We start from the raw sequence: 56,929 nt of genomic DNA, 5'->3' as shown, positions 1-56,929 counted from the left end.
GCGACGGCGGCTTCCGGGGTGATGGCCGGGTCCCGGTCGCGCAGTTCCGTCGGCGTCGCCCGGTCGCTCTGATCGGCGGGTGTGTCTGCCGCGGGCGATGCGGCTTTGCGACCGGCGGGACGCCGCTCCGGCAACGGAATCGCAGTCAACGGCCGTTCGGCCGCTTCGTCGCCGGACAGTGGCGCGTTGGCTGGATCGTCGGCCGCCTCGAGCGCCGCGCTGGCCTCCGCGCCGTCCGAACCTTGCGCGGTCGCCGGGGCAACGCCCGTCAGCAGTATTGCGATCAGAGCCGGCGCGGCCACCCAACGCCGTGGCAACGGCAGGAGACGGCTCTGGAAGTGCCCGGTCCTCGGCATAAAGCGTCGCCTTCGATTTATCGCCAGCGCGATGCCGCTGCACCCCTGCCGGCCTGACGGTCGCAGCTAGTGGCGCCGCCCACACTCGCCAGTATCCGTTAGGGAAGCGCGTCGATCCCGCGCGGCCCTCCACGGCTCGCCACGCATAGCGCCTCTTGCGCCGCAGAGCGGGTTCGCGACACTGTGCGCCGCAAAGGCCGGGCCCTATCGGGCCGAGGCGGCGAGAGGAACAGGATGAGCGTTCTCGTGACCGGCGGCGCCGGCTATATCGGCAGCCACATGACCCTCGGGCTCCTTGCCCGCGGCGAAGAGGTCGTGGTCGTGGACGATCTGAGCACCGGCTTCGACTGGGCCATCCCCGAAGGCGTGACATTCGCGAAGGGCGACATCGGCGATGCCGCCTTCCTCGAGGCGGTGTTTGCGAAGCACAGGCCGCAGACGGTGCTGCATCTCGCCGGCTCGCTTCTCGTCGAGGAATCGGTGGCCGATCCGCTGCGCTACTACGCCAACAACACGGTCGCCTCGCATATCCTCATCGCGACCGCCGTCCGCCACGGCGTCCCGCATTTCGTGTTCTCCTCCAGCGCCGCCGTCTACGGCATGCCGGGCAGCGAGCCAGTGCGCGAGACCGCCGAACTGCGGCCCGTTTCGCCCTATGGGCGGTCCAAGCTGATGACCGAGATGATGCTGGAGGACGTCGCCCGTGCCCATCCGATGCGCTACGCTGCCCTGCGCTATTTCAACGTCGCCGGCGCCGATCCCGAGGGCCGCGCCGGGGAATCCACCCATTCGTCGACGCATCTGGTGAAGGTCGCCTGCGAGACCGCTTTCGGCCTGCGCGATCACGTCAGCATCTTCGGCAGCGACTACCCGACGCCGGACGGTACGGCGGTGCGCGACTACATCCACGTCACCGACCTTGCGGCCGCCCATCTCGATGCCATCGCCTATCTGCGCCGGGGCGGCGAGAGCCTGGTCAGCAATGTCGGCTATGGCCGCGGCTTTTCGGTCCGCGAGGTGCTGGAGACCGTGCGCGGGGTGCATGGCCGAGATTTCGATATCCGCTCCGCCGGGCGCCGGGCCGGCGATCCGGCGATGATCGTCGCCGACGGCAGCACCGCCCGCGAGACGCTGGGCTGGATACCGAAATACGACGATCTGCCCACCATCGTCGCGCATGCCCTGCGCTGGGAGGACCGGCTGCGCTTTCGCAATCATCGATAGGGCGACATGAGCATACGGGCCCGTAACCGATGGCGGGCCGCTCCTCTGACCAGCAGCCGGATATTGCGGAAAAGCTGCCGTCGTGGCGCAACCTTCGCCCGGCCATCCTGTTGCGGACAGTTGGATGCGAAGGACGAAACCGGGCATGGGTCCGTGAATGGTTGAGATGAGTTGCACCAACCCCGAGATTCCGCAGGCCACGCCCATCGCGCCCGTGCCGGCCGGGCCGTCGCAGTGGCAGATTTTCCATTACAACGAAACCATCTGGCCGGCGGTGCTGGAGCTGTGCGACGGCGCCCGCACGAGCCTTGCGATCGAGCAGTACATCTTCGCAGCGGACATCATCGGCACCCGGCTGATGGATGTCCTGACCAAGGCCGCCCGGCGCGGCGTCCATGTCCGCCTGCTCGTCGATGCCTTCGGCAGCGCCGAGCTGGCCCGGAGCCCGGCGGGCGCCGCGTTCCGGCAGGCCGGCGGTGAACTCGTCCGCTACAATCCGCTGAGCCGGCTTCTGCGCAATCCGATCAGCGGCATGCACCGCCTGCACCGCAAGTCGGTCATCGCCGACGGGCGCCGGATGATGGCCGGCGGCGCCTGCTATTCCGACCGCATGGCGGACTGGCGCGACACGATGGTGCGCATCGAAGGGCCGATCGTGCCGGCGGCCCTCGCCGCCTTCGAGACCGCCTGGGCCTATGCCAACGGCATCTCGGCCCGCCGGAGCCGCAGCCAGTCGGCGGAAGCGACCTGCGGCGCCGGCCACTGGAACTATTTGACCAGCGATCCGGTGCGGCCGGCCCGCCAGCAGATCTACCAGGCATTGCTGAGCCGGCTGCGCGACGCCGAAACGTCCATCGATCTCGCGACGCCCTATCTGTTTCCGTACCGGAAGATCTGGTCGGCGCTCACCGGCGCAAGGCAGCGCGGCGTGCGCGTCCGCCTGCTGCTGCCGGCCGTCAGCGACCATCCGGCCATCGATCTCGTCTCGCAGCGTTTCGCCGCCGCGCTTGCCCGACGCGGGGTCGAGGTTCACGGCTATCTGCCGGGCATGATGCACGCCAAGCTGGCGATCATCGACGACTGGAGCATGGTCAGCAGCTTCAATCTCGACATGCTGAGCATCGGCCTGAATGTCGAGAACGGCCTCGCCACGACGTCGCCGGCCTTCCGCGCGGTCCTTGCCGATCAGTATGCGTGCGACATCGCCACGTCCCGCCGCTTCTGATCGCCGTCGGCGCCCATCAGCGACAGGTCGGCCCAGACCGGCAGATGGTCCGAGGCGAGCCGCGCCCGCTCTGAGCTGTGCACCGCGGCCGCATCCACATGGATGTCGAGGCTGGTGATGATCCGGTCGAAGGAGACGAAGGGCATCTGCGAGTGGAAGCTGAGGCCTGGCGCGATGACGTGATGGTCCTCGGCGAAATGGGCGAGACATCCACCCTCGGTGTTCCACTGGTTGAGATCGCCCATCATCACCGTCGGCAGCGGTTCTTCGAGGCTCGCCAACTGGTCGAGCACGGCGCGGGCCTGCCGCTTGCGCCACAGCCCGACAAGGCCGAGATGCATGCCGACGACGCGGATCTTCAGATCGCCGATCTGCAGGTCGGCCAGCGCCGCGCCGCGCGGCTCCAGCGCCGGCAGCACCAGACGCTTGCGGCGCAGCAATTCGACGTCCTTGCGCACCAGGATCGTGTTGCCGTGCCAGCCGAGACTGCCCGGCCGCACGCCGAAGCGGATCGGGCGGAAATGCGTCATCTCCGCGATCAGGCCGGGCGACAGGGACGACAGCCGGTCGCCGAGCCGGCGATCGACCTCCTGCAACGCGACGATATCGGCATCGAGTTCGGTGAGGACGTCGAGAATCTGCTTCGGCCGCCGGCGCCAGTCGGTGCCGACGCTCTTGCGGATATTGTAGGACGCGACACGAAACATGAGACCTCGTTCCCAAGCCGGAGCCGGGATCATTGCCCCTGTCCGCGCTCTCCGCAATGACCGCCCCTCAAGGAACGCGCCGGGATGCGGGATCATCCGGCCGCGGCAACGCCGCTGTCACGACCGGGAAAATGAACCAGCGGCGCGTTCGATCCATCGGCGGCGCAGCTTCCTGCCCGGCGCGATGCGCCATGCGTCTCACACGGCGAGAGGCAGGATCACCAGTTCGAAGGTCACGCAGACCGGATTGTCGCCATGGACGAGCCGACCCTCGAAGATCGTGCCGTCCATCGCCACCACGCTGACGTCGAGCCGCGGCTCGGACGTGCCCACTTCGATCCGGCCGTCGCGGATCAGCAATTCCGACGCATAGGAATCCATCGCTGGCCCGTTCGTGAAGCGCCCGCCGTTGAGGCTGCCGATGCCGAAGAGACGCGCGTCGGTGATCCCGCGTTCCGCGCAGATTGCCGCGATGGCGGTGCCCACGTCCTGATTGGGCCGCAGCGTGACGGCCAGCGCGCGGGTACCGTCGCCGGTAGCGGATCCGGACACGCCGTCGCGCGGCATCGTTTCGGCAGCGAAGAGGGTGAAATTGGTCTCGGCGTCGTGCCGCGCGACAAAGCTGGCACCGACGAGTCCTGTGCCGCGGACATGCAGCGGCTCGGCCGTGCGGGTGTCGAGCGGCAGCATGTGCCCCATCGCCCGGTCGCCGGCCGGATCGGTCCAGATGCCGTGGCAGTGGAGGAAGGGTTCGCCGTCGCGCCAGCCGACGATGGCGCCGGCCGCCTCGACGGTGACGATGCCCTCCGGCGCGAAGGTCTCGCTGTACCAGGCTGCGTGGCTCGGGCCGGGCGAGCCTGCGGGCATCACGTAGCGAAACGGCGCGAAGCGACCGTCGGACAAATCGACCCAGGCGCCGTCGCAGCCTGCCGCAGCAAGCCCCTCGGCGATCCCGGCATTGACGATCTCACCGGCCGGCACGGTGAAGTCGAGCGGCACCGCGCGCGCCGACGCGACGCAGGATCGCTCTTCCGCGTCCGGGCCCGGATGAACGATCCGCCGGGGCGCCGTCACGACAATTCCGTTCGCGAGGACATCGCCGGAAGGATGGCCGGCCCGATGCTCACACCGCGCGCTCGCCGTCCAGAAGCCCGCGCTCTTCCAGCGCCTGGCGCACCAGCTTCTTGGTGATCTTGCCATAGGCCGATTTCGGCATTTCGTCGACGAAGACGAAGCGCTTGGGCAGCTTGTAGCGCGACATCTTGCCGTCGAGGAATGTCCCAAGCTCGGCCTCGCCGACGCTTTCGCCGGCAACAGTCACGCAGACCGCGATGCCGACCTCGCCCCAGACCGGGTCGGGCACGCCGAGAACCGCGACCTCGCTGATCTTCGGATGGGTGAGGATCTTCTCCTCGATCTCGCGCGGATAGACGTTGGAGCCGCCGGAAATATACATGTCCGAGGCGCGGCCGGTGATCGACAGATAGCCCTCGGCATCGAGATGGCCGAGATCGCCGGTGCGGAACCAGCCATTGCGAAACGCCTTCGCATTGGCGTCCGGATTGTCGTAATAGCCCGCAAAGACAGCAGGGCCGGTGACGCAGATCTCGCCGGTCTCGTTCGGTCCGAGTTCGGTGCCCGCCTCGTCCTGGATCGAGATCGCCATGCCGGTGCGCTCGTAGCCGCAGCTGCCGATGCGCGCTGCCGCGTCGTCGGCCGAATGCTCATGGGCCGGCAGGACGGTGATGTTGCCGGTCACCTCGCCCAGCCCGAAATACTGCACGATCACCGGGCCGAGCGTCTCCAGCGCCCGCTTCTGGTCGGCGCGGTACATGGGCGCACCGGCATAGATCACGTGGCGCAGCGAGGAATGGTCGTATTCGGCGGCCGCCGGATGCTCGACCAGCATCTTCAGAATGGTCGGCACGGTGAACATGTTCGTCACACGCCATTCCTGGACGAGGCGCCAGGCGGCGGCGATGTCGAAGCGCTCGGTGGGCATCAGGATCGTCTTCGCCCCCGCCGCGACCTGCGTCAGCTGATGGACACCCGCGCCGTGCGACAGCGGCGCGACCACCAGCGAGGCATCGCGCGGCCCGGTCCCGGGCATCAGATCGCAGAGATGGTTGGTCGCCACGAAGGACATCTGGCCGTGGGTCAGCACCGCCGCCTTCGGCCGGCCCGTCGTGCCCGAGGTGAAGAAGAACCAGCAGGGATCGTCGCGATCGACCGAAGCATTCGCCACCACGACCCCGCGATGGGCGGCGACGAGCGTGTCGTAATCCTCGCCGAATGCGGCCGCACCGATCGCCACCACGAAGCCGAGATCGGGACAGGCCGCCCGGCAGGCTTCGGCATGATCGGGAAAGGCGGCGTTGCAGATCATCCCCGTCGCGCCGCTGGCCCTGGCGAGATAGGCGACCTCGTCCGGCGTCTGGCGGAAATTCGTCGGCACCCAGACCGCGCCGAGGCGAAAGCAGGCGAACATGGATTCGAACATCTGGTTGCAGTTCTGCGACTGCACCAGGATCCGGTCGCCCTTCGATACGCCGTAGCGATCGCGCAGCGCCGCCGCCATGGCCGAGGCCCGCGCGTCGATCTCCGCCCAGTTCCATTCCGTCTCGCCCCAGACGAGGCCGACCTCGCCGCCGAGGCGGCGGGCGGCCCGCGTCAGGAAATGCGCGAGATTGGCGACCCGCGTCGATTGCGGCGCGACGCCGCCCTTCGGGTCGCCCGTCAGGACGCCTGTCGTCACTTGGCACGCTCCAGGATGGAGACGTAATTGGCGACCGCGGCACCGCCCATGTTGAAGACGCCGGCCATCGTCGCTTCCGGCACCTGCATGTCGCCGGCCTCGCCCATCAGCTGCATCGCCGCCATCACATGCATCGAGACGCCGGTGGCGCCGATCGGATGGCCCTTCGATTTCAGACCGCCCGACGGGTTCACCGGCAGCCGGCCGTCCTTGGCCGACACGCCGTCGCGGATCACCCGGTAGCCCTGGCCCGGCTGGGCGAGGCCCATGGCCTCGTATTCGATCATCTCGGCGATGGTGAAGCAGTCATGGGTCTCGACGAAGTCGAGATCGTCCAGCGACACGCCGCCATCCTCCAGTGCCCGGGACCAGGCCCGGCGCGCCCCGGCGAACTCGGTCACGTCGCGGCGGCTGAGCGCCAGGACGTCGTTCATGTGGCGGCGCGAGCGGAAGGCGATCGCCCGCTCGAGGCCGGCCGCCGTCTCCTCGTCGGCCAGAACGATCGCCGCCGCGCCGTCGGAGATCAGCGAACAGTCGGTGCGCCGCAGCGGTGCGGCGACATAGGGGTTCTTGTCGGAGATGATGTTGCAGAAGTCGAAGCCGAAATCCTTGCGCATGTGGGCGTAGGGATTGGCCATGCCGTTCTTGTGGTTCTTGGCGGCGATCATCGCCAGTTCCTCGGAGCGGTCGCCGTATTTCTGGAAATATTGCTGGGCGATCCGCCCGAAAAGGCCGGCAAAGCCCCCTTCCACCTCGGCCTCCTCCTCGCGGTAGCTCGCGCCCAGCAGGATGTCGCCGGTCTGGACCGTCGGGATCGCCGTCATCTTCTCGGCGCCGACCACCAGCGCGATCCGCCCGCGGCCGGATTCGATGAAGTCGATGGCGCTGTAGAGCGCCGCCGAGCCGGTGGCGCAGGCGTTTTCCATCCGCACCGCCGGCACCATGCCGAGCCCCTCATGGGCCATGCCGACGAGGGCGCCCTGGAAGTCCTGCTTGGAGAAGCCGTTGTTCATGACACCGACGAAGACGCCGTCGACGCTTTCGGCGCCGATCCCGGCATGCTCCAGCGCCGGGGCGACGACCTCGCCCATCAGCGCCTGGGTCGTCGGCGCCTCGGACTTGCCGAAATGGCTGTGCGACCAGCCGACCATCTGTGCCTTGCTCATTGCCTGATCCTTTCGAGTTCGAACCGTGAAGCGGCCTGTCCGCTTGCGGGGCCGGTTGGTGCGGCGCGCTTGTCCGCCGGCGGCCTCGTCTGCGGTCTCATGTTGTCCTGTCGCGGGCCGTCGGGCGCGAACATCTGGCGCAACCGGGCTTCGACGGCCTTGACCTCGTGCTCGATGAGGGAGGCCAGCTCGCCTTGCCGGGTCTCGCCCATGCGGCTGTCGATCGCCGAGAGGCTGAGCGCGCCGGCGACCCGACCGTCGGGATAATGCACCACCTTCGCGATGGCCCAGGAGTTCGGCAGCACCAGCCCCGGATTGACCGCGAAACCGCGCGCTCGGGTCAGCGCCACATGCTCGCGGATGATCTCCGGCGAATAGAGCGGATAGCCCGCCGCCATGATCTCGCGATTGGCCGCCAGCACCCGCTCGATCTCGGCGTCCGGCAGCGTTGCCAGGATCGCCAGCGATCCGCCGCCGACGCCGAGCGGATGGCGGTCGCCGACCTCCAGCGCATGCGTGCGGATCGGATAGGCGCCCTCCTCGCGGTGCAGGCAGACCGCGAAGGCGTCGCGCCGCACCGACAGGAAACTCGTGTCGCCGCTGCGTGCCGACAGGGCGATGAGGCTTTCCATCGCGACATCGAGAAGGCCGTAGCGGCGCGAGGCCAGAACGCCGAGAACGAACGCCTCCTCGCCGAGATGGTAGCGCCGGCTGACCGGTTCCTGCTCGACGAGACGCGAGCGCATCAGCGCAAGGAGGAGCCGCCGCGCCGTGGCGCGGTTGAGACCGCTTTCCTCGACCACGGTGGAGAGCGACACGCCGCCGGCGTGCCGGCTGATCAGCGACAGGAGCGCCAGCGCCCGGTCGACGCTCTGGGCTCCGCCGATCTCGCGTGCGACGGGTTGATCTCCACCCAATCGCGCCTCCCCGATGTCCACATTATGGATGCTGTTTCTCACGGCACATTGTCGAGCAAAGGATATCCGGTTGCAAGCGGTCCGGCATGCTGGCAATGTTTGCCCCGCTTACAAGGTCGATGGTCCACCATGTGGATGCTCGGGAGGTTGAGCCGGCCTTTGACTTCATTCGATCGGGGAGGACCGACCTTGAAATTCGCCAGACTCCTGGCCGCAACGGCCATCGCCACCACGCTTGCCGCCCTGCAGTTGACGCCGGCCTTGGCCGAGACGCTGCGCCTGTCGCACAACACCAACGACACCACGACCTGGCAGAAGGGCGCCGAGAAGTTCAACGAGCTGCTCCAGGAAAAGAGCGGCGGCGAACTCGACATCCGCATCTTCCCGAACGCCCAGCTGACCGGCGGCGACCAGATGAAGCAGGCCGAGATGGTCGGCCGCGGCGCCCTCGACTTCGTCGTCACCTCGGCGATCAACGTCACCCCGCTGGTGCCCGAGATGGCGGTGTTCTCGCTGCCCTATCTCTACACCGACTATGACGACGTCGACGCCACCACGTCGGGCGCGCCCGGCGACCGCATGGAAGAGATCATGGCCGGCCACGGCATCGTGGTCCTCGCCTGGGGCGAGAACGGCTTCCGCGAGGTGACCAACAACGTCCATCCGATCAAGACGCCGGACGACCTCAAGGGCCTGAAGATGCGCGTCGCCGGCCCGATGTATATCGACGTGATGAACGCGCTGGGCGCCAACCCGCAGCAGATGCAGTGGACCGAGACCTTCTCGGCCCTGCAGCAGGGCGTCGTCGACGGCCAGGAGAACCCGATCGGCGCGGTGATCATCCCGCAGCGCGTCTACGAGGTACAGAAGTACATCACCCCCTGGCACTATTCCTACGATCCGATCTTCGTCGGCGTCAGCCAGAAGCTCTGGGACAGCTGGGACGCCGAGCGCCAGGAGATGGTCCGCGCCGCCGCCGAGGAGGCGATGGCCTACCAGAAGAATATCACCCGCGAGGATACCGCCTCGGGTATCGAGTTCCTGAAGGAAAAGGGCATGGAGGTCTACGAGGCGAACGCCGAGGAGATCGACGCCTTCCGCCAGGCGACCAAGTCGGCCTACGACACCTGGGCCGCCAAGGTCGGCCCGGAGCTGGTGGCGCTGTTCGAAGACACCGTTGCGAACTCCGGCGGCGACGCCGCCAAGCCCGCGAACTGATCGCCTGAAGGGCGGCGTTCTTTGGAACGCCGCCCGTCCCACCCTGCCGGCCAGTTGGATATGTCGATGCGCGCAGTTCTGGAGGATGCGGAGAAGATCGTCTGCGCGGTGATCTTCCTGGTGATGACCGGGATCGGCTTTCTCAACGTGGTCGTGCGCTATCTGACCAGCTATTCCTTCGCCGCTACCCAGGAGATCCTCCTCAACGGATTTCTCCTGCTGACCATCTTCGGGGCCGCCATCGCCGCCCGCCGCGGCGAGCATCTGGCCGTCACCCTGTTTGCAGACCTTTTGCCGCCGGCCGGGCGCCGCGTCGGCCTGTGGCTTTCCACCAGCCTCTCGGTCTTCCTGCTCTGCCTGTCGGCCTGGTACTGCTACGGCCTCGTCGCGCATCAATATGCCAGCGGCGTCACCTCGCCCGGCCTGCAGGTCCCGGCCTGGTACTACACGCTCGGCCTGCCGCTGGGTTTCCTGCTGATCGCCCTGCGCCTCGTCCAGCACACGCTGGGCTTCGACCGCGCCTTGCGCGCCGGGGACGAGCGGCATGCCTGATCTCGATCCGGGCACCCAGATGGTGCTCCTGTTCTTCGTCCTTCTGTTCCTGCGCGTGCCGGTCGCCTTCGCGCTCGGCCTGTCCTCGCTCTACGCCATGTGGGCGATCGGCTTCGGCCTCGATCTCGTCGGCGATCTCCTGGCCAGCGGCATCTCGAAATTCTCGCTGCTGGCGATCCCCTTCTTCATCCTCGCCGGCACGCTGATGGGCACGGTCGGCATCGCCGAACGGATGATCCGCTTCTTCCGCGTGCTGGTCGGTTCGCTGCCGGGGGGCATGGGCATCGTCGGCACGGTGGTCTGCCTGTTCTGGGGCGCCGTCAGCGGCTCCGGCCCCGCCTCCGTCGCCGCCATCGGTCCGCTGATCATCAAGGGCATGGCCGAGGACGGCTATCCGCGGCCCTTCGCGGCGGCGCTGGTGTGCACCGGCGCGGCCCTGTCGATCGTCATTCCGCCCTCGATCGGCCTCGTGATCTACGGCGTCATCGCCGAAACCTCAATCGCCGAACTCTTCATCGCAGCGATCGTCCCGGGCATGGTCATGGGCGCGCTGATGCTGCTGACCCTGCCCTTCGCCGACCGCGCCCGCACGGCCGCCCGGTCCGGCGCCGGCCTCGCCTCGCTGGTCCCGCCGCCCTATGCCGACCGCCCCTATGGCGAGCGGCTGGCACGCTCCTTCGTCGATGCCTTCTGGGGCCTGCTGACCCCGGTGGTCATTCTCGGCGGCATCTATGCCGGCGTCTTCACCCCGACCGAGGCGGCGATCGTCGCCACGGTCTATGCGCTTCTCGTCGGCCTGTTCGTCTATCGCACCCTGACCTGGCGCACCCTCTACGCGGCGCTCGTCGAAGCCAGTTCCTCCTCGGCCGTGGTCATGCTGGTCGTCGCCTTCGCCAGCCTGTTCGGCTGGGTGGTCACCGTCGACGACCTCGTCGGCAAGTATTCCTCGGTGCTGCTGGGCCTCAGCGACAACCAGTGGGTGATCCTCTTCGTCATCATGGCGGTGGTGCTGGTCGCCGGCATGTTCATGGATGCCATCACCATCATGTTCATCACCCTGCCGATCTTCCTGCCGGTGGTGCGCGAACTCGGCTGGGACCCGGTGTGGTTCGGCGTTCTCCTGATGGTCAATCTGGCCATCGGCCTGTTCACGCCGCCCGTCGGCATCAACCTCTTCGTCGCCGCCAACATCACCCGCCTGTCGCTGGAAAAGATCGCGTTGGGGGCGATCCCCTTCCTGTTGACCAGCCTCGTCGGCCTTGCCCTCGTCGCCGCCTTCCCCGGCCTGTCGCGGATTCTCACGGCCTTCATGGGCTGAGCGCCGGGCAACGTGGGAACGGTGCGGCTGCCGATGACGGGCGCAGCGAAGATCGCTATCGTCGCGCGCGACGGCGCCCGCCTCCCAGCCGGCGCCCTGAAGAGGAGCTTACCCTTGGCCGAGACCAACGCCCTGCACACGACGCCGCTCGACGCCCTGCATGTGGCGCTCGGCGCCCGGATGGTGCCCTTCGCCGGCTATTCCATGCCGGTGCAATATTCCGCCGGCGTCATGAAGGAGCATCTCCATACCCGCGCCGCCGCCGGCCTGTTCGACGTCTCGCATATGGGCCAGGTGGCGATCCGGCCGAAATCGGGCGATCTCGCCGACGCCGCGCTGGCATTGGAAACGCTGGTGCCCGTCGATGTCGCCGGATTGAAGGAGGGCCGCCAGCGCTATGCCGTCTTCACCGGTTCCGACGGCGGCATTCTCGACGATCTGATGATCGCCAATCGCGGCGACCATCTCTTCCTGGTGGTCAACGCCGCCTGCAAGGAGCAGGACATCGCCCATCTGCGCGCCGGGCTCGACGATACGTGCGAGGTCGAGCCCCTGACCGACCGCGCGCTTCTGGCCCTGCAGGGGCCGGCCGCCGAGGCCGCCCTTGCCACGCTGAACCCGGCCGTCGCCGAGATGCGCTTCATGGACGTGCGGGCGCTCGACCTTCTCGGCGCCGCCTGCATCGTCTCGCGCTCCGGCTATACCGGCGAGGACGGCTACGAGATCTCGGTTCCCGCCGACGCCGCCGAGAAGCTGGCGAAAGGCCTGCTGGCGCTGGAGACGGTGGAGCCGATCGGCCTTGGCGCCCGCGACTCGCTGCGCCTGGAAGCCGGGCTCTGCCTCTATGGCAACGACATCGACACGACGACGACCCCGGTAGAGGGCGCGCTGGAATGGTCGATGCAGAAGGTCCGCAAGGCCGGCGGCGACCGCGAGGGCGGTTTTCCCGGTGCCGACATCGTCCTGAAACAGCTTGCCGAGGGTGCGACCCGGCGCCGCGTCGGCCTGTTGCCGGAAGGCCGGGCCCCCGTACGCGGCGGCACCAGCCTGTTCGCCGAGGCCGAGGGCGGCGCACCGGTCGGCACCGTCACCTCCGGTGGTTTCGGTCCGACACTGGAGGCGCCGGTCGCCATGGGTTACGTTCCGGCCGAACTGGCCGGATCGGGCACCCGGCTTTTTGCGGAAGTCCGTGGCAAGCGGCTGGCCGTGACCGTCACCCCCCTGCCCTTCGTCACACCCGGCTACAAGCGCCGCTGAAGCGAGAGGACGTTTACATGTTGAAGTTCACCGAGGAACACGAGTGGCTGCAGATCGACGGCGACACCGCGACGGTCGGCATCACCGAACACGCCACCACCCAGCTCGGCGACCTCGTCTTCGTCGAACTGCCGGCGGTCGGCGCCAGCTTCGCCAAGGGTGACGACGCCGCCGTGGTGGAATCGGTCAAGGCGGCCTCCGAGATCTACGCGCCCCTCGACGGCGAGATCACCGAGGTCAACCAGGCGATCGCCGACGACCCCTCCATCGTCAACAACGACCCGCAGGAGGCCGGCTGGTTCTTCAAGATGAAGCTGTCCGATCCCTCCGCCGCCGAGGCGCTCATGGACGAGGCCGCCTACAAGGCGATGGTCGGGTAAGGACTGAACAGCATGGGCACCGAATTCACCGACTACGATCCGTATGATTTCGCCAATCGGCGCCATATCGGCCCGTCTCCCGCCGAGATGGACGAAATGCTCGCCCTGCTCGGCGTCGACAGCCTAGATGCGCTGATCGACCAGACCGTCCCGGCCTCGATCCGGCAGGCCGAGCCCCTGGACTGGGGCACGCCGATGACCGAGCGCCAGGCCCTCGACGCGCTGCGCGAGACCGCCGACATGAACGTCAAGCTCGTCTCGCTGATCGGCCAGGGCTATTACGGCACGATCACGCCGCCGGTCATCCAGCGCAACATCCTGGAGAACCCGGCCTGGTACACGGCCTATACGCCCTACCAGCCGGAGATCAGCCAGGGCCGGCTCGAGGCGCTGCTGAACTTCCAGACGATGATCTGCGACCTCACCGGCCTCGACATCGCCAGCAGCTCGCTCCTCGACGAGGCAACGGCCGCGGCCGAGGCGATGGCCATGGCCCATCGGGTCTCCAAGTCGAAGCGCGACGTCTTCTTCGTCGATGCCGACTGCCATCCCCAGACCATCGGCGTCATCCGCACCCGCGCCGAGCCGCTCGGCCTGTCGGTGGTGGTCGGCGACCCGATGACAGATCTGGTCGCCTCGGACGTCTTCGGCGCCATCGTCCAGTATCCGGGCACCTACGGCCACGTCCACGACTTCACCGCGACCTTCTCCGCGCTCCACGCCGAGAATGCGCTCGCCATCGTCGCCGCCGATCCGCTGGCGCTGGCCCTCCTCAAGACGCCAGGCGACATGGGCGCCGACATCGCCGTCGGCTCCATGCAGCGCTTCGGCGTGCCGATGGGCTACGGCGGCCCGCATGCCGCCTACATGGCGGTCAAGGACGCCCACAAGCGCGCCATGCCCGGCCGCATCGTCGGCGTGTCGGTGGATTCGCGCGGCAACCGCGCCTACCGTCTGGCCCTGCAGACCCGCGAGCAGCACATCCGCCGCGAGAAGGCGACGTCGAACATCTGCACCGCCCAGGTGCTGCTCGCCGTCATGGCCTCCATGTACGGCGTCTTCCACGGCCCGACCGGCATCAAGGCGATCGCGCAGCGCGTGCATCAGCGCGCCGCGCTGCTCGCCACCGGCCTGGAGAAACTCGGCTACACCATCGAGCCGGATGCCTTCTTCGACACGATCACCGTCGAGGTCGGCCGGCTGCAGCGGGTGATCCTCGACGCGGCGGTGGCCGGCGGCGTGAACCTGCGCAAGATCGGCGACGACCGCATCGGCATCAGCATCGACGAGCGCACCCGTCCGGGCAATATCGAGGCGGTCTGGCGGGCCTTCGGCGGCGATTTCGCAGCCGAGGATTTCGAGATGGGCTACCGGCTGCCCGACGGCATGCTGCGCACCAGCGACTACATGACCCATCCGGTCTTCCACATGAACCGGGCCGAGAGCGAGATGACCCGCTACATGCGCCGGCTCTCCGACCGGGATCTGGCGCTGGACCGCTCGATGATCCCGCTCGGCTCCTGCACGATGAAGCTCAACGCCACGGCGGAGATGCTGCCCATCACCTGGCCGGAATTCGCCGAGCTGCATCCCTTCGTGCCGCAGGACCAGGCGCTCGGCTACAAGGCGCTGATCGACGACCTGTCGGCCAAGCTCTGCGTCATCACCGGCTTCGACGCCGTGTCGATGCAGCCCAATTCCGGCGCGCAGGGCGAATATGCCGGGCTCCTGACCATCCGCGCCTATCACCACGGGCGCGGCGACACACACCGCGACATCTGCCTGATCCCGACCTCGGCCCATGGCACCAATCCGGCCTCGGCGCAGATGGCCGGCATGAAGGTCGTGCCGGTACGCTCGGCCGAGAACGGCGACATCGACGTCGAGGATTTCCGCGCCAAGGCGGAGAAGCATGCGGACAATCTCGCCGCCTGCATGATCACCTATCCCTCGACCCACGGCGTGTTCGAGGCGAGCGTCGCCGAGCTGTGCGACATCGTCCACGCCCATGGCGGCCAGGTCTATCTCGATGGCGCCAACATGAACGCGCTGGTCGGCCTCGCCCGGCCCGGCGACATCGGCGCCGACGTCTGCCACCTCAACCTGCACAAGACCTTCTGCATCCCCCATGGCGGCGGCGGTCCAGGCATGGGGCCGATCGCGGTCAAGTCGCATCTGGCGCCGCATCTGCCGGGCCACCCGCAGACCGGCGGCGAGGCCGGCCCGGTCTCGGCAGCGCCCTTCGGCTCGCCCTCGATACTGCCGATCTCCTGGAGCTACTGCCTGATGATGGGCGGTGCCGGCCTGACCCAGGCGACCAAGGTGGCGATCCTCAACGCCAACTACATCGCCCGCCGCCTGCAGGACGCCTATCCGGTGCTCTACAAGGCGAAGAACGGCCGGGTCGCGCATGAATGCATCATCGACACCCGGATCCTGCAGGACAGCGCCGGGGTCACCGTCGACGACGTCGCCAAGCGGCTGGTCGATTGCGGTTTCCATGCCCCGACCATGAGCTGGCCGGTGTCCGGCACGCTGATGATCGAGCCGACCGAATCCGAGCCCAAGGCCGAGCTCGACCGCTTCTGCGACGCCATGCTGGCGATCCGCGAGGAGGCGCGGGCCATCGAGGAAGGCCGGATCGACCGCGACAACAACCCGCTGAAGAACGCCCCGCACACGGTGGAGGATCTGGTCGGCGACTGGGACCGTCCCTACAGCCGCGAGCAGGCCTGCTTCCCGCCCGGAGCCTTCCGGGTCGACAAGTACTGGGCGCCGGTCAACCGGGTCGACAACGTCTATGGCGACCGCAACCTCGTCTGCTCCTGCCCGCCCATGGAGGCCTACCAGGAAGCCGCCGAATAGTGGAGGAGCGGCCGGCATCGAGGGCGTAACGTATACATTGACATGGCGCGTTGCGGCACCGATAGTCGCAGCCGGAGTTGAGGCGTCGCCGCAAGGCGGCGCTTCGAGAAGGGGAGACGGGGCAGACATCCTGCCTCTGGCGGGCAGCCATCCGGTACTGCCGCGCAACTGATCTGGGAGGATCCATGTACAGACGCACCTTGATGACCCTCGCCGCGGCCCTGATGGGCACGACGCTGCTCGGCGCCGGCGCTGCGACCGCGCAGGAATATCCGGACCGGCCGATCCAGATGATCGTGCCCTGGGGCGCCGGCGGCGGCACCGATGCCGTGGGCCGCATCTTCGCCTCGCTGCTGCAGGAAGAGCTGGGCGTTCCGGTCAATGTCGTGAACCGCACCGGCGGTTCGGGCGTCGTCGGCCACAGCGCCATCGCCAATGCCGAGCCCGATGGCTATACGCTGGGCATCATGACGATCGAGATCGACATGATGCACTGGCAGGGCTTGACCGAGCTGACCTATGAGGATTTCGACATCCTCGCCATGGTCAATGCCGATCCGGGCGGCGTCATGGTCTCGGCCGATTCCGAATATGATTCCCTCGAGAAGCTGCTCGAGGCGCTCAAGTCGGAGCCGAAGGGCACCTTCAAGGGCTCCGGCACCGGCCAGGGCGGCATTTGGCATCTCGGCCTCGCTGGCTGGCTCCTGTCGGAAGACCTCGCACCCGATCAGGTGACCTGGGTTCCGAGCCAGGGCGCGGCACCGGGCATCACCGACATGGTCGCCGGCGGCGTGGACATCGTGCCGTCGTCGCTGGCCGAAGGCCGCTCGATGATCGACGCCGAGCGCGTGCGTCCGCTGGCCACCATGGCGGCCGAGCGCCAGGAAGCCTTCCCGGACGTGCCGACCCTGAAGGAAGCCACCGGCTCGGACTGGACCCTCGCGGTCTGGCGCACGGTCGTCGGCCCCGACGGCCTGCCGGACGACGTCAAGTCCAAGCTGACGGCGGCCATCGAGAAGGCCTACAACAGCGACGAGTACCAGACCTTCATGAACGACCGCGGCTTCGGCATGCGCTGGGCCGCCGGCGAGGAAGCGACGAAGATCGTCGCCGACGACGACGCCAGCCTCGGCGAAGTCATGAAGAAAGCCGGTCTGGCCAAGTAACGGGACGACAGCGGCGGCGCCTTCGGGCGTCGCCGTTGCTTTTCGGGCACCCGCGACCGGCAGACGCGTCGGCGCCCGCCGGGCTGCCATCCACCGCGGCCGTCCCGCCGCACCGCTCCACATGCTGCCCTCTGCCCTGCCCTTCGCGGCGGGAGACGCTCTTCGAACCGGCGCCAGGCGCCGTCCGATTTCCCGAACGGCCCTGAGGCGAGGATGTCACCGCGTCCATGAAACTGAACGATCTTTCCCTCGGCATTCTCGCGCTTCTGTGCGGCGGCGGGATCTACCTCTCCGCGCTGCAGTTCTCGCCTATTCCGGGGCAGGCCTACGGGGCCGAGACCATGCCCACCACCATCGCCCTCGTCGCGATGGGCCTCGGCCTGTTCATGATCGGCAAGGCGGTGATCGCCGGGACCGACCAGCCGGCCTTCGCGCTGGCCGAATGGGCCCGTTCGCCGGTGTCGCTGATCGGCCTGTCGGTCGCGGTGGGCCTCATCCTCTTCTACATCCTGTTTTCCAAGGCGCTCGGCTTCGTGCCCACCGCCTTCGTGGTGATCCTCACCTTGATGCTCACCCTGCGCACCCGGCCGGTGACCGCGATCGTCGTGTCGCTCCTGGCGACCATTGTCATTCAGCAGGCCTTCGGCCGCCTGCTGCTCGTTCCGCTTCCGCGCAGCGCCCTCGGATTTCTCTGGTAGTCGATCATGTCCGTTATCGTGGAAGCCCTCGGGCTCGTCTTCCAGCCCTATGTCCTCCTGGTCATCCTGGGGTCCGCCTGCTTCGGCATGTTCGTCGGCGCCATTCCCGGCCTGACCGCGACCATGGCGACGGCGCTCCTGGTGCCGATCACCTTCTTCATGGATCCGGTGCCCGCCATCGCGGCGATCGTCACCGCCACGGCCATGGCGATCTTCGCCGGTGACATTCCCGGCGCCATGCTGCGCATGCCCGGCACGCCTGCCAGCGCCGCCTATGTGGAGGACGCCTACCGCATGACGCGGTCCGGCCGGTCCGAGGAAGCCCTCGGCGCGGCCCTGGTGTTCTCCTCGATCGGCGGCATCTTCGGCACCATCGTCCTCGTCACCGCCTCGCCGGCGCTGGCGGAAGTCGCGCTGAAATTCTCTTCCTTCGAGTATTTCTGGCTGGTCGTGCTCGGCCTGTCCTGCGCGATCTTCGTGTCGCCGGGCTCGGTGACCCGCGGCATCATCTCGCTGCTGATCGGCCTGTTCGCCGCCACCGTCGGCATCGACAATCCGGCCGGCGAGCCGCGCTACACCTTCGGCAATGTCGAGCTTCTGGCCGGCGTCCAGTTCATTCCCGCCATGATCGGCCTCTTCGCCGTATCCGAGGTGCTGCGCTCGGTCGTGGCGCGGGTCGCCCGGCCGGCCATCGCCCGGTCCAGCGGCGACGGCGTCTTCCTCAGCCAGTGGAAGAACTTCAAGCGCTACCCGGTCCAGGTGTTTCGCGGCAGCGCGTTCGGCACGGCCATCGGCGCGCTTCCGGGCGCCGGCGCCGACATCGCCGCCTGGATTTCCTACGCCGTCAGCAAGCGCTTCTCCAAGACGCCGGAGAAATTCGGCACCGGCCATGTGGAAGGCCTCGTGGAATCCGGCGCCTCCAACAACGGTGCCGTCAGCGGCGCCTGGATTCCGGCGCTCGTCTTCGGCATTCCCGGCGATTCCATCACCGCGATCGTCATCGGCGTCCTCTACATCAAGGGCATCAACCCGGGCCCGACGGTGTTCATCAACGACCCGCAGCTAATCTACGCGGTGTTCATCGTCTTCTTCCTGGCCAACATCATCATGCTGCCGCTGGGCTGGGTGGCGATCAAGTCGGCCGGCACCATCCTGTCGATCCCCGAACGCGTCCTGATGCCGATCATCCTGATGTTCTGCATCGTCGGCTCCTTCGCCATCAACAACTCGATCTTCGGCGTCATCCTGATGCTGATCTTCGGCATCCTCGGCTTCCTGATGGACGAGAACGACATCCCGATCGCCCCGGCGATCCTCGGCCTCGTCCTCGGGCCGATGCTCGAGCAGAACTTCATCACCTCGATGATCAAGGCCGATGGCAGTTTCCTGGCCTTCTTCGAGCGGCCCATCGCCGCCGGGCTCGGCCTGTTCACCATCGCGATCTGGTGCCTGCCGCTGATCATGATGATGCTCATGCGACGCAAAAAGGGATCCGCCCGGCCGGAACCGGCGGCCGGCGACTGACCGCCTCCGGCGCAGGCCGGCGGCGCGGAGCCCCTCCATCATAAGGCTTGCGTAACGAACGCCGGCGATGAATTCAGACGATTCATCGCCGGCAAACGACTTTACGTGCAGTGCAGCAGAAGCTATGAGAACGATCGTTCGCTCTCAGATCCGGATGCTGCCCTTGCCCGCGACCACCCCCCTGCCCGACGGCTCCGCAATGACGGCCCAGGACCAGCGCCGCGTTCAGGTGCTGGCCGCCGCGCGGGCCTGTTTCGCCCGGGCCGGCTTTCATGGCGCGTCGATGCAGCAGATCTGCGCCGAGGCGAAGATGAGCCCCGGGGCGCTCTACCGGTATTTTCCGTCCAAGGACGCGATCATCGAGGCGATCGCCGAGGAAGAGCGGGGCAACGCCGCCAATTGCATGGCGCTGCTCGGCGGCCCCGGCAGCATCTTCGACCGCATCGTCGCCGTGGCGATGGAATATCTGCGCCAGACGCTGGATCCCGACACCGGCGGGCTGATGGTCGAGATCTGCTCGGAAAGCATCCGCAACACCACCATCGGCAAGCGTTTCCACGAGATCGAGCTGGAGGTGCGCCGGGCCTTTCGCGAAGCCCTGCAGCAGGCCCATGATCGCGGGGAGATCGCCGCCGACATCGATCTGGGCGTCGTCCTCACCGTGCTCCTGTCGGTCGGCGACGGTCTGGTGATGCGGCTGCAGATCGAACAGGACTTCGACATCGAAACCATCGAGCCGTATCTGCGGCGCATCGTGGAGGGCCTTCTGGCCCCCCGGCCACCCGCCACCGCTTGAATTCCGCGCCGCCCTGCGGCGGTCACCTGACCCGACATGGTCGGCGACGGACGTTCCATCAGGCGGGCCCGGCCCGCAAGAGATCGAGGCCTGCCATGTCCCTGCGTCCCCTCGCCCTTCTTCTGGCAGCCGCCGTCGCAGCCATGCCGGCCAGCGCCATGGCCCAGGATGCGCCGGCCGCGACCGCCGCGCTGCAGGCGCCCAGCGTCTCCGTCGTCGAGGCGAAGCGCCGCGAGATCGTCTCCACCGTCACCGTCACCGGCACGTTGCGGCCGCGCGAGACCGTCGTCGTCGGCAGCGACGTCGAAGGCCTGCGGATCGAGGCGCTGCTGGCCGACGAGGGCGATATCGTTTCAGCCGGCGATGTCCTCGCCCGGCTCGACACCGACATGATCGAGATCGGCCTCGCCCGCAGCCAGTCCCAGACCGCCCGCGCCGATGCCGCGATCGCCCAGGCCAAGAGCCGCATCGCCGAAGCCGAGTCCGTCGCGACCGAGGCCCAGTCCGCCCTCGCCCGCACGAGGCCGCTCGCAGAGAAGGGCATTGTCGGCCAGGACGTCCTCGACCAGCGCGTCTCGGCCGCCGCATCCGCCGACGCCGCGCTCGCCAGCGCCCGCCAGGGCGTCGCCGTCGCCGAGGCCGACCGGGCGCTGACCCTTGCCGAGCGGCGCGAACTGGAACTGCGCAAGGCGAAGGCCGAGATCAAGGCACCCACGGACGGGCTGATCCTGTCGCGGGCCGCCCGCCTCGGCAGCGTCGTCTCGGGGGCCAGCGGCAGCCTGTTCGAGATCGCCCGTGACGGTCAGATCGAGCTGGATGCCGAGGTCGGCGAGACCGTGCTGCGCCGGCTGGCTGAAGGGCAGGCCGTGACGGTCACCCTGGCCGGCGGCGGCGAACCGGTCACCGGCAAGATCCGCCTCGTCTCGCCCATGGTGGACGCGACGACGCGGCTCGGCCGCATCCGGGTCGCTTTGCCCGCCTCGTCCGAGCTTCGCACCGGCAGCTTTGCCCGCGGCGTGGTCGAGACGGACCGCTCCACCGGCGTCGTCGTTCCGCGCACCGCGATCATCGCCGATGCCGACACGGCCGTGGTGCAGGTGGTGCGCGACGGCACCATCGAGACCCGCGAGGTCACGCTGGGCATCACCACCGGCAGCGACGCCGAGATCCTCGAAGGGCTCGAGGCCGGCGACCAGGTCGTGGCGCTGGCCGGCACCTTCGTGCGCGACGGCGACGCGGTGACGGCCGTCGCCCTGAAGAGTGCGGAGGGCGAAGGATGAACTGGAACTTCTCCGCCTGGGCGATCCGCAACCCGGTCCCGCCGATCCTCCTGTTCTTCGTGCTGGTGGCGCTGGGCATCTCCAGCTTCATCAGCCTGCCGATCACGCGCTTTCCGAATATCGACGTGCCCGTCGTCGCCGTCACCATCACCGAATCCGGCGCCGCGCCATCGGAACTGGAGACGCAGGTCACCAAGAAGGTCGAGGATGCCATCGCCGGCATTTCCGGCGTCAAGCACGTCACCTCCACCATTACCGACGGCTCCTCGGTGACGGCCGCCGAATTCCGGCTGGAGATCGACACCGACCGCGCCACCAACGACGTCAAGGACGCGGTCGCCAAGATCCGCTCCGATCTGCCGCTGACGATCGACGAACCGGTCATCCAGCGCATCGAGGTCGAGAACCAGTCGATCGTCACCTATGCGGCGGCCTCGCCCGGCAAGACGCCGGAGCAATTGTCCTGGTTCGTCGACGACGTGGTCATCCGCGCCTTGCAGGGCCTCAACGGCGTCGGCCGGGTCGAGCGCATGGGCGGCGTGGAGCGCGAGATCCAGGTGCGGCTCGATCCCGACCGGCTGGCCGCCCTCGGCGTGACCGCCGGCGAGGTCAACCGGCAGCTGCGCTCGACCAATGTCGACCTGTCGGGCGGTCGCGGCGAATTCGGCGGCCAGGAACAGGCGATCCGCACCCTCTCTTCTGCCGACACGGTGCAGGGGCTCGCCGAGACGCGCATCTATCTGCGCGGCGGCCGGCAGGTGCGCCTCGCCGAACTCGGCGAGGTCGTCGACAATTGGGAAAAGCCGCGCTCCTTCGCCCGGCTCGACGGCCGGCCGGTCGTCGCCTTCTCGATCTACCGCTCCAAGGGCGCCAGCGACACGACCGTCGCCGACCGCGCCGCCGAGGCCGTGGCCAAGCTCGCCGCGGCCAATCCGGACGTCACCTTCTCCAAGATCGACGACAGCGTCACCTACACCTACGGCAATTTCGAATCCGCCATGGAGACCCTCGCCGAGGGCGCGCTCCTGGCGGTCATCGTGGTGCTGCTCTTCCTGCGCGACTGGCGCGCCACGGCCGTCGCGGCGATCACCCTGCCGCTCGCCGCCATCCCCACCTTCTGGGCGATGGACCTGATGGGCTTCTCGCTCAATCTGGTCAGCCTGCTCGCCATCACGCTGGTCACCGGCATTCTCGTCGACGACGCCATCGTCGAGATCGAGAATATCGAGCGCCATATCGGCATGGGCAAGAAGCCCTACCGCGCGGCCATGGAAGCGGCCGACGAGATCGGCCTGGCCGTCATCGCCATCACCATGACGATCATCGCCGTGTTCTCGCCGGTGAGCTTCATGGGCGGCATTGCCGGCCAGTACTTCAAGCAGTTCGGCCTGACGGTCGCGGTGGCGGTGTTCTTCTCGCTGCTTGTCGCCCGGCTTATCACCCCGATGCTGGCGGCCTATTTCTTCCACGCCCATGCTGTCGGCGGGCCGAGCTTCGGGCGGCTGCTGCGCCGCCGGCTGATGCTGCTGGCACCGCTGGCAGGTCTTGCCATCGGCGTGCTCTTCGCCATCGCCTTCCTGCCCTCGGCCGGACCGGACAATCCGGTGACCGGAGCACTCGGCCCCTATGCCGCCATGGTGCCGGCGCTGAGCTTCGATCAGGCGACGGAACTGTCGCTCTTCGTCATGGCCGGGGCCGTGGGGCTGGCGATCCTCCTCGCCTATCTGGGCATGCCGCACCCGACCGAGCAGAGCGACGGCCTGTTGATGCGGGCCTATACGCGCTTCCTGCGCGTGACCGTGCGCTGGCGCTGGATCACGCTGGCGGTCGGCATCGGCCTCTTCGCCCTGTCGATCGATGCGGTGAAATATCTGCCCACCGGCTTCATTCCCAAGGAAGACGCCTCGCGCATCGTCGTGTCACTGGAACTGCCGCCCGGCTCGACGCTGGAAACCACCCGCGCCGTCACCGACGACGCCGTCGCCTCGATCCGCGAACTGCCGGAGGTGCGCAGCGTCCTGGTGATCGGCGGCTCCAGTCCGACCGGCACGCTGGAGGTGCGCCGCGCCGCGCTGACCATCAACCTGACGCGCAAGTTCGAGCGCACCCGCAGCCAGGCCCAGCTCGAGCCGATCATCGACGCCAAGCTGGCGGCGATCCCCGACATCCGCTCCTATTACGTCAACGATCGCGGCGAGCGCGAACTCTCCGTCGGCATCCTGGGCGACGACGGCGCGAAGGTGTCCGCCGCCGCGGCCGACCTCGAAGCCCAGATGCGGCGCGATCCGATCTTCGCCAACCCGTCGGCCATGGCGTCCTTCGCCCGGCCCGAGATCCGCATCGTGCCGCGGCTCGACAAGGCCGCCGATCTCGCCATCGCACCCGACGCGATCTCCGAGACGGTGCGCGTCGCCACCATCGGCGACGTCGGGGCAAATCTCGCCAAGTTCAATGTCGGCACGCGGCAGGTGCCGATCCGGGTGGAACTGCGCGAAAGCGCCCGCCAGGACCTGTCGACCATCCGCAATTTGCGGGTGACGACCGGCACCGGCGCCTCGGTGCCGCTCGACAGCGTCGCCGATATCGGCTTCGGCCAGGGCCCCTCGACCATCGACCGCTACGACCGCGAGCGGCTGGTGAAGGTCGGCACCTCGATGGCGCCCGGCTACGAGATCGGCCAGGGCAGCGAGCGGATCATGTCGCTGCCGGCGGTGAAGAACCTGCCGCCCGGCGTGCGCATCCAGGAAGTCGGCGACGCCGAGATCCAGGGCGAGGTCTTCGCCGGCTTCGCCTCGGCCATGAGCGCCGGCATCATGATGGTGCTGGTCGTGCTGATCCTGCTGTTCGGCAGCGTCTTCCTGCCGCTGACCATCCTCGCCTCGCTGCCGTTGTCGGTCGGCGGCGTCGTCGGCGCCCTGCTCCTCACCCACACGGCGATCTCCATGCCGGTGGTCATCGGCATCCTGATGCTGATGGGCATCGTCACCAAGAACTCGATCATGCTGGTGGATTTCGCCGTCGAGCAGGAAAAGCACGGCATGCCCCAGACCGAGGCGATCATCGACGCCGGCCGCAAGCGGGCCCGTCCGATCATCATGACCACGCTGGCCATGGCGGCGGGCATGGTGCCGGCGGCCATGGCGACCGGCGAAGGTGGCGAGTTCCGCGCGCCCATGGCGATCGCGGTGATCGGCGGCCTGCTGGTCTCCACCGTCCTGTCGCTGATCTTCATCCCGTCGCTCTATACGCTGATGGACGATCTCAGCCACACGGTCGGCCGGCTGTTCCGCTGGCTGGTGCGGCCGAATGCCAGCGACGACGGTGACGCGACCGGCGAAGTCCCGGCCGCCCCCGCCCGTGCCGCCGCGGCGGACGCGACGCAAGATGAGCCGGACGCGCCGTCCTGGCGCCGGGTGACGGAATTCCCCCAGCGCGCCAAGGACGAACTGCCGGCGCCCAAGATGCAGCCCGCCGCCGAATAGTCCCGGCGGCGGCGGCGATCGGTATCAGCCGGCCTTGCCGTCCGAACCGGTCAGGCCGAATTCGGCGAAGACCGCGTCGGTGTCCTCGCCGAGTGCCGGCACGCGGCCGAACTCCGGCAGCTTTCCGTCGACGAGAAAGCCCGGCGCCAGCATCGTCACCGGCCCGGTCGGCGTCTCCACCGTCACCGTGCGGTTCTGGGCGTGGTGCTTGACGTCCTCCATGGTCGACAGGCGCCCATAGGCGATCTTCGCCGCTTCCAGCTTCTCGGCCATGGCGTCGCGGTCGAAGCGCGAGAACACCTCCTGGATGATCGCCTCCAGCGCCGGACGGTTGGCGACCCGCGCATTGTTCGAGGCGAAACGTTCGTCGGTGGCCAGATCCGGCAGCTCGAGCGCCCTGGCGCAGAGATTGGCCCATTCCCGCTCGTTCTGGATCGAGAACAGGATCGCCCGTCCGTCGGCGCATTCGAAGACGCCGTATGGCGCGATGGTCGGATGCGAGAGGCCGTTGCGCGGCGGTGTCTTGCCGCCATAGACATATTGCAGATACGGCACGTTCATCCAGTCCGACAAAGCGTGGAACAGCGACAGCGAGATGTGCCGGCCCTTGCCGGTGCGCTCGCGCACGAACAGCGCCTGCATGATCGACGACAGCGCCGTCATGCCGGCGGCGATGTCGCAGACCGAGACGCCGACGCGGGCCGGACCTTCCGCATTGCCGGTCACCGAGGACAGGCCGGTCTCGGCCTGCACCAGGAGGTCGTAGGCCTTCAGATGCGCGAAGGGGCCGTCGTCGCCATAGCCGGAGATCGCGCAGGTGATCAGCCGGGGGAAGCGTTCACGCAGTTCCGCCATGTCGAAGCCCAGCCGCGAAATGACGCCGGGGGCGAGGTTCTGGATGAACACGTCGGCCTCGCCGATCAGCACCGCCAGGCGCTCCCGGTCGGCCGGATCCTTCAGGTCCAGCCGGACCGATTCCTTGCCGCGGTTCAGCCAGACGAAATAGGCGCTCTCGCCATGGACGAGACTGTCGTAGCCGCGGGCGAAATCGCCCTCCGGCCGCTCGATCTTCAGGACCCGCGCCCCGGCATCGGCCAGCCGCCCCGAGACGTAGGGGGCGGCAACCGCCTGTTCGACGGAGACGACCAGGATGCCGGCAAGATCATCGTTCATGGGGCTCTCCGCAGGTTTCGAGCGACAGACAGGATGCGCTCGCACAAGGACCGTGACCGCCCTGAGCGACCGTTCCCACGGCGGTGACATCGTAAGGCAGGAAATGCAATAACCGGCCGCTCCGTCATCGATGCGACGCGACGCGGCCATAAGCGCCGGGTATGGGCGGGGACCGGCCGGGAGAGAACCGACATGCACGCAGCGCCGATTGCCGAAGCCGACTTCATCCGCTCCGTCGCCGACGCGCTGCAATACATCTCGGTCTATCATCCGCCGGACTTCGTCGCCCATCTCGCCCGGGCCCATGAGCGCGAAGAAAGCCCGACCGCGCGCAACGCCATGGCGCAGATCCTGGTCAATTCCCGCATGTCGGCGCTCGGCAAGCGGCCGATGTGCCAGGACACCGGCACCGTCAACGTCTTCGTCAAGATCGGCATGCAGGCGCGGATCGACAGTCGCCGTCCGCTGGCCGAGCTCGTCAACGAGGCCGTCGCCCGCGCCTACACCGACCCCGCCAATCCGCTGCGCGCCTCGATCGTCGCCGATCCGATCTTCGAGCGCCGCAACACCGGCAACAATGCGCCGGCCGTCACTCATGTCGAGATGGTCTGCGGGGACAGCGTGAAGGTCACCGTCGCGGCCAAGGGCGGCGGTTCGGAGAACAAGGCGCGCTTCGCCGCGCTCAATCCCGGCGCCTCGATCGTCGACTGGGTGCTGGAAACGGTCGAAGGGCTCGGGGCCGGCTGGTGCCCGCCGGGCCTACTCGGCATCGGCGTCGGCGGCACGGCCGAAAAAGCGATGATCCTCGCCAAGGAATCGCTGCTCGCCCCGATCGACATGACCGATCTTCTGGCCCGCGGGCCCGCCTCGATGCTCGAGGAGTTGCGGATCGAGATCTACGAGGCGGTGAACGCCCTCGGCATCGGCGCCCAGGGCCTCGGCGGCCTGACCACGGTGCTCGACGTCAAGATCGCCACCCATCCGACCCATGCCGCCTCCAAGCCGGTCGGGCTGATCCCGCAATGCGTCGCCGACCGGCATATGAGCTTCGTCCTCGACGGGTCCGGGCCGGCGACCTTTGTCCCGCCGTCCATCGATCTGTGGCCGCAGATCGCGCTGGCCGGTGCCGCCGAGACCCGCCGCGTCGATCTCGACCGGATTACCCCGCAAGAAGTGGCAGGCTGGAAGGCGGGAGAGACGCTGCTCCTGTCGGGCCGGCTCCTGACCGGCCGCGACGCCGCCCACAAGCGCATGGCGGCGATGCTGGACCGCGGCGAGCCGCTGCCGGTCGATCTGAGGGGTCGGGCCATCTACTATGTCGGCCCGGTCGATCCGATCGGCGACGAGGTGGTGGGCCCGGCCGGCCCCACCACTTCCACCCGTATGGACCCGTTCACGGACCAGATCCTCGCCGCGACGGGGCTTCTGGTGATGATCGGCAAGGCCGAGCGCGGTCCCGCCGCCATCGACGCCATCCGCCGGCACGGCGCCGCCTATCTCATCGCCGTCGGCGGCGCGGCCTATCTGGTGTCCAAGGCCATCCGCTCGTCCCGGCTCGTCGCCTTCGAGGATCTCGGCATGGAGGCGATCCGCGAATTCACCGTCGAGGACATGCCGGTCACCGTCGCGGTCGACGCGACCGGCACCTCGGTCCACACAACGGGCCCGGCCGAATGGCGCCGCCCGCAGATCCGCGTCGGCGGTGCGCCGGTCTCCGCCTGATCCGCGCGCTCGCGTTCACGCAATGGCGATTGCAGCCCTGGCCGAACTGGCGATAACGTCGCGCGGACAGGGATGAGGAGACCGCCGTATGAGTGACGCACCGACCGACGAGCCGCGCTGGAAGCACGACGGCGTGCGCGTCATCAAGGGCGACCGGCTGGATTCCAACACGGCGCAGACGCCCGGCATGTTCCGCCAGGCGGCGATCAACCATGCCCGCGTCGGGGCACAGAAGATCTGGGCCGGCACGGTGACCATCGAGCCGGACGCCAAGACCGGCGTCCATCACCACGGCGCGCTGGAAAGCGTCATCTTCGTCCTGCGCGGCAAGGCCCGGATGCGCTGGGGCGAGCGGCTGGAATATGTCGCCGAGGCCGAGGCCGGCGACTTCATCTTCGTGCCGCCCTATGTGCCGCATCAGGAGATCAACGCCGATCCCGACGCGCCGCTCGAATGCGTCCTGGTGCGCTCCGACAACGAGGCGGTGGTGGTCAACATCACCGATGTCGAGCCGGTCGAGCGTCCCGAGGAAGTCTATTGGGTCGATCCGATCCACAGCCATCCCGACGCCGACAGTAACGCGTCTTGAGCCGGTGCCGCGGATCGGCGACAAGCGCGATCAGATGACGGCTGGCATTGCCGCAGACCGGCAGCCCAAGCCCCCGCAGAGGAGACCCATTGATGGCCGACACTGACGAGACGACGCCGGCCGACGTCCTGGTCTTCGGCTCGCTGAATGTCGATCTCGTCTGCCGGGTAGCGAGCATCGCCCGGCCCGGTGAGACCGTGCTGGCGCCGCGTTACGAGCAGCTGTTCGGCGGCAAGGGCGCCAACCAGGCGGTCGCGGCATCGCGCATGATCGGCGGCGGCAACAGGGTCGCCATGGTCGGCGCGGTGGGCGACGACGTTCTCGGCCAGGCGGTGGCCGACAATCTGCGCGGCGAGGGCATCGATGTCGGCGGGCTGCAGACCGCACCCGAGCGCACCGGCTGCGCCTTCATCTCGATCGACGCGGCGGGCGAGAACGCCATCACCGTCGCCAGCGGCGCCAATGGCTGCGTGACCGCCGGGGCGCTGGCGCCCGGCCGGCTGGGCCCGCAGAGCATCCTCGTCCTGCAGATGGAGATCCCGCTGGCTGAATGCGTTGCGGCGGCAAGGGCCGCGCGGGATGCCGGCGCCCGCACGGTGGTCAATCTTGCCCCCGTGCCGCCGGATCTCGACGAGGCAGGCATGCTGCAGCTCATGGAACTGGCCGACGTGCTGGTCGTCAACGAGAGCGAATTGCGCGCGGCCGCCACGATCTGCGCGGTCGAGAGCGGCAACGCCTCCGAGCGGGCGCGCACCCTGTCCGAACGCCTGGACCTCGCCGTCATCGCCACACGTGGGTCGCGTGGCCTGATCATCGCCGACCGGAACCGGCCGGTGCGCTCCATCCCGGCAATGAGCGTCGAGATCGTCGACACCACCGGCGCCGGCGACACCTTTGTCGGCGTCTTCGCCGTGGGCCTGTCCGAAGGGCGCGCGCCGGACGACGCCGCCGAACGCGCCGCAATCGCCGCCTCCCTCGCCTGCCGCAAGCTCGGCGCCCAGTCGGCCATGCCGACCGCGGCGGAGGTCGAGCGCGCACTGGCGGAGCTCAAGCCATAGAACCGCACAGCCACGGGCGGCCGCCGACCTGCCCGGCAAACGGCCCTATCCGCCAGACCCCGACGGCAAGGCGCCGCATCATCGGCATCTCGGCGATCCTCGTCGCGATGTCCGCCATGCTGTCGCCAGCTTTTGCGGCCTCGACGCGGGTGGCCGTGGCCGCGAATTTCACCGAGGCCGCGCAGGAGATCGCCGCCGCCTTCACGGCCGCGACCGGCGATACCGCCGAACTCAGCTTCGGCTCGACCGGCACGCTCTATACCCAGATCTCCCAGGGTGCGCCCTATGAGGTGTTCCTGGCGGCCGATGCCGAGCGACCGGAAAAAGCGATCGCCGTGGGACTCGCCGTCGCCGGCAGCCGCTTCACCTACGCCACCGGCCGCCTCGTCCTCTACAGCACCGAGCCGTCCCGCGTGACGGGCGAGACCACGCTGACCAAGGGCGCCTTCGACCGGCTGGCCATCGCCAACCCCGCCACCGCTCCCTATGGCGCGGCGGCCGTGGCGGTGCTGCAGGCGCTCGGGGTTTACGAGGCGGTTCGGCCAAAGCTCGTGCAGGGCACCAGCATCGCCCAGGCCTACCAGTTCGTCGCGACCGGCAATGCCGAGCTCGGGCTTGTCGCGCTGGCGCAGGTCGCCGGCAAGCCAGACGGTTCGCACTGGCAGGTTCCGGCAGACCTGCATGCCCCGATCGACCAGGATGCCGTACTCCTTCAGACCGGGCGCGACAGCGCCGCGGCCAGCGCATTTCTGGACTTCCTGAAGAGCCCGGAAGCGGGCGCCATCATCCGCCGCTACGGCTACGAGACCGGAGCCTGACGGCTGATGTTCGATGGCGGCGACATCTGGACCCCGATCCTCCTGACCATCCAGCTCGCCGCGGCAACGACTGTGATCCTGCTTTTCCTCGGCACGCCGCTGGCCTGGTGGCTGGCGCGCTCGACAGCGCGGTGGAAGGAAATCGTCGGCACCCTGGTCGCCCTGCCGCTTGTGCTGCCGCCGACCGTCCTCGGCTTCTATCTGCTGATCGCGCTGGGGCCGGAGGGGCTCGGCGGCCTCCTCGGGCTGCGCACCCTCGCCTTCAGCTTCGAGGGGCTGGTGATCGGATCGGTGATCTATTCCATGCCCTTCGTCGTCCAGCCGATCCGCAACGCCTTCGAGGCGATCGGCGACCGGCCGCTGGAGGTCGCAGCCACTCTCCGGGCCTCGCCGCTTGATCGTTTCAGGACCATCGCCCTGCCCCTGGCGCTGCCCGGCTTTCTCACCGGCGCAGTGCTGGGCTTTGCCCACACGGTCGGCGAGTTCGGCGTCGTCCTGATGATCGGCGGGAGCATCCCCGGCGAGACCAAGGTGCTGTCGGTGGCGATCTACGACTATGTCGAGACCCTGCGCTGGGCCGAGGCTCATATCCTCGCCGGCGGCATGCTGGTCTTCTCCTTCCTCGTCATCCTGGCGATGACCCTGTTCGGCCGCCGCATCGGCCAGCCCCAGCCATGAGCGCCGAGGCCGAAACCGGGCCGGCCGGCCTCTCCGTCGCCCTGGCGGGACGTCTCGGCGCCTTCGCGCTCGACATCGCCTTCGCGGCGCCGGCGAGTGGCGTGACGGCACTGTTCGGCCCCTCCGGCTCCGGCAAGACCTCGGTGCTGCGCGGCGTCGCCGGGCTCGCCGCCTTCGACGGCCGCGTAACCGTCGGCGACGAGATCTGGCAGGACGCCGCGAGCTTTCGCCCGCCCCACCGGCGGGCCGTCGGCTATGTCTTCCAGGAAGCCAGCCTGTTTCCGCATCTCACCGTGGCGAAGAACCTCGTCTATGGCGCCCGCCGCAGCCCCGGCGGCGTCGATGCCACCCACCACGCCGAGATCGTCGAGCTTCTCGGGCTGGCACCGTTGCTTGCCCGCGCGCCGGCCGGCCTGTCGGGCGGCGAACGCCAGCGGGTCGCGCTTGGCCGCGCCATCCTGTCCCGCCCGAAGCTGCTGTTGATGGACGAGCCACTCTCGGCCCTCGACCGCTTCGCCAAGGACGAGATTCTCCCCTATTTCGAGGCGCTGCAGTCCGAACTCGCCATCCCCGTCCTCTATGTCAGCCACGACATCGCCGAGGTGGAACGGCTGGCCGACCGGATCGTCGTGATCGAGAAGGGCCGGGTCCGGGCCGCCGGCGCGCTCAATGCGGCGCTCACCGATTCCGGCCTCGGCTTCGTGCGCGATCCCCATGCGGCGGCAGTGCTGCCGGCCCGCGTCGTCGCCCACCACGCCGAAGACGCCCTCACCGAACTCGACCTCGGCGGCCAGCCGGTCTTCGTCGACGGCAGCGGCCCGCACGATGTCGGCGCGGCGCGGCGCCTGCGCATCGAGGCCCGCGACGTCAGCCTGTCGCGGGAGATCCCGACCCTGTCGACCATCTCCAATACGCTGAAGGTGCGCATCCTTGCGATCGAACCGGCCAATGCCGCCGATTATGCGGTCTTCCTGGCGCTGGAGGGGGCCGAACAGTTGAGCTTCGTCGCCAAGGTGACCCGCCGCTCGGCGCGCCGCCTGTCGCTGACGCCCGGCGACAGCGTCTTCGCGCAGATCAAGTCGGTCTCTCTCGCCACCGCCCGGGCAATCGGCGGCTGACGGCGCGCCGGCCTGTCGGACTTCTGAAAGTCACCGACCTGACCTAGGGTAGGGTCCCGAGCCGGAGGTCGAGCCAGAATGACTATGCAGGACAGGATCGCATCTCACCCCCTCGCCTATCCGGTCGCCTCGCGGCTGATGCACTGGGCCGTCGCGGTTCTCGTCCTGGCGGTCTGGCCGCTCGGCGCGGTGATCAGCGTGGTCAAGGACGACGCCAAGACCGGCTTCTACTTCTTCCACGAGTCGCTCGGCTTCCTGATCCTCTGGCTGATGCTGGCGCGCATGGCCCTGCGGCTGCTCTACCCGCCGCCGCCGCATCCGCCGATGCCGGTCTGGCAGGCGCGCATCGCCAATCTCGTCCACGGCCTTCTCTATGTCGTCCTGATCGTCCAGCCGATCGTCGGCTTCCTTGCCACCAATGCCTTCGGCTTCCCGCTCGACTGGTTCGGCCTCGGCACGGTCTGGAGCCCGGTCGGCAAATCAGACGATCTCGCCCCGATCCTGATGCAGGTGCACGAAATCCTGGCCTGGTCGATCCTCGCTTTGTTCGTGCTGCATATGGGCGGCGTCCTGCACCACCACATCCTGCGCCGCGACGCGACCTTGCACCGGATGATCTGACTGGCGAGGCCTGCGCTAGCGCGGCAGGGCCAGCACGTCGAGATGGCCGACGCGGCAGGTGCCGCGCCCGGCATTCTCCATCCGCATCTGCCGCCAGTCGGCAAGATCGGGCGTCGCGATCGTGCCGGTTTCCGCCACCGCATTCGCCATGCCGGCATCGAAGAGCCGCCGCAGCGGCGCCTCATCCGCGCCGAGACGCCATGGCGAGGACGCCGTGCGCACGGCGTATCCACGCGCCGCGAAGGCATCGGCAAGGGCCGGTCCCGCATCCGGTCCGAGCGCCGTGCCCAGCCCCTTGTCGCCGCGCTGATGGCGGTTGAACGCCGCCACCACCGCCGCATCGAGGCGATGTTCCTCGCTCCAGGCGACGCTACCGTCATAGCTGAGCGCGGCATAGAGGCCGGCCCCTTCGGCAACGAGCCGGTCGGCCAGCCGCTCGACGAAATCGCGCGAGGCAAGATCGAACAAAGCGGACGCCGTGACCAGCCGGACGCCGGACAGGTCGAGGGCATCGAGATCGGTCAGATCGGCCTGCACGGTCTCGACATTCTGCGTCGCCGCAAGCCGCCGCCCGGCCTCGGCCAGGAGCGCCGCATCGATGTCCACCAGCCGCCAGCGCAGGCGTGGCGCGTGGGGCGACACGGCGCGCAAGGTCGATCCGGTGCCACAGCCGAGATCGACGGCGAGCGGGGCGTCGCCGGCACCCTCCAGCCAGGCGACGGCGCCCTGCAGCAGGCCCGTGTCCCGCGCCGCCCCGTCGGCGGGCTCGCGAAGATCGAGCCAGTTGGTGTCGAAGCCGCTCATGCCATGGCCTTTGTCAGAACGTGTGAAAGTGTCCCGGCGCTCTCGCGCCATGACGGCAGCTTCTGTCCCGCCGCATAGGCCGCGTCGCCCATCGCGCGCCGCCGCTCCGGCCCGCTCAAGAGCAGGCGCAGCGCGTCGGCGATGCCGGCGACATCGCCCGGCGGCACCAGCACGCCGGCCGTCTCCGGCACGACCTCGGGCACCGCCCCGCCCGCACAGCCGACGATCGGCAAGCCGTGCGCCAGCGCCTCGGCGAACACCATGCCATAGCCCTCGTAGCGGCTGGCCAAAGCGAAGATGTCGGCCGCGGCATACTCACGGTCGATCGCGTCGCTTGCGCCGCACAGGGTGATGCGGTCGCCAAGCACCAGCTCGGCGATCTGTGCCATCAAGGCCTCGGCCGTCGCCGGATCGGCAGTCTCGTCGCCGACGATCCGGCAGTGCCAGTCGAGATCGCGGATGCCGGCCAGCGCATCCACCAGGGTCGCATGGTCCTTGCGGGCAATCAGGCTGCCAACCGACAGGATCGTCGGATTGTCGCCGCTGCCTTGCGCCCGCGCGGCCGCCTCGGTGCCGGGCACCACGACGGAGAGCCGGTCGTCGGCGACGGCAAAGTTGGCGACGAGCTCCCGCGCCGTGGTCGGGCTGGTCGTCACCACCTCCCGCGCGAAACCGAGGGCGCGCCGCTCGCTCGCCGCCAATCTAGCGGCCGTTGCGGGATCGAGCCCGGTTTCCAGCGCCAGCGGATGATGGATCAGCGCCACGAGACGCAGGCGTCCAGCCTCGGCTGCGGCGATCTCCGGCATCGCCCCGAAGGCCAGCCCGTCGACCAACACCAGCGCCCCGTCCGGCAGTCCGGCCAGGAGGCGCGCCGTCCCGGCGAGGACCGCGGCGTCCGGCTGCGGAAACCCGTCCGGCAGCCGCAGATGTTCGATCTGCCAGCCGAGGGCGCCGAGTTCGGCGATCATCCGCCGGTCATAGCCATAGCCGCCGCTGCGCGTCGCCAGATTGCCCGGAATCGCGAAATACAGCGTTCCGATCAAAGATCGGCCTCGTACCAGGCGCGCGCCACGTGGGATTCGTGCAGCTGGATCTTCAGGCGCTTCACCCGGGCCCCGCCGTCGCCGAGTTCCCCGGCGGCGATCTTCTCAGCGATCGCGTCGAAGAGATGCTTGGCCAGGAATTCCGTCGTCGTCACCTTGCCGGCGAAGATCTCGAGTTCGTCGAGGTTCTGGTAGTTCAGCGGCTTGACCACGCCGGCGAGGATCTCGGTCGCCAGGCCGATATCGATGGCGAGGCCATCCGCGTCGAGGCTGTCGGTGAAGAATGCCGCGTCGACGACGAAGGTCGCGCCGTGCATGCCCTGCGCCGGCCCGAAGACCGGACGCAGCAGGCTGTGGGCGATCATCATGTGGTCGCGGACTTCGACGGCGAACATGGGCAGGTCCTTTCGGGAAGCGGTTAGATGGAAGGTCAGTCGTAGCGGATGCGGTGGCACAGTGTCGCCGGGTCGGCGAGAATGCCGCCATAGCGCTCGGGCAGCTCAGTGAAGCGGGTTTCGCCGGAGACGAGACCGTCGAGGCGCGGATCGGCGAGCAGGGCCAGGGCCGTGGCCATCCGGCGGCCGAGGCTCCACCGGGCCCGGCGCTCGGGCGGTACATGGCCGACCTGCGAGGCGACGATCTGCAGGCGGCGACTGTGGAACGCTCCGCCCAGAGGCACGCTGACCGGGCGGTCGCCATACCAGCTCAATTCGACGATGCGCGCCTCGAAGCCCGCCGCTTCGATGGCGGTCGCAAGCCCTGCCGTGCTGGCGGAGGCATGGACGACCACGTCGCAATCGGCCGGCGCCTCTGCCGGAGAGGCGAAGCCGCAGCCAAGCATCTGCGCGATGGCGGCCCGCTCGGGGTTCAGATCGACGAGGCAGGTGTCGGTGCCGGGAATGCGGGCGGCCAGCCAGGCGACCAGCAGGCCGATGAGGCCGCCGCCGACGATGGCGACCCGGTCACCGGGCGCGATCTCTGCGTCCCAGACCACGTTGAGCGCGGTTTCCATGTTGGCGGCGAGCACCGCCCGTTCCGCCGGCACGTCGTCCGGAACCGGAACGGCCATCGCGGCGGGCGCCTGAAAGCGGTCCTGATGCGGATGCAGGCAGAAGACCGTCTGGCCGAGCCGTTCGGGCGGGCCGGCAACGATCTCGCCGACGGTCGAATAGCCGTATTTCACCGGAAACGGGAAATCCCCCGCCTGAAGCGGCGCGCGCATCCGCTCATGCTCGCTCTCCGGCACGTGTCCCGCCGCCACCAGCGCCTCGGTGCCGCGGCTGATCGCCCCGAACCGGCTGGCGATCTCCACCGATCCCACGGCGAGCCCGCCGAGTTCTTCCACGCGCAAATCCGGTCGATCCGGCCCTTCGAGCCAGAGAGCGCGACATATGGTCGTCATGGGCACAGTCGCCTTTCGATCGATCGTGGCTCGCCGGCAGCAGCGATGTCGGCGTCCCCGCGCTGCGCACACCGGCCTCGACGGGCCGGGTTGTCGCGCAAGTGGCTGAATTCGCAGCCGAGGCCGCGCGGCGTCAGCGGGACTGGTGAATCTGGAGAGAGGAACTAAATCCCCATGTGATCGGGTCAACAGGACTGCGACGGCTCGGCCGTTTCGCAAGGGGTGACGATCTATCCCATATCGGGCGCTGGGGATTTTCCCCATCGACCCGACATAGGGTGCCAGCGATCGGGTTCCGGTCGAAGCAACGCGAACGGTCCGCGAAGGGGCCAGAACGGGCGGGTAGGATGACCATCCACACCAACGCGTCAGCAGCCGACCCGGCACAGGTGTCGCTGGCGTCCTTCGGTCCCGATGCGGCAATCCGCTGCGAGCGCGCCGCCGCGGAATTGCGCTTCGGGCGACCGATCCGGATCGTCGGCGAAGACGGGGCGGCACTGGTCGCGCTGACGCTGGACACCGCGACCCCCACCGGCTTCCGCGACCTCTCCGACATGCTAAGCGGCCGTCTGCAGCTCTATCTGACCCCGCAGCGCGCCAGCGTCCTTGCCATCGACGCCCCGGATGGCGCCATGATCGGCATCGATGGCATGGACTTCGACACCGCCTGTCACCTGGGCTATCTGCGCGGCGCTGTTCCGCCCGAAGGCTGGCAACCGGCCAGCCCCCTGGCCGGCGAGGCTGCCGGCGTCGCCCGTCTGGCGCTGCTGCTGCCGGCCATCGTCTGCGCGTCGATCGCCGCCGACGATCCGATCTTCGCCGACTGCGCGACCATCGGGGTCGGCGACATCGCCGTGGCGCTGGCCGCGACGTCCCGCCGTTTCGAGGTGGTGGCCGAGACGGCCGTACCGCTGGCGGGAATCAAGGAGGCACGCTTCGTCGTGTTCCGCGGCGGCTTTGCCCAGCGCGACCAGATCGCCATCGTGGTCGGCCAGCCGGACCGCGCCTTTCCTGTGCCGGTGCGGGTCCACTCCTCCTGCATCACAGGCGATCTCTTCGGGTCGCTGAAATGCGATTGCGGCGACCAGCTGCGCAACGGCCTGAAGACGCTGGAAGCGCGCGGCGGCGGCGTGCTGCTGTATCTCGACCAGGAAGGGCGCGGCACCGGCATCGCGTCCAAGATGCGCGCCTATGGCCTGCAGGCCGAAGGCCTCGACACGATCGACGCCGATGCGGAGCTGGGCTTCGGGGCCGACGAACGCCGCTACGAGACCGCCGCCGCCATGCTCGACGGTCTCGACATCAAGCGCATCGACCTTCTGACCAACAACCCGCTCAAGGTGGCCTATCTGAAGGCCTGCGGCATCGACGTGGTGGATCGCACCCCGGTCACGGGGACGGTGACGGTCGAGAACCGCCGCTATCTGCGCACCAAGGCCGAACGCGGCGGCCATCTCCTGGCCGTCGATCGCCTGTTCGGCGGCTGACCGCAGGGTCGATTGCGCCGCGTCAGGCGGGATCGAGGAAGCAGTAGACGTCGCCGGAATTCGCGGCCTCCGGCAGGCGTGACAGATGCTCAGCCATCGCCTCGGCGGTGTCGCCCGCCGACGTTTCCCAGGCATGGCTTTCGCCCAGCGAGAGACGAAACCGGTGATAGCCCAGCGCGCGCGCCCGGGACAGCGCGGCCAGCGCGACGTCCCGCTGCAAGGTCGTGAACTCGAAGGAGAGGATCGGCACCGGGGCGCTCAGCCCGGCAAGCACCCGGTCCTCCAGCCCCTCCACGTCGATCTTGATGAAGGCCGGCCGGCCATGGGCGGCGATCAGATCGTCGAGCGTCACCGCCGGCACGGTGACCGCCCCGTCCCACACCTGATCGCGCCAGCCGGTCCCGCTTGCGGCGGCCGCGACCAGCGCGTCAGACCCCGTGGTGACGGTCGGATTGGCGCTGTTCACATGCAGCCGGATCTCGCCCGGCGCATCGGAAACGGCCGCCTGCACGATGTCGATGCGGCGGCGCCAACCGAAGACCAGCCGCAGCAGCGCGGCAAGACGGGGCTGGGGCTCGACCGCCACCACCCGCGCGCTGAGACCGTGCAGGACACGGGTCCTGTCGCCGACATGGGCACCGATGTCGAAGACCAGATCGCCCGGCCGGACCAGACCGCCATAGAAGGCTGCAAGGCTGCGCAGATGCCGGCGGTCGCCGTGATAGATGGCGAGGCTGCGCAGGATGCCCGACCAGCCCCGGAAGCTGCCGACGCTCCGTGCGCCCATCAGCGGCGGCCGATGTCCGCATCGATCCGGATCGGCACCGGCGCGGCATAGGCGTTGCGGACAGCTTCGCCGGCGACGGGACGCCGCCAGCGCCGCGCGGTCGCCGGCACCAGATCCTTCAGGACCATCGGCAGGGCGGATTCCTCCGGCACGGCAAACAGGCCCGCGCGCGACAGGACGCGGCCGAGGACCGGCATGGCGGTGACGACGGTGAAGGGGATCGCCACGAGGAGGCCGGCAACGAAGGGCAGCGACCAGACCAGCGCCAGCGGTGCGGCGGCGAACAGCGTGACCGCCATCACACCGCCGAACAGGGTCTGCGGCCACATCGCCCGGGTCGCCGACCCCCATCCGACGCCCAGCACGTCGCGGTTCTGGCCACTCCAGGTCACCGAGCGCCCGAAGGGCAGTCCAGCCAAGAAGATCGTCACATAGACCGCGACGACCGGCGCCATCAGCATGGACATCAGGATCTCGACAAGGGTCGAGACGGCGAAGCGCAGCGGCCCGCCATAGGAGCGCACGGCGCCGCGGGTCAGAACCACGTCGAGCGCCCCGGCCAGTTTGGGCGAGATGCTCAGGAAGAAGATCACCGCGAACAAGGCCAGACCCAGTTCCACGTAGCGGGCGTCGAAGGTCCCGGTCACGGCCTTGGCACAGGCCGCGATGGTCATCGCCAGCCAGGCCGGCGGCGCCATGTACATCAGGATCGCCTGCAGGATCTGGAAGCGGCTGAGCGGCGCAAGGCCGGGCGTGAACAGGAACCGCCAGTACTGCATATTGCCTTGGCACCAGCGCAGGTCGCGCTTGGCGAAGTCCGGCAGGGTCGGCGGATTGGTCTCGTAGCTGCGGGTCTCGACCGGGATCACCCGGACCTCGTAGCCGGCGCGGCGCATGAACGCCGCCTCGAGCTGGTCGTGGCTGAGCACCGGACCGCCGAGCGGCGGGCGCCCCGGCAGGTCCGGCAACTTGCAATGGGCCCGGAACGCCGCCGTGCGGACGACGGCATTGTGCCCCCAATAGGGCCCGCAATCGGCGTTCCACCAGGCGGCGCCCATGGTGAAGGAGCGCATGCCGTGACGCATGCCGAACTGGAAAATCCGCGCAAAACCGCTGTTCGCCGGCATGCCGACGACGAGGCTCTGAAGGATGCCGAGCCGCGGATGCCGCTCCATCGCCGCCACCATGCGCACCATGACGTCGCCGGCCATGACGCTGTCGGAATCGAGCGGCAGGAAATAATCGTACTCCGCTCCCTCGTCGGCGAGGAACGCGGCGATGTTGCCCGCCTTGTAGCCGGCATTGTCGCGGCGGCGGCGATAGACCGGCTCGCTTCCCGGCGCGAAGATGGCCGTGAAACCCTCGAAAGCCACCTCTTCACGCTGCCCGATCTCGGCGTCGTCGGTGTCGCTGAGGATGAAGAAGCGGAAATGGTCGGCAAGGCCGGTCTTGGCGAGGCTGCGGCGCATGGCCTCCAGCCGCTCGAAGCTCGGCTCCGGCGCCTCGTTGCGCAAGGTCATGACGATGGCGGTGCGGCTGGTCAGCCGCGCCGGACGCCCCGCGGGTCCGGCCTCGAAGAACGGATAGACGCTGGCCGAAGGGTCGGCGGGTCCATGCAGCAGGACGAGACCGATCACCGCATTCCAGAAGCCCAGCACCGTCCACGGCGTCGCCAGCGCGAAACCAGCCAAGATAACGGCCTCGAGGGCATCGATCCCGTCGCCCGACAGGATCAGCGTCACGCCCGCGGCGAGCCCGACGATCGTCGCCAGATTCAGCGCGGCGACAAACCAGCGACGCAGGGCAATCGGCCAGCCGACTGTCTCGATAACCGGCAGCGCGGCTTCCGGCGCCGGCACGCGGTCGGTCTCGACCATCTTGCGGATGTCGCCACCGCCTTGGGGTTCGCGCAGCACGTCTCGCACCTCGAATGACGATGAATGTCTTGGCCAGAGCCTTGCGGGCCATGCGCCGCACAAAGGCGTCCGCATGAAGGGCGGAAAACGCGACCGTTCGATGACCGTTGCATCACGAAACCGCGTCCGATCGCCTCAGGCGCAGCGATTTACAGGCAGCTAACGCTGCGCTGCCGCGGTGGTCGCGGGCGAGAAGGCGGGCCGGTCGGCATCGGGATACCAGTATCGCGCCGCTGGCTTGTCGCGCTCGATCAAAACGAAATTGTTGGCGAAGACCCGGTAGGGATGGCTCCATTCGCCATCCGGCCATTGCACGCGGATCTCCGCCCGTTCGGCCGTGCCGAGCCCCAGATGGACGAAGCCGGAGGTGCCCGAGGCGTGGCCCCCGCCAACCTGGATCGTCCGGTTGAGCGAGACCGTGCCGATCTTCACCGACAGCTTGGCCCCGAGCGCCGCGCGGTTGCCGCCTTTCTGGCTGAGCGCGACTTGCAGGAAATTGCCCAAAGGCCGCGTGCCGAAATCGCTCCGGCCGCCGAGATTGCGGAACAGGCTGGCCGGCCCGCCGCGATTGACCACCAGAATGTCCTCGGCGCCGTCGAGGTTGAAGTCGGTGAGCAAGGCGCCGCGCCCCTTGGTCGGCAGGGCCAGTCCCGCCGCCTCGCCGCGCTCGGTGAAGCGGCCGTCGAAACCGCCCATCAGGAGATTGTCCGGATCGTAGGCGGCAAAATCCGGCATCGCCTCGACATTGCCCTTGGCGATGAAGAGATCGAGCGCCGTGTCGTTGTTGAAATCGGCAAAGCCCGCATGCCAGCCTGTCGAGGGCCGGCCCTGATCACCGGTGTAGGGGCGGTGCGCCGTCGCCCGCCGCTCGAAGGCCTCGTCGCGATAGGTCGGCGCGTCCTCGAACTCCCGGTCGAGGAATTGCAGTTTGGTGTCGCCCATCGAGGTCAGGGCATATTCGGGATAGCCGTCGCCATCCACGTCGCCCTCGGCGATGCCCATGCCCCAGATGGTCAGATGCTGCCAGCCATCGGCCTTGCGATAGGGACGCGGTGCCCGGCCCGGCTCGACCCGCCAGAGCTGCTCCTCGCCGCCGCGGTAATATTGCCGGTCATTGGTGATCCGCAGCGATGGCTGGCCGGAGCGGTTCCAGTCGGTGAACAGCATCGACAGGGCGCAGAAACCGGGACTGAGCGCCGTCGGCTCGGAATAGTCCGGCTGCCCGTCGCCCCCTTCGCGGGGACGCAGCAGCACATTGTCGGCGCAGGTGCCCCAGGGCGAGCCTGGCGCGGCGCGATCGACGTAATTGCCGAAGGCCAGTGTCGGATAGGTCGCCCCCGGCTCGACGATGGCCGAGAAGGCGGTGGTCCAGGCCCGTCCGCCATCGAACTTCCAGTCGAAATTCGCCTTCTCGAAGCGGCATTCCGGCCCGCCTTTCAGAAGCAGGTTCGCACCGACCCGCAACAGCACCAGATCCTCGTGGCCGTCCTGATCGATATCCAGCGGATAGGCGCCGGTCACATTGGCGAGATCCCTCGGGTCGATGTCCTGCGCCAGCTTCTCGAAGGCCAGCCGCCCGCCCGCCTGCGATCGGTTGGCGTAGAAACCGGCCTCGCCCTTGCCGCCCGCCAGAAACAGGTCGGGAAAGCGGTCGCCATTGCAGTCGAAAGCCGCACCGCCGCCGCCGACGAAGAACTCCCACGGCCCGCCATAGCTGTGTGCGATGCCGGCCGCCTTGGCCTCCTCCTGGAAGAGCGGCGTGTCGCCGGCAAATGGCAAAGGCGTGTCCGCGGGCCCCGCGGCATGGGCAAGGCCCGCCGAGGCCAGCAGCACGAAGGCGGCCCCCATGATGCAGAAGCCGCCGCCGCGGGCCGGGGTCTGGTGGCCGGTCATGGCGTGATCCTCAAGGTCTTCAGCCAGGCGATCAGGGCCGAGCGGTCGGCTTCGGTCAGATCGCCATAGCCCGCTGCACTTTCGCTGGCCGCACCGCCATGGGCGCGGATCACCTCGTCCAGCGTGGTCATGTCGCCGCGATGGCCGTAGGGCGCCGTGTCGGCCAGCCCCCAGAGCTCGGCGGTCATGAAGACGTCGCGCTCGACGAAGCGCTGGGCCAGCGTCTCATTGCCGAGATCAGCGGTGCGGGTGTCGGCAATGCGGTGGCGCTTCAGATCGCCGAACAGCGGCACCAGCACCCGCCCTTCGGCGTCGCGCGGCAGGTGCCGGGCCCACTCGGTCAGGGCAAGGTCGTAGACGGCCGGCGTCTCGACATCGCCGGTGCGCAGGGTCCCGGCGGTGTCGACCGGACCGGGATCGGCGAAGGCAAGGCTGTCCAGCGGCAGCGACGGGCGATGGCAGCTCATGCAGCCGAGTTCCGAAAAGACGTCGCGCCCCCGTGCGGCGGCCTTGCGCCATGCAGGATCCTCTGGCGCGATCTCGCGCGGCGCCGGCAATGTCGCCTGCCAGGCGACCAGCGCCGAAACCTCGCCGGCGCCGAGCTCGTCATCGTGCCCGTCCCCATCGAAATCCGCCGTGCCGGTCCAGCGCGTGCCCCAGCGCTCGTCGGGCTGCATGCCGTGATGCTGGTTGAGCGCATTGACGGTGAACTGGCGCAGCGAGGTCATCACCCCCTTCTGGGTGAAGGGGCGTACCACCAGATCGTCGTCGACGCCGTCGAGTTCGCCGAGATCCACCGATCCGTCGGGCAGCGCGGTGATCCGTCCGAAATCGACGCCCTTCGACGTCAACGTCCGACGAACTTCCATGCCGCTCGCGCGGGCCTCCTTCAGCGCCTCGGCCCGCGCCGCCGTCAGATCGACGGTCATTTCGCGCGCCAGAAGCTCGATCAGCCCGGCGCCGAACAGATGGTTGGTGCCGCGCTCGTTGGAAAATTGCGGATCGAGCGTGTCGAACTCGGCGCTCTCGAAGCCTTCCGACACGAAGGCATTGGCGACGAAGCCACCGGCGCCGCCGGCGACCGGTTCGTTGTGGCAGGACGAGCAGGCATTGGCGTCGGGTCCGGCGAGGCGCTGGAAGGCGTGCTCGGCCGGGCGCCGGCTGCGGGTCGGCACGATCGCCTGGGTCGCATTCGGCCGCCCTGCCCCGTCGAGAATGGTGAAGCGCGCTGCAAACAGTGCGCGGCCCTGTTCGGTCAGCTCCGCGAGGGCCTCGGCGGACAGGGGCCCGGCCAGCATCGCGGGATCGATCCTCTGGCGGATCGTGCGCTCGCTCCAGGCGGGCTCCTCCGCCATCGCCGGTGCGAGCGGTCCGCCCAGCGAGCCGAGCAGGATCATCGCGAGGATCGCAGGACGATGTCGCATCAGGCCGCCTCCCTCGTCTCGGCGCCGCCGGCGCCAGCGAACTCGCCGTCCACGGCCGCCAGTGCCTTGGCCGCGGCGGCCTCGAACACCAGCTCGTCCACATCCTCGACCCGCGAGAAGGGCGTGTCGACACCGACGCCGTCGATGGCGCTGTCGCCGATGCCGGCACGGATCGTCGGCTCCAGAAGGTCCATGGCGTGGGCCCCGGCGCCGGTGACCACGATCGGCAGCGGGTCGATCAGCGTGAACATGCGCCCGAGACTGTAGCCGATCGCCGTGCCCGCCTCCTCGAAGGCTGCCAGCGCAGCGGCATCGCCGGAGCGGGCGAGCGCCGCCAGCCGGTGCATGTCCTCGTCGGAAATCCGCCGTGTCGGGATTTCGTCGGTCCGCCCGTAGGCGCGGCGCCAGATCGCATAGTCGCCGGCATAGGCTTCCACGCAGCCGCGATTGCCGCAGCGGCAGAGCGCGCCGCCGGGAATGTGGTTGATATGGCCGAACTCCACCGCCGAGGAGCGTTGGCCCTGAAAGGTGCTGCCCCCGAGCCGCAGCCCCATGCCGACACCGAAGCCGATGAACAGGGTGGCAAAGTCGCGCCCGACGAAATCGGGCTTCCAGCGGAACGCCTCGGGCATCAGCGAGCAGTCGTTGAAGACGCCGACCTCGGCGCCGGTCAGCGTCGACAGCGGGCCCGCGATTTCCAGATTGCGCGCCTTCAGCGTCGGCGACCACAGGATGCGCCGGGCATTGCTGTCGGTCTTGCCCTGCACCGCCAGAACGATCTGCCGGGGTGACGGCGCACCGGGGCTCGCCGTCTCCGCCTCGCGCAGGAGCTCCACCAGCAGCCTCACCAGCCCGTCCTGATCAAGATCGGCGATGTCGCGTTCGCAGGAGGCCGCACCGAGGGTCACACCGCGATAGTCGCACAGCCGCACCGACAATTCGCCGACGGCGATCTTCGCGGTGGCGACGGTGGCGGCCGTCCCCTGCAGGCCGAGGCTCTTGCCGGGCCGACCACGGCGCGAGGCGCGTTCGTCCTCGTCGACCTCAACGATGAGGTCGGCGCGCAGCATGCCGGTGGTGATCGCGGACGCCGCCGACACCGACAGGCCGGTGGCCGCACTGATCGCCTTGCGGGTGGCGATCCCGGTGCGTCTGAGATGGTCGATGACCGCGCGGCGATTGTGTACGCGCACGGCATCCGCATCGGTCTTGGCGAGCATGATCCCTGGTTCCTCCCCCGGCCTAGGACGGCCGCCCTCCTCGGCGGATAGCCATAGCCCTATTGTCATGTTGACACGCCTGAAAATTGCTGTCACGATTTTTTCCGAGGCTTGGAAAAAGTCTCGACGGCCGGGATGTGGGCCGGGGACCGGAAAGCGGGCGCCATGGCGCCGGGAGGAAAATCATGAAGTTTCTGAAGCTCGCGCTGGCTGGCGCGGTGTTCTCGATGGCTGCCGCCGGATCGGCCGCCGCGCAGGACGGCAAGACCGTCGGCGTGTCCTGGTCCAACTTCCAGGAAGAGCGCTGGAAGACCGACGAGGCGGCCATCAAGAAGGCCCTCGAGGCCGCCGGCGCCACCTACATTTCGGCGGACGCCCAGTCGTCGGCCTCCAAGCAGCTCACCGACGTGGAGTCGCTGATCTCGCAGGGCGCCGACGCGCTGATCATCCTGGCGCAGGATTCCGCCGCCATCGGCCCGGCCGTGCAGGCCGCCGTCAACAACGGCATCCCGGTGGTCGGCTACGACCGTCTGATCGAGAACCCGGACGCCTTCTACCTGACCTTCGACAACAAGGAAGTCGGCCGCATCCAGGCGCGCGAAGTCCAGAAGGCCCAGCCGGAAGGCAATTACGCCTTCATCAAGGGCTCCTCGGCCGATCCGAACGCCGACTTCCTGTTCTCGGGCCAGATGGAAGTGCTCCAGGAAGCCATCGATTCCGGCAAGATCAAGAATGTCGGCGAGGCCTATACGGACGGCTGGCTGCCCGCCAACGCCCAGCAGAACATGGAACAGATCCTGACTGCCAACAACAACGAGGTCGACGCGGTCGTCGCCTCGAATGACGGCACCGCCGGCGGCGCCGTGGCGGCTCTGGAGTCCCAGGGTCTGGCCGGCTCCGTACCGGTCTCCGGCCAGGATGCCGACTTCGCCGCGCTCAACCGCATCGCCCGCGGCACGCAGACCGTCTCGGTCTGGAAGGATTCCCGCGAGCTGGGCAAACGCGCCGCCGAGATCGCCATCGATCTCGCCGACGGCACCGCCATGAACGAGGTCGAGGGCGTCGAATCCTGGTCCGGCGGCCCGAACGGCACCGAGATGCAGGCGATCTTCCTGAAGCCGGTGGCGATCACCAAGGACAATCTGGACACCATCATCGACGCCGGCTGGGTGTCGAAGGACGTGGTCTGCCAGGGCGTCGACGCCGGTTCGGTTCCGGCCTGCGACTAAGCCAGACGACAGGACGGCCGCTCCCGAACAGGGGGCGGCCTTTCACCCTCACGGCCTGCTCGAACGCCCGGTCCTCGGCCCGGCGCTTCCCCCACGGCCGGATCGGGTGCAACATTCCAACAGGACAGCGCTGAACGCCTTGCCCCGGGCCCTTTCGCCCGGCACCGCACCAGCGTGATTGCGCCAGGGAGGCGAGCATGAGCCAGTCGGCATCCGAACCCAGCGTCGGCGCCCGCGCGTCGACGGGAGGCGGTCTGTCCCGATTTGTCCGGGCCACCGAGGTCGACACCCGCATGCTGGGCATGGTCGGCGCGCTCCTGGTGATCTGGCTGGTCTTCCACGTCCTGTCCGGCGGCATCTTTCTCACCCCGCGCAACCTGTGGAACCTGACTGTCCAGACCTCGTCCATCGCGGTCATGGCGACCGGCATGGTGCTGGTCATCGTCACCCGCAACATCGACCTGTCGGTCGGCTCGATCCTCGGCTTCACCGGCATGGCCATGGCCGCGCTGCAGGCCAACATCCTGCCCGGCATGCTCGGCTTCGACAGCCCCTTCACCTGGCTTCTCACCCTCGCCGCCGGCATCCTCGTCGGCGTCGCGATCGGCGGTCTGCAGGGCTACATAATCGCCTTCATGGGCGTGCCGGCCTTCATCGTCACGCTGGGCGGCCTGCTGATCTGGCGCGGCGGCGCCTGGTGGCTCACCTCGGGCCGTACCGTCGCCCCGCTCGACGACACCTTCCGGCTGATGGGCGGCGGCGCCACGGGCTCGCTCGGCGAGACCTGGACATGGATCCTCGCCATCCTCGCCTGTATCGCCGTCGTCGCCTCGCTGGTCTTTGCACGCAAGCGCCGGGTGCGCTTCGGCTTCCCGCAGCGACCGGTCTGGGCGGAGGTGACCATCGCCGCCGTCACCACCATCATCATCCTGGGCGCCGCTCTGGTCCTCAACGCCTATGAATGGCCGTCCGCCATCGCCCGGCGCTACGCCGAGGCCGCCGGTATCGAGGTGCCGGAAGGTGGCCTGCATATCGGCTACGGCGTCGCCGTGCCCGTGCTGATCGCCATCGTCGTCGGCATCGTCATGACCTTCGTGACCCAGCGCACCCGCTTCGGCCGCTACGTCTTCGCCATCGGCGGCAATCCCGAGGCCGCCGAGCTTGCCGGCATCAACACCCGCTGGGTGGTGATGAAGGTGTTCATGCTGATGGGCGGCCTCGCCGCCCTCGGTGCCGCGATCTCCACGGCCCGCCTCAACGCCGCCACCAACGCGCTGGGCACGCTGGACGAGCTCTACGTCATCGCCGCCGCGGTCATCGGCGGCACGTCGCTCGCCGGCGGTGCCGGCACCATCATTGGCGCCATGCTCGGCGCGCTGGTCATGCAGTCGCTGCAGTCGGGCATGGTGCTTCTGGGCGTGGATTCGCCGCTGCAGTCGATCGTCGTCGGCGTGGTCCTGATCATCGCCGTGTGGATCGACACCGTCTATCGCAGGAGGGCCGCATGAGCGCCACCGAGCAGTCCATCCACGACCACGGCGCCGGTCACAGCGACCCCGTCGACCGCAGCGGTCCGCCGCTGGTCGACATGCGCGACATCTCGATCGCCTTCGGTGGCATCCATGCCGTCGACGGCGCGACCATCGATCTCTATCCCGGCGAAGTGGTCGCGGTGCTCGGCCATAACGGTGCCGGCAAGTCGACGCTGATCAAGATTCTGTCCGGCGCCTACAAGCGCGATTCCGGCGAGATCCATGTGCGCGGCGAGCCGGCGGCAATCGCCAATCCGCGCGACGCCAAGGCCTATGGCATCGAGACGATCTACCAGACGCTGGCGCTGGCCGACAATGTCGACGCCGCCGCCAACCTCTTCCTCGGGCGCGAGATGCTGACCCCCTGGGGCACGCTCGACGACGGCGCCATGGAGGCCGAGGCCCGCAAGGTGATGGGCCGGCTGAACCCGAACTTCCAGCGCTTCAAGGAGCCGGTGAAGGCGCTCTCCGGCGGCCAGCGCCAGTCCGTCGCCATCGCCCGGGCAATCCTCTTCAACGCCAAGATCCTGATCATGGACGAGCCCACCGCGGCGCTCGGGCCGCAGGAGACCGCGCAGGTCGGCGAACTGATCAAGGAACTGAAGAAGGACGGGATCGGCATCTTCCTAATCAGCCACGACATCCACGACGTCTTCGACCTCGCCGACCGGGTGGTGGTGATGAAGAATGGCCAGATCGTCGGCGGCGCACGGACCGAGGACGTCACCAAGGACGAGGTCCTCGGCATGATCATCCTCGGCAAGTGCCCGCCCGGCGCAACGCCCGGCCCAGGGGCAATGCGCGAATAGCAGATCGTTTGATCGGGCGCGGGAGGTTCTCGCGCCCGAATGCCTTCCGGGTCAGTCCGCCATGGCGGCGCGCAGCGCCGGGTAGAGCCGGCGATAGAACAGATAGGCGTCGTCGAAGGCCCGGCCGTGGGCGTTGTCCGGGCGAAACCGCCTAGCGATCGGCGGCTCGGTCATCACCGTCGTCGGATCGTCGCCGGTCGCCGCACAGAGGCCGAGCCGGGCCGCCCCGAAGGCGGCGCCGAAATCGCCCGCCTCGGGCAGTGCGATCTCCGTGTCCAGCACATTCGACAGCAATTGCAGCCAGTAGGCCGAGCGCGAACCGGCGCCCACGGCGATCAGCCGCTGCGGACGCGCCGCCTCGCCGCCGGCCTCCAGGCAATCGCGCATGGAAAAGGCGACGCCCTCCAGCACGGCGCGGGTCATCGCCTCGCGGCCGGTATCGGCCTCCAGCCCGGCGAAGACGCCGCGGATTTCGGAATCATTGTGCGGCGTGCGCTCGCCCGACAGATACGGCAGGAAGGTCAGCCGGCCGGGGGCCTGCACCGTCTCGCCCAAGGCGCCGGTCAGCGCCGCCGGCTCCTCCTTCAGGAGCTTCGACAGCCACTCCACCGAACCGGCCGCCGACAACGTCACGCCCATCTGGTGCCAGAGGCCGGGAATGGCGTGGCAGAAGGTGTGCAGCGCCGTCTCCGGCGCGGGCTCGTAGCCGGCAGAGGCGGTGAACAGCACGCCCGAGGTGCCCAGTGACAAAAAGCCGGTGCCGGGCTCGGCAACGCCGACGCCGCAGGCCGAGGCGGCATTGTCGCCGCCGCCACCGGCCACCACCGTGCCCTCCTGCATGCCGAAGCGCGCCGCGAGTTCGGGGCGCAGGCCGCCGGAAACCGCCGTGCCCTCGACCAGCCGCGGCATGTGGTCCAGCGTCAGCCCGGTCTTTTCCAGCATCCGCGCCGACCAGTCGCGCGCACCGGTGTCGAGCCAGGCCGTGCCGGCGGCATCCGACATTTCCGACACCGCCTCGCCGGTCAGCCACAGCCGCAGATAGTCCTTCGGCAACAGCACCCGGCGCAGCCGGGCGACGACCTCCGGCTCGTTGCGCGCGACCCAGACGATCTTCGGCGCGGTGAAGCCCGGAAACACGATGTTGCCGGTGATCGCCCGCGATTCCTCGTCTTCGAGTTCGGCGGCCTCTTCGTGGCTGCGGGTGTCGTTCCACAGGATGCAGGGCCGCAGGATCGCGTCGTCCGCGCCCAGCAGCGTCGCGCCGTGCATGTGTCCGGACAGGCCGATGCCGGCCACCGACGCGAGATCGGCGCCATGGGTATCGGACAACTCGCCCAGCGCGGTCTCGCAGGCCGCGATCCAGCTTTCGGGGTCCTGCTCCGACCAGCCGAATTGCGGCCGCTCGACGCTGAGCGGCACCGAAGCGGACGCGATGACGCGCTGGTCGTCGCCGATCAGCAGCGCCTTCAGCGAGGAGGTGCCGAGATCGAGGCCGAGATAATTGCTCATGTCACGTCCTTCACTGGCCGCAGGTTCATGCGGATTCGTCGAGCTTGCGCCGGGCCGCCGCGGCGAGGAAGCCCGACCGGGTCAGACCGTGCCGCGCGGCATAGGCATCGATTTCCGCCAGTTCGTCGGCAGCGATGGTCACATTGACCCGCACCGAACGCGGGGCGCGACGCGGCGCCGACACGAGGATCGCGACGCCCTCGCGGTAGCCGCAATCCGACATGACGGTTTCCAGCGACGAGGGAACGGGCAGCGCGCCTCCGTCCTCCAGCAACCCTTCGATATGCAGCGCCAGGGCGTCCTGCGCCATCGTGCGGGCGTCGTCGAGCGTCCGCCCCGCCGTCACGCAGCCGGGAAAGTCGGGGAACGACACGCCGAAATCGCTGTCGCCCTCCTTGTGGATGATCGCGATGTAATCGGTCATCTGGTTTTCCTCAGCACAAGTCCGGCCTGCTTCTCGATGCTTCGCAGGGTGCCGCTCGGCAGGTCCCGCTTGGGGTGAGGCAGCGTGACAAGGCCGGGCTTTGTCGGATGCTTCAACTGCATGTGGCTGCCCCGCCGACGAACCTCGCGCCATCCATCGGAAAGCAGGGCAGCGAGGATGTCGCGACTATCCATGTGTATGAATACACATCATTGCCCGACATCCTCAAGCCGTCAGACGTAGCGGTTGACCACGCCCTCGAGATATTCCTGCCGGCCCGAGCGGGGCTGCGGGTCGAGGTCGAGCGCCCGTGCCGCGACCTGTTCCAGGCTGCGCTCGCCGGCAAGCACCGCCTTGCCCTCGCCGCCGTCCCAGCCAGCATAGCGGTCGTCGACATGCCTGGTCAGCGCGCCGTCGGCCAGCATCTTCTCGGCGGCCAGAAGGCCGCGGGCGCAGGCGTCCATCGAGGCGACATGGGCGATCAGCAGGTCGTCTGGATCGATCGATTGGCGCCGGATCTTGGCGTCGAAATTGAGCCCGCCCGTGGTGAAGCCGCCATGCTGCAGCATCTCGTGGAAGACCAGCGCCAGTTCCTTCACATCCATGGCGAACTGGTCGGTGTCCCAGCCCAGGAGGTCGTCGCCGCGATTGACGTCGAGCGAGCCGAACAGGTCGTTGGCATAGGCGTAGCGGACCTCGTGGTCGAAGGAATGACCGGCGAGGATGGCGTGGTTCTGCTCGATATTGAGCTTCACCTCGCCGAGGAGATCGTATTTCTGCAGGAAGGCGAAGACCGCCGCCGCATCGAAATCATACTGGTGCTTGGTCGGCTCCTTGGGCTTCGGCTCGATCAGGATCGGCCCCTCGAAACCGATCTTGTGCTTGTAGTCGACGAGCATGGCGAAGAACCGGCCGAGCTGGTCGAGTTCGCGCTTCATGTCGGTATTGAGCAGGGTCTCGTAGCCCTCGCGCCCGCCCCAGCAGACATAGTTCGCCCCGCCGAGGCGATGGGTGGCGTCGAGCGCCGCCTTCACCTGCCCCGCCGCATAGGCGAAGACGTCGGGATCGGGATTGGTGGCCGCGCCGGCCATGTAGCGCCGGTTGGAGAAGAGATTGGCGGTGCCCCAGAGGAGGCGCACCTTCTGGCTCTCCATCTTCTGGGCGAAGATGTCGGTGATCGCCTTCAGATTGTCGTTGGATTCCTGCAGCGACGTGCCTTCCGGCGCCACATCCACGTCGTGGAAGGTGAAGAACGGCACGTCGAGCAGCCGGAACATCTCGAAGGCGACATCGGCCTTCTGGCGGGCCAGCGCCAGCGGATCGTCGCCATGCATCCAGGGCCGCAGGAAGGTCTCACCACCGAAGGGATCGCCGCCCGGCCAGGTGAAGGAATGCCAGTAGCAGGCGGCAAAGCGCAGATGGTCTTCCATCCGCTTGCCCATCACCTGCCGGTCCTTGTCGTAGAAGCGGAAGGCGAGCGGGTCGGTCGATTGTTCGCCGGCAAAGGCGACCGGCGTCGAGAGATCGAAGAAGGAGGTGTTGGACATGGGACAGCTTCCTGAAGGTCGGGCTTTGCGCCCACGGAAATGGCGGTGGTGTCAGGTGCGAAGGGATGGCGACGGCCCGGGAGAACGCGGCGACAACCGCCCGAACGCCCGGCTTTCGCCGAGCGCATCGCGCGCCGCGCGCGCGGCTTCTTCCGTCATCATGGCATCCTCCCGGATCGGCGCGGAGTAGTTGAGCGAGCCCCACGCCGCGTCTTCCCGCCCAGTATCGCGCAGGCTCGCCGCGTTTTGAAGTACGCACCTCAAAAATTCGCCGCGAGTGCTTTCTGACCGTCTGGCCGGGCCGTTGACGGTCATCTGAGACAATCGTGAGCGGCACTGGGTCGCGTCGTCGCAACCTCCGTGCTCTCCTCGGGTTGCACCTCGACATGCCCAGACCGGAGGATCCCATGCCGCACTTGTTCGACCGCCGGACCATCTTGACCGGCGCCGCCGCCACCGGCCTCGCCGCGACGCTCGGCCTGCCCCGCGCCGGTGCGCAGCCGGCGGCAGGTGCGGGGTCCGGCGCCCTCACGACGAAGACCGTCCCGTCCAGCGGCGTTGCCATTCCGGTCATCGGGCTCGGCACATGGATCACCTTCAATGTCGGTGACAATGCCGATGCGCTGGCCGAGCGAACGGCCGTCATGCAGGCCTTCTTCGAGGCCGGCGGCGGCATGATCGATTCCTCGCCCATGTACGGCTCGTCCCAGGCAACCATCGGCCACGGCCTCGCCAGCTCGGCATTCCCGACACCCTGTTTGCCGCCGACAAGGTCTGGACGGGCTCGCCCTCCGACGGCCCTGCGCAGATCGCCGAGACCGAGCGCCTGTGGGGCGTTCCGCGCCTCGCCCTGATGCAGGTGCACAATCTCGTCGGCTGGGAGGGGCATCTCGACACGCTGGCTGCGATGAAGGCGGAGGGGCGCATCGGCCATATCGGCATCACCACCTCCCATGGCCGCCGCCACGCGGAGGTCGCGGCAATCATGGAAAGCCGGCCGATCGACTTCGTCCAGCTCACCTACAATCTGGCCGACAGGGAGCCCGAAGAGCGGCTGCTGCCGCTGGCCGCCGAACGCGGCATCGCAGTGATCGCCAACAGGCCATTTCGGCGCGGGGCGCTGATCGACGCGATTGCCGGTCAGCCGCTGCCGGCCGTCGCTGCCGAGATCGGTGCGGAAACCTGGCCGCAATTCCTGTTGAAATACATCGTCTCGCATCCGGCGCTGACCGTCGCGATCCCGGCAACCCGCCGCGTCGACCATCTGCGCGAGAACATGGCCGCCGCGACGGGACCGATGCCCGATGCGTCGCAGCGCCGGCAGATGGCGCTCGCCTTCGACAATCTCTAGACCGCTGTCATGCTGGCCGATCTGTCCACCTACAGCCTGCAGGACTTCCTCCTGTTCGACGCGGCGATCTACCGGGATCTGTTCGCCCAGATCAACGCACGCGCCTGGCCGCTTCCGGTTGTCGGCATCGCGGCAGCGCTGGCCTGCCTCGGGCTCGGGGCCGCACGGCATCGCTGGGCTTCACCGGCCAGCGCGGCCCTGCTTGCGGCGGCCTTCGCGACGTCGGCCTGGCTGTTCTTCTTCGGCGTCTATGCGACGATCAACTGGGCCGCGATCTATTCGGGCTGGACCTTCGTTGCCGAGGCTGCGCTGCTTCTCGTGGCGTCCGTCGTCCTCGGCCGGTACGCTCAGCCGCGCATCTCTGTTTCGACGCCCCGGCTCCTGGCGGGAACGGCCTTTGCTCTCTACGGTCTTTTCGTCCATCCGCTGGCCGGCTGGCTGTTCGGCCGTGCGGCGAACGGCCTCGAATGGTTCGCCCTGGCTCCGGACCCCACGGCCCTCGTCGCCATCGGCCTTCTCGCCGTCACCATCCCGCATCGCCGGCTGGCCCTGTCGCTCGCCGCGCTGCCGCTGCTGTGGCTGGCGGCAAGCGCCATGACCCTATGGCTCCTCGAAACGCCGGGCGACGCGCTGCTGCTGGCCGCTGCGACGATGGTCGGGCTGGTAATCCTGCTGCTGCCGGCGCGCCACCCGCGCGACAACGCCGTCACCGATCCCCTGCCGGCGATCAGGCCGGCCGAGACCGCAGCCGTCCCGCGTGGCCTTGCAGCAACCTTCCTGCCCACCAGTCCGCAGGGCGCCCGCACCGGACGATCCTGAACGGCGGGCCCTGCGCCAAGCCCGGATGGCCGCTGGCGTCCGCGCCGAAAGGCGAATGTCCCTTCCCCTCACCCGTCGTTAGGTTACCCTCTTGCGGCGCCGTGCCTGTCGTCAGGCGCGGCGGGGAGATCGCGGAATCCGGTGCAGCGGCAGCGCACCAGCACGAGGCGCAACGGGGAGGAACGACCATGGCCAGCCGCTATCACGAGGTCTACGACGCCAGCCGAAGCGACCCGGAGAAATTCTGGCTCGACGCGGCCGGCAAGCTGGTCTGGACGAAGAAGCCGACCCGCGCCCTCGACCCCGATGCCGGCGTCTATGGCCGCTGGTTTCCCGACGGCGAATGCAACACCTGTTTCAACGCCATCGACCGTCACGTCGAGGCCGGACGCGGCGACCAGGTCGCGATCATCCACGATTCCCCCGTCACCGGCGGCAAGCGCCGGCTGACCTATGGCGAATTGCTGGTCGAGGTGAAGGCGCTGGCCGCCAATCTCACCGATCTCGGCGTCGGCCGGGGCGACCGGGTGATCATCTACATGCCGATGGTGCCGGAAACCATGATCGGCATGCTGGCCTGCGCCCGCATCGGCGCGATCCATTCGGTGGTGTTCGGCGGTTTTGCCGCCCGTGAGCTGGCGGCGCGCATCGACGACGCGGCGCCGACCCTGATCCTGTCGGCCTCCTGCGGCATCGAGCCGACCCGCAAGGTCGAATACAAGCCTCTCCTCGACAAGGCGATCGAACTGGCCACCCACAAGCCGGCTGCCACCATCGTGCTGCGCCGTCCCGAACTCGATTGCGACCTGATCGAGGGCCGCGACCACGACTGGGACGAACTGCGCCACAATGCGATGGCCGCCATCGCCGCCGGGCGCGAGGTGCCCTGCGCGTCCATGAAGGCCACCGACCCGCTCTACATCCTCTACACCTCCGGCACGACCGGCAAGCCGAAGGGCGTCGTGCGCGACACTGGCGGCCACATGGTGGTGCTGCACTGGTCGATGCAGGCGATCTTCGGCACCGACCAGGGCGAGGTGTTCTTCTGCGCCTCCGACGTCGGCTGGGTCGTCGGCCATTCCTACATCGTCTACGCGCCGCTCCTGCGCGGCTGCACCACGGTCCTGTTCGAGGGCAAGCCCATCGGTACGCCCGACGCCGGCACCTTCTGGCGCGTGGCCGCCGAACATGGGGTCAAGGTGCTGTTCACCGCCCCGACGGCGATCCGCGGCATCCGCAAGGAGGACCCCGACGGCAAGCTGCCCGGCGACTACGATCTGTCGCAATTCGAGGCACTGTTTCTAGCCGGCGAGCGCGCCGATCCGGAAACCCTGATCTGGGCGGAAAAGGCCCTGCAGCGGCCCGTCATCGACCATTGGTGGCAGACCGAATCCGGCTGGCCGATCGCCGCCAATCCCCTCGGGCTCGGCCTCCTGCCGATCAAGCGCGGCAGCCCCGGCGTCGCCATGCCCGGCTTCGACGTGCAGGTGCTGAATGCCATGGGCGAACAGGCGCCGCCCAACGAGATGGGCGCCATCGCCATCAAGCTGCCGCTGCCGCCGGGCGCCCTGCCGACCCTCTGGAACGCCGACGATCGCTTCAGGGACGCCTATCTGACGGCCTTTCCCGGCTATTACTCCACCTCCGATGCCGGCTTCATCGACGAGGAGGGCTATGTCTACGTCATGGGCCGCACCGACGACGTGATCAACGTCGCCGGCCACCGCCTGTCGACGGGCGAGATGGAAGAGGCCGTAGCCGGCCATCCGGCGGTGGCCGAATGCGCCGTCATCGGCATGCGCGACGCGCTGAAGGGCGAGTTGCCCTGTGGCTTCGTCGTCCTGAAGAACACCAGCCAGCTGGATCGCGGGCAGATTGAGGCGGAGCTGATCACGCTGGTGCGCGAACGCATCGGGCCGGTCGCCGCCTTCAAGCGCGTGCTCGTGGTCGACAAGCTGCCCAAGACCCGCTCCGGCAAGGTCTTGCGGCGCACCATGAAGGCGATCGTCGACCGGGACGATTACGAGACCCCCGCGACCATCGAGGACGCGACCGCCCTCGACGACATCCGCCGCGCCGTCTCGGGCGACTGAGCCGCGCCGGTCAGTCGGTGCGGATACGCCCCTCGACGGTGACATTGCCGTCTTCGCCGAGGGCGATCACCACGATCTCCCCGGAGGCCGGATAAATGCCGGTCAGCGCGGTGATGTTGACCTGATGGCTGACCAGCGCCGCCTTCCGGCCGGCCGCATCGAGTTCTGCGAGCCGCGCCTTCAACGTATCCGTCTGCGCCGCGCCCTTGCCGCGGTCGGCGAAGAAGGAATTGAGCTCCGGCGCGGCCGTCACCGGACCGAAACCCAAAAGCTCGGCGGTTTCGCTGGACCGGCACCATTGGCTCGCGAGAACCATGCCGATGGCGACGCCGGCCTCGCGCAGGCGGTCGCCGATGCGCCGCGCCTGCGCCCGCCCCTCCTCTGACAGATTGCGCTGGGTCGAACAGTCGCCGAGCGTGAAACCGGCTGGATCGCCCGTGCCCGGCGCAATCGCATGGCGCATGAGGATGTGGGTGTCCGCGGCCCGCGCCGCATCGAACTCCTCCTGTGCCGACGCGCTCGCGGCGGCGCCAAGAAGAAGGAGCAGGGAGACAAGGCAGGCGGTCACGGCATTTCGCATGGCGGGCGGCACTCCGGTCGGTTGGCGAACGCGCGGAATTTCGGGCATCGGGCCGGATCCGACAGGCCGCAGCGCCCCACGATCGCGTGAGGCGGACGACATGACGCAGCGCCCGATATGGACGAGTGAGCGCCATTTCTGTGCCGCCCGGCAGTTTCTCTTGTCGCCAATTCCGGCTAGAAGCCGCCCGCGACGCATCAGCACGGGGTCCGGAGACCGCCCATGAACCATTCCGATCCGCAGCCGGACACCGGCGAGACCCAGGCCCGCCTCCTCGCCGAGGCGCTGCCGTTCATGCAGGCCTACGAGAACAAGACCGTCGTGGTGAAATATGGCGGCCACGCCATGGGCAATGCCGATCTCGGCCAGGCCTTCGCCCGCGACATCGCCCTGCTCA

At 68.5% G+C, this 56,929-nt stretch carries 50 protein-coding genes and 1 pseudogene (2 of these 51 running past the window's edge); 29 read left to right on the top strand and 22 right to left on the bottom strand.

Going from position 1 to position 56,929, the window contains the following annotated elements:
• Nucleotides 1–356: the 5' portion of an extensin-like domain-containing protein gene (locus H536_RS23390; RefSeq protein ID WP_081651969.1), read on the bottom strand. 556 nt of this gene lie to the left of the window's left edge; 356 of the gene's 912 nt are visible here — the first part of the coding sequence; the start codon lies at nt 354–356; its stop codon lies off the left edge, out of view.
• A gap of 234 nt (nt 357–590) precedes the next feature.
• On the opposite strand from H536_RS23390, the gene galE reads away from it, so the two are divergent.
• Together galE and H536_RS0117425 are read left to right on the top strand one after the other, a co-directional pair.
• Entirely contained in the window at nt 591–1,580 is a 990-nt protein-coding gene (galE, locus tag H536_RS0117430) for a UDP-glucose 4-epimerase GalE (protein WP_024351687.1), read from the top strand.
• Between the two features lie 157 nt (nt 1,581–1,737).
• Nucleotides 1,738–2,805, top strand: coding sequence for a phospholipase D-like domain-containing protein (locus H536_RS0117425; RefSeq protein WP_024351686.1), 1,068 nt, complete (start codon nt 1,738–1,740; stop codon nt 2,803–2,805).
• Here H536_RS0117425 and H536_RS0117420 read toward each other — a convergent pair.
• From H536_RS0117420 to H536_RS0117400, 5 genes are all read right to left on the bottom strand, one after another.
• Entirely contained in the window at nt 2,766–3,512 is a 747-nt protein-coding gene (locus H536_RS0117420; RefSeq protein ID WP_024351685.1) for an endonuclease/exonuclease/phosphatase family protein, read from the bottom strand. The genes H536_RS0117425 and H536_RS0117420 overlap by 40 nt on opposite strands.
• Before the next feature lie 198 nt (nt 3,513–3,710).
• Nucleotides 3,711–4,586: a PCC domain-containing protein gene (locus H536_RS0117415; RefSeq protein WP_024351684.1), complete on the bottom strand. Its 876-nt coding sequence runs from the start codon at nt 4,584–4,586 to the stop codon at nt 3,711–3,713.
• Between the two features lie 49 nt (nt 4,587–4,635).
• Nucleotides 4,636–6,267: an acyl-CoA synthetase gene (locus tag H536_RS0117410; protein WP_024351683.1), complete on the bottom strand. Its 1,632-nt coding sequence runs from the start codon at nt 6,265–6,267 to the stop codon at nt 4,636–4,638.
• Nucleotides 6,264–7,433, bottom strand: coding sequence for an acetyl-CoA acetyltransferase (locus H536_RS0117405; RefSeq protein ID WP_024351682.1), 1,170 nt, complete (start codon nt 7,431–7,433; stop codon nt 6,264–6,266). The genes H536_RS0117410 and H536_RS0117405 overlap by 4 nt, the downstream gene beginning before the upstream one ends.
• Entirely contained in the window at nt 7,430–8,350 is a 921-nt protein-coding gene (locus H536_RS0117400) for an IclR family transcriptional regulator (RefSeq protein ID WP_024351681.1), read from the bottom strand. Before H536_RS0117400 ends, H536_RS0117405 begins: the two co-directional genes overlap by 4 nt.
• A gap of 189 nt (nt 8,351–8,539) precedes the next feature.
• Here H536_RS0117400 and H536_RS0117395 point away from each other — a divergent pair, with 189 nt between their 5' ends.
• The 12 genes from H536_RS0117395 (at nt 8,540) to H536_RS0117340 (ending at nt 24,886) form a co-directional block, all read left to right on the top strand.
• A complete protein-coding gene (locus H536_RS0117395) occupies nt 8,540–9,568 on the top strand; it encodes a DctP family TRAP transporter solute-binding subunit (RefSeq protein WP_024351680.1) in 1,029 nt (342 codons plus the stop codon).
• A 66-nt stretch (nt 9,569–9,634) separates the two neighbouring features.
• Nucleotides 9,635–10,120 carry a TRAP transporter small permease gene (locus H536_RS0117390; RefSeq protein ID WP_024351679.1) on the top strand — a complete coding sequence of 162 codons (486 nt, stop codon included), beginning with the start codon at nt 9,635–9,637 and terminating at the stop codon, nt 10,118–10,120.
• Nucleotides 10,113–11,438 (top strand): TRAP transporter large permease, encoded by a 1,326-nt coding sequence (locus H536_RS0117385; protein ID WP_024351678.1) that lies wholly within the window; start codon nt 10,113–10,115, stop codon nt 11,436–11,438. Before H536_RS0117390 ends, H536_RS0117385 begins: the two co-directional genes overlap by 8 nt.
• Nucleotides 11,439–11,552: 114 nt before the next feature.
• On the top strand, nt 11,553–12,695 hold the full coding sequence (gcvT, locus tag H536_RS0117380) for a glycine cleavage system aminomethyltransferase GcvT (protein WP_024351677.1): 1,143 nt from the start codon (nt 11,553–11,555) through the stop codon (nt 12,693–12,695).
• A gap of 17 nt (nt 12,696–12,712) precedes the next feature.
• Nucleotides 12,713–13,075: a glycine cleavage system protein GcvH gene (gcvH, locus tag H536_RS0117375; protein ID WP_024351676.1), complete on the top strand. Its 363-nt coding sequence runs from the start codon at nt 12,713–12,715 to the stop codon at nt 13,073–13,075.
• A 12-nt stretch (nt 13,076–13,087) separates the two neighbouring features.
• Nucleotides 13,088–15,940: an aminomethyl-transferring glycine dehydrogenase gene (gene gcvP / locus H536_RS0117370; RefSeq protein WP_024351675.1), complete on the top strand. Its 2,853-nt coding sequence runs from the start codon at nt 13,088–13,090 to the stop codon at nt 15,938–15,940.
• A gap of 185 nt (nt 15,941–16,125) precedes the next feature.
• Nucleotides 16,126–17,106, top strand: a complete 981-nt coding sequence (locus H536_RS0117365) for a Bug family tripartite tricarboxylate transporter substrate binding protein (protein WP_024351674.1) — start codon at nt 16,126–16,128, stop codon at nt 17,104–17,106.
• A 227-nt stretch (nt 17,107–17,333) separates the two neighbouring features.
• Nucleotides 17,334–17,804, top strand: a complete 471-nt coding sequence (locus H536_RS0117360; RefSeq protein WP_024351673.1) for a tripartite tricarboxylate transporter TctB family protein — start codon at nt 17,334–17,336, stop codon at nt 17,802–17,804.
• 6 nt (nt 17,805–17,810) lie between these two features.
• A complete protein-coding gene (locus H536_RS0117355; RefSeq protein WP_024351672.1) occupies nt 17,811–19,328 on the top strand; it encodes a tripartite tricarboxylate transporter permease in 1,518 nt (505 codons plus the stop codon).
• A 154-nt stretch (nt 19,329–19,482) separates the two neighbouring features.
• Nucleotides 19,483–20,124, top strand: coding sequence for a TetR/AcrR family transcriptional regulator (locus H536_RS0117350; protein WP_244877518.1), 642 nt, complete (start codon nt 19,483–19,485; stop codon nt 20,122–20,124).
• 95 nt (nt 20,125–20,219) lie between these two features.
• Complete coding sequence (locus tag H536_RS0117345) at nt 20,220–21,404, top strand: efflux RND transporter periplasmic adaptor subunit (protein WP_024351670.1); 1,185 nt, start codon at nt 20,220–20,222, stop codon at nt 21,402–21,404.
• A complete protein-coding gene (locus H536_RS0117340) occupies nt 21,401–24,886 on the top strand; it encodes an efflux RND transporter permease subunit (protein WP_024351669.1) in 3,486 nt (1,161 codons plus the stop codon). The genes H536_RS0117345 and H536_RS0117340 overlap by 4 nt, the downstream gene beginning before the upstream one ends.
• 24 nt (nt 24,887–24,910) lie before the next feature.
• Here the strand turns inward: H536_RS0117340 and H536_RS0117335 are convergent, their stop codons facing one another.
• Nucleotides 24,911–26,059 carry a CaiB/BaiF CoA transferase family protein gene (locus tag H536_RS0117335; RefSeq protein WP_024351668.1) on the bottom strand — a complete coding sequence of 383 codons (1,149 nt, stop codon included), beginning with the start codon at nt 26,057–26,059 and terminating at the stop codon, nt 24,911–24,913.
• A gap of 192 nt (nt 26,060–26,251) precedes the next feature.
• Here H536_RS0117335 and H536_RS0117330 point away from each other — a divergent pair, with 192 nt between their 5' ends.
• From H536_RS0117330 to H536_RS0117300, 7 genes are all read left to right on the top strand, one after another.
• Nucleotides 26,252–27,781 carry a fumarate hydratase gene (locus H536_RS0117330; RefSeq protein WP_024351667.1) on the top strand — a complete coding sequence of 510 codons (1,530 nt, stop codon included), beginning with the start codon at nt 26,252–26,254 and terminating at the stop codon, nt 27,779–27,781.
• Nucleotides 27,782–27,869: 88 nt separating this feature from the next.
• Entirely contained in the window at nt 27,870–28,370 is a 501-nt protein-coding gene (locus H536_RS0117325) for a cupin domain-containing protein (RefSeq protein WP_024351666.1), read from the top strand.
• A gap of 92 nt (nt 28,371–28,462) precedes the next feature.
• On the top strand, nt 28,463–29,428 hold the full coding sequence (locus tag H536_RS0117320) for a ribokinase (RefSeq protein WP_024351665.1): 966 nt from the start codon (nt 28,463–28,465) through the stop codon (nt 29,426–29,428).
• A 116-nt stretch (nt 29,429–29,544) separates the two neighbouring features.
• On the top strand, nt 29,545–30,246 hold the full coding sequence (gene modA, locus H536_RS0117315) for a molybdate ABC transporter substrate-binding protein (protein ID WP_306302721.1): 702 nt from the start codon (nt 29,545–29,547) through the stop codon (nt 30,244–30,246).
• Between the two features lie 6 nt (nt 30,247–30,252).
• Nucleotides 30,253–30,924: a molybdate ABC transporter permease subunit gene (gene modB / locus H536_RS0117310; protein WP_024351663.1), complete on the top strand. Its 672-nt coding sequence runs from the start codon at nt 30,253–30,255 to the stop codon at nt 30,922–30,924.
• A complete protein-coding gene (gene modC / locus H536_RS0117305; protein WP_024351662.1) occupies nt 30,921–32,042 on the top strand; it encodes a molybdenum ABC transporter ATP-binding protein in 1,122 nt (373 codons plus the stop codon). Before modB ends, modC begins: the two co-directional genes overlap by 4 nt.
• Nucleotides 32,043–32,120: 78 nt before the next feature.
• Nucleotides 32,121–32,663 carry a cytochrome b gene (locus tag H536_RS0117300; protein ID WP_009208151.1) on the top strand — a complete coding sequence of 181 codons (543 nt, stop codon included), beginning with the start codon at nt 32,121–32,123 and terminating at the stop codon, nt 32,661–32,663.
• Nucleotides 32,664–32,678: 15 nt separating this feature from the next.
• On the opposite strand, the gene H536_RS0117295 is transcribed toward H536_RS0117300, so the two are convergent.
• From H536_RS0117295 to H536_RS0117280, 4 genes are read right to left on the bottom strand one after another with little or no spacing between them, the layout of a single operon-like run.
• Nucleotides 32,679–33,467 carry a class I SAM-dependent methyltransferase gene (locus H536_RS0117295; RefSeq protein ID WP_024351661.1) on the bottom strand — a complete coding sequence of 263 codons (789 nt, stop codon included), beginning with the start codon at nt 33,465–33,467 and terminating at the stop codon, nt 32,679–32,681.
• On the bottom strand, nt 33,464–34,510 hold the full coding sequence (locus H536_RS0117290; protein WP_024351660.1) for a glycosyltransferase family 4 protein: 1,047 nt from the start codon (nt 34,508–34,510) through the stop codon (nt 33,464–33,466). Before H536_RS0117290 ends, H536_RS0117295 begins: the two co-directional genes overlap by 4 nt.
• Complete coding sequence (locus H536_RS0117285) at nt 34,507–34,905, bottom strand: 6-pyruvoyl trahydropterin synthase family protein (protein WP_024351659.1); 399 nt, start codon at nt 34,903–34,905, stop codon at nt 34,507–34,509. The genes H536_RS0117290 and H536_RS0117285 overlap by 4 nt, the downstream gene beginning before the upstream one ends.
• A 35-nt stretch (nt 34,906–34,940) precedes the next feature.
• Complete coding sequence (locus H536_RS0117280) at nt 34,941–35,855, bottom strand: zinc-dependent alcohol dehydrogenase (protein WP_244495458.1); 915 nt, start codon at nt 35,853–35,855, stop codon at nt 34,941–34,943.
• A gap of 404 nt (nt 35,856–36,259) precedes the next feature.
• Here H536_RS0117280 and ribA point away from each other — a divergent pair, with 404 nt between their 5' ends.
• On the top strand, nt 36,260–37,399 hold the full coding sequence (gene ribA, locus H536_RS0117275; RefSeq protein ID WP_024351657.1) for a GTP cyclohydrolase II RibA: 1,140 nt from the start codon (nt 36,260–36,262) through the stop codon (nt 37,397–37,399).
• Between the two features lie 22 nt (nt 37,400–37,421).
• On the opposite strand, the gene H536_RS0117270 is transcribed toward ribA, so the two are convergent.
• From H536_RS0117270 to H536_RS0117250, 5 genes are all read right to left on the bottom strand, one after another.
• Entirely contained in the window at nt 37,422–38,186 is a 765-nt protein-coding gene (locus H536_RS0117270) for an FkbM family methyltransferase (protein WP_024351656.1), read from the bottom strand.
• Entirely contained in the window at nt 38,186–40,102 is a 1,917-nt protein-coding gene (mdoH, locus tag H536_RS0117265; RefSeq protein WP_024351655.1) for a glucans biosynthesis glucosyltransferase MdoH, read from the bottom strand. The genes H536_RS0117270 and mdoH overlap by 1 nt, the downstream gene beginning before the upstream one ends.
• Nucleotides 40,103–40,261: 159 nt before the next feature.
• Complete coding sequence (locus H536_RS0117260; protein WP_024351654.1) at nt 40,262–41,995, bottom strand: FG-GAP-like repeat-containing protein; 1,734 nt, start codon at nt 41,993–41,995, stop codon at nt 40,262–40,264.
• Complete coding sequence (locus H536_RS0117255) at nt 41,992–43,419, bottom strand: di-heme oxidoredictase family protein (protein ID WP_029703519.1); 1,428 nt, start codon at nt 43,417–43,419, stop codon at nt 41,992–41,994. Before H536_RS0117255 ends, H536_RS0117260 begins: the two co-directional genes overlap by 4 nt.
• Nucleotides 43,419–44,639 (bottom strand): ROK family protein, encoded by a 1,221-nt coding sequence (locus tag H536_RS0117250; protein ID WP_024351652.1) that lies wholly within the window; start codon nt 44,637–44,639, stop codon nt 43,419–43,421. The genes H536_RS0117255 and H536_RS0117250 overlap by 1 nt, the downstream gene beginning before the upstream one ends.
• A 185-nt stretch (nt 44,640–44,824) precedes the next feature.
• Here H536_RS0117250 and xylF point away from each other — a divergent pair, with 185 nt between their 5' ends.
• From xylF to H536_RS0117235, 3 genes are all read left to right on the top strand, one after another.
• On the top strand, nt 44,825–45,868 hold the full coding sequence (gene xylF, locus H536_RS0117245) for a D-xylose ABC transporter substrate-binding protein (RefSeq protein WP_024351651.1): 1,044 nt from the start codon (nt 44,825–44,827) through the stop codon (nt 45,866–45,868).
• Between the two features lie 197 nt (nt 45,869–46,065).
• A complete protein-coding gene (locus H536_RS0117240; protein ID WP_024351650.1) occupies nt 46,066–47,376 on the top strand; it encodes a sugar ABC transporter permease in 1,311 nt (436 codons plus the stop codon).
• Nucleotides 47,377–47,456: 80 nt separating this feature from the next.
• Nucleotides 47,457–48,209 carry an ATP-binding cassette domain-containing protein gene (locus H536_RS0117235; protein WP_029703515.1) on the top strand — a complete coding sequence of 251 codons (753 nt, stop codon included), beginning with the start codon at nt 47,457–47,459 and terminating at the stop codon, nt 48,207–48,209.
• 51 nt (nt 48,210–48,260) lie between these two features.
• Here the strand turns inward: H536_RS0117235 and xylB are convergent, their stop codons facing one another.
• From xylB to H536_RS24485, 5 genes are read right to left on the bottom strand one after another with little or no spacing between them, the layout of a single operon-like run.
• Nucleotides 48,261–49,718, bottom strand: coding sequence for a xylulokinase (xylB, locus tag H536_RS0117230; RefSeq protein ID WP_024351648.1), 1,458 nt, complete (start codon nt 49,716–49,718; stop codon nt 48,261–48,263).
• A gap of 25 nt (nt 49,719–49,743) precedes the next feature.
• Nucleotides 49,744–50,142: a type II toxin-antitoxin system HicB family antitoxin gene (locus H536_RS0117225; protein ID WP_024351647.1), complete on the bottom strand. Its 399-nt coding sequence runs from the start codon at nt 50,140–50,142 to the stop codon at nt 49,744–49,746.
• Nucleotides 50,139–50,336: a type II toxin-antitoxin system HicA family toxin gene (locus H536_RS0117220; protein ID WP_024351646.1), complete on the bottom strand. Its 198-nt coding sequence runs from the start codon at nt 50,334–50,336 to the stop codon at nt 50,139–50,141. The genes H536_RS0117225 and H536_RS0117220 overlap by 4 nt, the downstream gene beginning before the upstream one ends.
• Before the next feature lie 39 nt (nt 50,337–50,375).
• Nucleotides 50,376–51,689 (bottom strand): xylose isomerase, encoded by a 1,314-nt coding sequence (xylA, locus tag H536_RS0117215; RefSeq protein ID WP_024351645.1) that lies wholly within the window; start codon nt 51,687–51,689, stop codon nt 50,376–50,378.
• Between the two features lie 51 nt (nt 51,690–51,740).
• Nucleotides 51,741–52,004, bottom strand: a complete 264-nt coding sequence (locus H536_RS24485; protein ID WP_155898533.1) for a hypothetical protein — start codon at nt 52,002–52,004, stop codon at nt 51,741–51,743.
• 92 nt (nt 52,005–52,096) lie between these two features.
• Here H536_RS24485 and H536_RS22760 point away from each other — a divergent pair.
• The 3 genes and pseudogenes from H536_RS22760 to H536_RS0117200 all read left to right on the top strand — a co-directional run bounded on the left by H536_RS22760 (nt 52,097) and on the right by H536_RS0117200 (nt 55,952).
• A pseudogene (locus H536_RS22760) lies at nt 52,097–53,040 on the top strand (aldo/keto reductase).
• 9 nt (nt 53,041–53,049) lie between these two features.
• Nucleotides 53,050–53,859, top strand: a complete 810-nt coding sequence (locus tag H536_RS0117205) for a DUF6064 family protein (protein WP_024351644.1) — start codon at nt 53,050–53,052, stop codon at nt 53,857–53,859.
• Between the two features lie 188 nt (nt 53,860–54,047).
• The gene (locus H536_RS0117200) at nt 54,048–55,952 is read left to right on the top strand and encodes a propionyl-CoA synthetase (protein ID WP_024351643.1); all 1,905 of its coding nucleotides are present in this window, start codon (nt 54,048–54,050) and stop codon (nt 55,950–55,952) included.
• A gap of 10 nt (nt 55,953–55,962) precedes the next feature.
• On the opposite strand, the gene H536_RS0117195 is transcribed toward H536_RS0117200, so the two are convergent.
• Nucleotides 55,963–56,532, bottom strand: a complete 570-nt coding sequence (locus H536_RS0117195) for a histidine phosphatase family protein (RefSeq protein WP_024351642.1) — start codon at nt 56,530–56,532, stop codon at nt 55,963–55,965.
• A 222-nt stretch (nt 56,533–56,754) separates the two neighbouring features.
• On the opposite strand from H536_RS0117195, the gene argB reads away from it, so the two are divergent.
• Nucleotides 56,755–56,929, top strand: the 5' portion of a protein-coding gene (gene argB / locus H536_RS0117190; RefSeq protein ID WP_024351641.1) for an acetylglutamate kinase. It continues 728 nt past the right edge of the window; the window shows 175 of its 903 coding nt (coding positions 1–175); the start codon lies at nt 56,755–56,757; the stop codon falls past the right edge of the window.

This window comes from Aurantimonas coralicida DSM 14790, assembly GCF_000421645.1.
Taxonomy (GTDB): Bacteria; Pseudomonadota; Alphaproteobacteria; order Rhizobiales; family Rhizobiaceae; genus Aurantimonas; species Aurantimonas coralicida.
This window is presented reverse-complemented; position numbering and strand designations above follow the sequence as displayed.

Coding starts and splice junctions, on each gene's coding strand:
- H536_RS0117300 (WP_009208151.1), top strand. CDS start 32,121: ATGACTATGCAGGACAGGATCGCATCTCACCCCCTCGCCTATCCGGTC.
- galE (WP_024351687.1), top strand. CDS start 591: ATGAGCGTTCTCGTGACCGGCGGCGCCGGCTATATCGGCAGCCACATG.
- H536_RS24485 (WP_155898533.1), bottom strand. CDS start 52,004: ATGACCGTCAACGGCCCGGCCAGACGGTCAGAAAGCACTCGCGGCGAA.
- H536_RS0117330 (WP_024351667.1), top strand. CDS start 26,252: ATGCACGCAGCGCCGATTGCCGAAGCCGACTTCATCCGCTCCGTCGCC.
- H536_RS0117355 (WP_024351672.1), top strand. CDS start 17,811: ATGTCCGTTATCGTGGAAGCCCTCGGGCTCGTCTTCCAGCCCTATGTC.
- H536_RS0117220 (WP_024351646.1), bottom strand. CDS start 50,336: ATGGATAGTCGCGACATCCTCGCTGCCCTGCTTTCCGATGGATGGCGC.
- modA (WP_306302721.1), top strand. CDS start 29,545: ATGCTGTCGCCAGCTTTTGCGGCCTCGACGCGGGTGGCCGTGGCCGCG.
- H536_RS0117360 (WP_024351673.1), top strand. CDS start 17,334: ATGAAACTGAACGATCTTTCCCTCGGCATTCTCGCGCTTCTGTGCGGC.
- H536_RS0117345 (WP_024351670.1), top strand. CDS start 20,220: ATGTCCCTGCGTCCCCTCGCCCTTCTTCTGGCAGCCGCCGTCGCAGCC.
- H536_RS0117420 (WP_024351685.1), bottom strand. CDS start 3,512: ATGTTTCGTGTCGCGTCCTACAATATCCGCAAGAGCGTCGGCACCGAC.
- H536_RS0117260 (WP_024351654.1), bottom strand. CDS start 41,995: ATGACCGGCCACCAGACCCCGGCCCGCGGCGGCGGCTTCTGCATCATG.
- H536_RS0117195 (WP_024351642.1), bottom strand. CDS start 56,532: ATGCGAAATGCCGTGACCGCCTGCCTTGTCTCCCTGCTCCTTCTTCTT.
- gcvH (WP_024351676.1), top strand. CDS start 12,713: ATGTTGAAGTTCACCGAGGAACACGAGTGGCTGCAGATCGACGGCGAC.
- H536_RS0117325 (WP_024351666.1), top strand. CDS start 27,870: ATGAGTGACGCACCGACCGACGAGCCGCGCTGGAAGCACGACGGCGTG.
- H536_RS0117285 (WP_024351659.1), bottom strand. CDS start 34,905: ATGTTCGCCGTCGAAGTCCGCGACCACATGATGATCGCCCACAGCCTG.
- H536_RS0117250 (WP_024351652.1), bottom strand. CDS start 44,639: ATGCTCGCCAAGACCGATGCGGATGCCGTGCGCGTACACAATCGCCGC.
- modC (WP_024351662.1), top strand. CDS start 30,921: ATGAGCGCCGAGGCCGAAACCGGGCCGGCCGGCCTCTCCGTCGCCCTG.
- H536_RS0117385 (WP_024351678.1), top strand. CDS start 10,113: ATGCCTGATCTCGATCCGGGCACCCAGATGGTGCTCCTGTTCTTCGTC.
- H536_RS0117240 (WP_024351650.1), top strand. CDS start 46,066: ATGAGCCAGTCGGCATCCGAACCCAGCGTCGGCGCCCGCGCGTCGACG.
- xylB (WP_024351648.1), bottom strand. CDS start 49,718: ATGAGCAATTATCTCGGCCTCGATCTCGGCACCTCCTCGCTGAAGGCG.
- H536_RS0117200 (WP_024351643.1), top strand. CDS start 54,048: ATGGCCAGCCGCTATCACGAGGTCTACGACGCCAGCCGAAGCGACCCG.
- H536_RS0117255 (WP_029703519.1), bottom strand. CDS start 43,419: ATGCGACATCGTCCTGCGATCCTCGCGATGATCCTGCTCGGCTCGCTG.
- H536_RS0117320 (WP_024351665.1), top strand. CDS start 28,463: ATGGCCGACACTGACGAGACGACGCCGGCCGACGTCCTGGTCTTCGGC.
- gcvP (WP_024351675.1), top strand. CDS start 13,088: ATGGGCACCGAATTCACCGACTACGATCCGTATGATTTCGCCAATCGG.
- H536_RS0117425 (WP_024351686.1), top strand. CDS start 1,738: ATGGTTGAGATGAGTTGCACCAACCCCGAGATTCCGCAGGCCACGCCC.
- ribA (WP_024351657.1), top strand. CDS start 36,260: ATGACCATCCACACCAACGCGTCAGCAGCCGACCCGGCACAGGTGTCG.
- H536_RS0117405 (WP_024351682.1), bottom strand. CDS start 7,433: ATGAGCAAGGCACAGATGGTCGGCTGGTCGCACAGCCATTTCGGCAAG.
- H536_RS0117225 (WP_024351647.1), bottom strand. CDS start 50,142: ATGACCGATTACATCGCGATCATCCACAAGGAGGGCGACAGCGATTTC.
- modB (WP_024351663.1), top strand. CDS start 30,253: ATGTTCGATGGCGGCGACATCTGGACCCCGATCCTCCTGACCATCCAG.
- H536_RS0117340 (WP_024351669.1), top strand. CDS start 21,401: ATGAACTGGAACTTCTCCGCCTGGGCGATCCGCAACCCGGTCCCGCCG.
- H536_RS0117365 (WP_024351674.1), top strand. CDS start 16,126: ATGTACAGACGCACCTTGATGACCCTCGCCGCGGCCCTGATGGGCACG.
- H536_RS0117390 (WP_024351679.1), top strand. CDS start 9,635: ATGCGCGCAGTTCTGGAGGATGCGGAGAAGATCGTCTGCGCGGTGATC.
- H536_RS0117295 (WP_024351661.1), bottom strand. CDS start 33,467: ATGAGCGGCTTCGACACCAACTGGCTCGATCTTCGCGAGCCCGCCGAC.
- H536_RS0117235 (WP_029703515.1), top strand. CDS start 47,457: ATGCGCGACATCTCGATCGCCTTCGGTGGCATCCATGCCGTCGACGGC.
- xylA (WP_024351645.1), bottom strand. CDS start 51,689: ATGTCCAACACCTCCTTCTTCGATCTCTCGACGCCGGTCGCCTTTGCC.
- H536_RS0117350 (WP_244877518.1), top strand. CDS start 19,483: ATGCTGCCCTTGCCCGCGACCACCCCCCTGCCCGACGGCTCCGCAATG.
- H536_RS0117335 (WP_024351668.1), bottom strand. CDS start 26,059: ATGAACGATGATCTTGCCGGCATCCTGGTCGTCTCCGTCGAACAGGCG.
- H536_RS0117205 (WP_024351644.1), top strand. CDS start 53,050: ATGCTGGCCGATCTGTCCACCTACAGCCTGCAGGACTTCCTCCTGTTC.
- H536_RS0117270 (WP_024351656.1), bottom strand. CDS start 38,186: ATGGGCGCACGGAGCGTCGGCAGCTTCCGGGGCTGGTCGGGCATCCTG.
- xylF (WP_024351651.1), top strand. CDS start 44,825: ATGAAGTTTCTGAAGCTCGCGCTGGCTGGCGCGGTGTTCTCGATGGCT.